The organism is Pseudoalteromonas sp. G4 (assembly GCF_028875915.1).
Lineage (GTDB): Bacteria > Pseudomonadota > Gammaproteobacteria > Enterobacterales > Alteromonadaceae > Pseudoalteromonas.
Genome location: NZ_JAPEHW010000026.1, coordinates 1 through 44,481, shown reverse-complemented (window position 1 = coordinate 44,481; position 44,481 = coordinate 1). Strand labels below are relative to the sequence as shown.

Below are 44,481 nucleotides of genomic sequence, written 5' to 3'. Positions count from 1 at the left end.
TCACAAAGCTCAAGAATCCTCTTCTCAATTGCCTATTATTTAACTCAAGCAACACACTTTACTCAAACTTAAAGGAAACTGAACAATGAATACATCAAACGCAATCGAAATTTTAATGGCAGCTGGTTTAACAACATTTGTAGTAGCAGGCCTTGTAACTGCAGGTATGACAACAGCAATTATGGCTGGTGCAGCAATTGGCGGCACTTACATGTTAACTAAATAATCGTAAAATGCATCGGAGATAAAAAAATGAGCAACGTATTTGATATTTTAATGACGACAGCACTTACTGCTTTTGTGGTAGTTGGTTTAGTAACAGCAGGTATGACAGCTGCAATTGTAACAGGTGTAGCCGTAGGTGGTAGTTACTTACTTTTTAAATAAAATCACATTATTAGGAAATATGCCTATGGCAAAAACAAACAAGCTAATTTATAAATTCAAAAAGCAAACTAAATAGCCTTTCTATCCAATTAAATAGAAAGGCTTTTTTGTTTTCAAACGACAGAACAATAAATTATCATCGTGAAATCATGTAAGGTTCACTTAATTTATTAAGCTGTGACCTAACAACATAATTAAAAAATAGAGCGCTATAAATGGTGATGCCAGCAACATTGTTAGTCGTAAACGACCTAAAAATTTCAAAAAACTTTTACGAAAACATACTTGGTCTTGAAATATCCGAAGAGCTTGAGACTGCAATCAAGTTTAAACTTGGTGACCATATGATATTAATGTTTGAAGGCGGGCATGATGCTGTTGAATATGGTCATGGGGTCAATGCAAATTCAACATTGATATTTAATGTGCAAAATTTAGATTCTGAGATTGAAAAGCTTAAGCATCAAGGCGTGGAATTTGTGCATACAACCCCAAATGAAAATAAGTGGGGACGTTATTCTGCTTTTAAAGATCCCTCAGGTATTGTTCATGAACTTATGGAGTTCAATATCGAATAAAAAGCGAGCATGCCAGAGTCAAATAACTCTGACATACAAAAGCGATTTAAAGCGCAGAAATAAAGCTGCTATAAGCCATTTGAACCTTTTTGTTGTCAAACATTTGGCCATGATTTGCTTCTTCAGCAATCACTAACTGTTTAATTTCACTATTGCTCGCATCAAAAAGCTTTTGCGATAAAACGGCTGGTGTTTGTGCATCTTTGCCGCCACCAATCACAAGTAGTGGGCCGCTATAGTCCTCACTAACAACTTGACGGTTATCAACCTTATAAAAAGCATCATCCACTTCTAAATTTACAAATACTTTTGAATACCAGGGCATCGCTTCATCAATCCAATCATCGACATTAGTGGCTGAACCTTGCATTACCAAGCCATCAATAGGCTTATTCTTCGCAACTTGTGCAGCAACAAAACTGCCTAACGAGTAACCATGAACAATTACTTTGTCGGCTTTTAGTGTGTTTTTAGTATAATCAAAGCTTAAATTAGCATCACTTATCAGGTTAGCAATCGTAGCTTTGCCTTCACTCGCACCTAAACCTCGACGATCGAATATCACTATATCACTGCCATATTCAGCCAATTCTATCAGTGCTTTTTTAGATGCTTTTTCGACACTCATGCCATTGCCCGGAATATATAAAATGGTATTGCTTGTACTGGGGTGATCTAGATGTAACCCATTAAGTGTAAGTGCTTCATTATCAGCCTGCATGCTGATTTGAATCACTTGATGATTAGGTGTGCGTTTATCTAAATCAGCAATTAAAGACTGAGTATAAAATTCAACTTTGTCATCTTGTTGAATAAAACGGGATTCTTTTATCGTAGCGGTGCAACCACCTAACACAAGTGCAACTGCCAATGTCATTATTGTTTTTTTCATGGTTTATCCTTTTGCATGTTTTCATACTAGGAACTAGCCAAATAAAAAAAGTTCAATATTTTCTGCTTGTTAGCTAATTTAGAATTAGCTTTAAGCATTTAAAGGTTATTCAATGTTAATCCCATTTATCTGATTAGTTTGAATACACCGTTATGATTTAATTAGACATCAGGTTAACTAAATAAATCATTCGTTAAATCAAAACGATGGCCATTAGTCTTTTCTAAGAAGACAAAACTTCACTAGTGTTATTGCCAATAGCAAATTTAAAAAGATTAAGGAGATTAGGTTACAAAACATACAAAATCGTGTACAAAATATTTGTGATATTAAGAACAAATAGACTTTTACGATCTAATAAATACTAAAACTTGTAACACTACATTTTTAACTAAAATAAGGAATGTAATCATGAGCGATAAACTAGAACAAACAGAAGGAAATAAAAAATCGACCATAGTTAAAGCAACGCTAATTGGCTTTTTTGTCGGTGTGGGATTTATGCTAACAGCCGTATTTGTAAACTTTGCAATGCGTTAGTAAACAAAAATAATCAAAGCAACGTCACGCCGCATAAAGATAAAACAATACTGGCTTTCACTGTTACAGCTGTACACTCTAAATTGACAGTGCAATTATAAAACTCAACAAGGTGCTTTAGGGCACCTTTTTATTGTGCCTTACCTTTTTAAAAAGTAACGCAACACAGCAATTCTCACTAATTTCAAAATCACTTATCACTTCATAAAACCAAATATCACCTCAAATCGCCAAACATCACAAAGCAGCAGAATCCTCATCTCAATTGCCTATTATTTAACTCAAGCAACACGCTTTACTCAAACTTAAAGGAAATTGAACAATGAATACATCAAACGCAATCGAGATTTTAATGGCAGCTGGTTTAACAACATTTGTAGTAGCAGGCCTTGTAACTGCAGGTATGACAACCGCAATTATGGCTGGTGCAGCAATTGGCGGCACATACATGTTAACTAAATAATTTAAAACCAATCGGAGATAAAAAATGAACAACGTATTTGATATTGTAATGACGACAGCACTTACTGCATTTGTGGTAGTTGGTTTAGTAACCGCAGGTATGACAGCAGCAATTGTAACGGGTGTAGCCGTAGGTGGTAGCTACTTATTATTTAAGTAAGATCGTTTACAAAACAATTTAAGGAAATATGCCTATGACAAAAACCAAAAAGCTAATTTATATATTCAGAAAACAGTTAAAATAGCCTTTCTATCAATTAAATAGAGAGGCTATTTTATTTAGCGAAATGCTAGCTTGCTAAATCAAAGCGATCTGCATTCATTACCTTATTCCATGCGGCAACAAAATCATCAACAAACTTCTGACCATTATCATCTTGCGCATAAACTTCTGCATAAGCACGCAAAATTGAGTTTGAGCCAAACACTAAATCAACGCGCGTAGCTTGCCAAGCATCTTCTTTAGTCGCTCTGTCACGCAGTACGTATTGATTATCGCCTGTTGGCTGCCACTCATAACGCATGTCTGTTAGATTGACAAAAAAGTCCGTAGTAAGTTGCCCTATGCGGTCGGTAAACACACCTGCTTTAGAATCACCAAAGTTACAGCCTAGTACACGTAAACCACCTACTAACACCGTCATTTCTGGCGCTGTAAGTCCTAATAACTGAGCACGTTCAAGTAATAACTCTTCAGGGCTCGCTGCAAATGTTTGCTGCTGCCAATTTCTAAAACCGTCATGTACAGGCTCTAAATAAGCAAACGAGTCGACTTCGGTCATCTCTTGAGAAGCATCGCCACGCCCTTTGTTAAAGGCTATGTTTGCTGTAAAACCGGCTGCACTTGCCGCTTGCTCAATTGCAACATTACCCGCAAGCACAATCACATCAGCAACGCTTACATTATGCTCATCAGAAATTGCTTGATACACCCTTAGCACCTTCGCAAGTTTTTCAGGCTCGTTGCCTTGCCAATTATTTGCTGGTGCCAAGCGAATATGTGCACCATTTGCACCACCACGTTTATCAGAATGACGGAAAGTGCGCGCACTATCCCACGCCGTTGTTACCATTTCAGCAATTGATAATCCACTTGCAGCAATTGCCGCTTTCACCACTTGCTCATCATACGCCGTATTGCCAACTGGAATAGGATCTTGCCATGTTAAATCTTCTTTTGGCACATCAGGGCCGACATAACACGCTTTTGGTCCCATATCACGGTGCGTTAATTTAAACCATGCGCGTGCAAACACCTCAGAAAAATAAGCGGGATCGTTATAGAATCGCTCTGAAATTTTGCGATATTCTGGGTCAACCTTCATCGCCATATCAGCGTCAGTCATAATCGGATTATTACGTTTGCCGTTGCCATCAACCGCGAGTGGCTTATCCTCTTCTTTAATAGCGACAGGTTCCCATTGCCACGCACCTGCTGGGCTCTTTTTAAGTTCCCACTCATGGTTGAGCAGCAAGTCGAAATAGCCGTTGTCCCACTGAGTAGGATTGGTTGTCCACGCCCCTTCAAGGCCACTAGTAACTGCGTGAGATCCCAAACCCTTACCTTCTTGATGATTCCAACCAAGGCCTTGTTCATTGATATCCGCGGCTTCTGGTTCAGGGCCAAGTTTCGTGGCATCACCATTACCATGACATTTGCCTACTGTGTGACCACCTGCAGTAAGTGCCACGGTTTCTTCATCGTTCATTGCCATACGGGCGAAGGTTTCACGCACATCATGGGCGGTTTTTTGCGGATCTGGCTTACCATCAACCCCTTCTGGGTTAACATAAATTAAGCCCATCATTACTGCGGCTAATGGATTTTCTAGGTCGCGCTCACCGGAATAACGACTATTGTCATTTTCTGATGGAGCAAGCCATTCTTTCTCAGCGCCCCAGTAAGTATCCTTTTCTGGATGCCAAATATCTTCGCGGCCAAACGCAAAGCCATAAGTTTTTAATCCCATCGACTCATAAGCAATAGTACCTGCATAAGCAATTAAATCCGCCCAGCTTAACTTGTTACCGTACTTTTTCTTAATTGGCCAAAGTAAACGACGCGCTTTGTCGAGGTTAGTGTTATCTGGCCATGAATTAAGCGGTGAAAAACGCAAATTACCAGTGCCAGCACCACCACGACCATCGGCAACGCGGTAACTTCCCGCCGCGTGCCATGTCATGCGGATCATTAAACCACCATAGTGACCCCAATCGGCAGGCCACCAATCTTGGCTGTCTGTCATAAGTGCGGTTAAGTCCGCTTTTAAGGCTGCAAAATCAAGCTGTTTTAATTGCTCACGGTAATCGTAGTCGCTACCGAGCGGGTTAGTTTTAGAATCGTGCTGATGCAAAATATCGAGATTGAGGGTATTAGGCCACCAATCTGTGTTCGATTTTCCGGTTTGTGTAATACTTCCTGATGCAAATGGGCATTTACTTGATGACATTGCTCATCTCCTCTTCCTTTGCTGGAAAAATTATTTGTGATTAAACATTTACCTAAAACTTATCGTATAAAATTAAAACTGAACATAAAGTGATTACAAGTTAATAACTGTAGGCTAGACAGCTGCATTATTCTAAAAATAACTTTTTAAGATAGTTTCTTAAGCTGAAATACATTTTTCATTTAGCTCAGCTTCAAACAGTTTTTGTAGTAAGACAATATCGTTAGTTCTGACATAATTAGGACGCACCACCAGTGCAATTGTGCGATGTGGCCCTGGTTCATTTAAATGAACGGCTGTGAGTTCACCTTCATTTTTTACAAGCTGATCAAGTGCCATATGCGGCACTAACGTTGTGCCTAATTTACCTGCAACCATTTGAATTAAAGTATGTAAACTGGCTGAATCCAGCTGATTTTCGTTATTGGTATTTTCTAATTTACATGCAGCCAACGCATGCTCTTTTAAACAATGTCCATCTTTTAAAAGCATTAATTTGTCTAAATCAAACTCATTAGTCGTGATTTCACTTAAATTAAGTGCACATTCGTCTTTGTGACTGACCCAGTAAAAGTCTTCTTGCCAAAAGTTAAATGCCATTAAACCGTCTATATCATATGGAAGTGCCAATATAGCAGCATCGAGCTCGCCTTCGCGTAGCTTTTCTACTAATACATGCGATTGATCTTCAACAATTTTAAGTTTGAAGTCGCTATACTCAGTACGCACTTTTGGTAACACTTTTGGCAGTAAAAAAGGGCCAATTGTCGGAATAACACCAATCGTCATTGGGCTTGCAAGCGGTGCTTTATTTGATTTAGCTAACAGTGTTAACTCGTCCACTTCAAGCTTGATGCGCTTGGCTTTTTCAAGAATTAACTTGCCTTCATCGGTAATAAACACATGTTTATTGTTGCGCTCAAAAATAGCCACACCTAATTGCTTTTCAAGCTCATGAACCGCTGTGCTAAGCGTTGATTGCGAAACATGGCAATTATCTGCGGCCTTTTTAAAATGCAGCGTTTTTTCAACAGCTAAGGCATAGTGAAGTTGTTTCAGTGAAATCATTATAATTCTTATAAATCGAATGTTTTTTAAATAATAATCAATTTATATGAAATAGCTATACAGCAACTCCCGCAAGTAACACCACGAACTCCATAAAACAATAAAAAATAACTTAATAACAAGTGTTTAAGCTTAAATTCAAAAATACCGATGGTGATCATATGTTTTTTTGATTAGCGTTTTCAAAGCCAATATGGTAAGGAAAATGTCGACATAACAACAATCTAAAAAAACGAATATCAACTTAGTTATTATCAAATTTAGTTATTTAAATTCCCTTCTATACTTAGCTGCGTTAATACACCCATAAATCATAAGGGGAATTCAAAAATGAAATCCGTTCAGATATTAAAATACACTTCGATTGCCGCTGTTGTAGCACTATCTTTAGGCGCAACAACTGCATTTGCTAAAGACACAATGAGCAAGCCAAAAGGCGCGATTGGCATGGGTAAAGTGATGCCTAACCAAGCAAAATCAAACCTATTTTGGTGGCCAAACCAACTTGATTTAACACCACTTCGCGACCACGATGCGCGCTCAAACCCATTAGGTGAAGACTTTAATTATAAAAAAGCGTTTACACAGCTTGATATGGATGCGCTTAAAAAAGACATCGATTTTGTACTTACTGACTCACAAGAATGGTGGCCTGCTGATTGGGGTAACTATGGTCCGTTTTTTATTCGCATGACCTGGCATGCCGCGGGCACTTACCGCACCCTTGATGGTCGAGGTGGCGCAGGTGGAGGTCAGCAACGTTTTGATCCGCTCAATAGCTGGCCAGACAATGGAAACTTAGATAAAGCCCGTCGCTTACTTTGGCCAATTAAGCAGAAATATGGGGAGCTTATTTCTTGGGGTGACTTAATTGTACTTGCAGGTAACGTCGCATTAGAGAATATGGGTTTCAAAACTTACGGTTTTGCTGCCGGACGTGATGATGACTGGGAACCTGATATGGTTTACTGGGGTCCAGAAGTTGAAATGTTAGCAAGCGATCGTCGTGATAGCGACGGTAAATTAAAGCGCCCACTTGCTGCAGTTCATATGGGATTAATTTACGTAAATCCTGAAGGCCCAGGTGGCGTACCCGATCCCCTTGGCTCAGCTAAAAATATTCGCGAATCATTTGCACGTATGGCAATGAACGATGAAGAAACGCTCGCACTTATTGCCGGTGGCCACACTTTCGGTAAAATGCATGGTGCACACAAAGCAAGTAAATGTGTTGGTAAAGAACCTGGTGCAGAGGCCATTGAAGAGCAAGGCTTTGGCTGGAAAAACAAATGCGGTAAAGGCCATTCAGAAGATACCGTTACCAGTGGTTTAGAAGGTGCATGGACACAAGCGCCAACTAAGTGGACATCACTTTACTTATCAAACTTACTAAATTTTGAATGGAAACAATCTCGCAGCCCTGCCGGTGCGATTATTTGGGTACCTACCGATGAGTCGTTACATAAATCAGTTCCTGATGCGCACGTTAAGGATAAGTTTAACCCACCTGTAATGACTACGGCAGATTTGGCATTAAAATTTGACCCAGAATACCGCAAAATTGCAGAGCGCTTCTTGGCAGATCCTGAGAAATACCGCCTTGCATTTGCCAAAGCGTGGTTTAAATTAACGCACCGCGATATGGGGCCACTTGATAATTACTTAGGTGACGAATATCCAAAACAAGCGCATATTTGGCAAGATCCTATCGACAAGCCAGATTACAAGCTAGTAAGCGATAAAGACGTTAAAAAGCTAAAAGCGCAAATTTTAGATTCAGGTTTGTCAGTATCTGAACTCGTAGCAACAGCATGGGCGTCAGCATCAAGCTACCGTGATTCTGATATGCGCGGCGGTGCAAATGGTGCACGTATCGCACTGGCACCCCAAAAAGATTGGCAAGTAAATAACCCTGCACAAACTGCAAAAGTCATTGCCAAGCTTACTGAAATTAAAGATGAGTTTAATGACCGTACTTTTGGACGCAGCAAAATTTCACTTGCAGATATGATAGTTCTTGGCGGCGCAGCAGCAGTTGAAAAAGCAGCTAAAAATGCTGGGGTTAAAGTAAGCGTACCATTTGTTGCAGGACGTGGTGATGCAACCCAAGCACAAACAGATGTAAATTCATTTTCGTTACTCAAACCAAGTGCTGACGGTTTTAGAAACTACTATGAAAAAGGTTATTACAAGTCACCAACTGATGCTTTAGTAGATAAAGCAGATCAGCTTGCTCTAACTGTACCTGAAATGACGGTATTAGTGGGTGGTATGCGCGTGCTAAATACCAATACAGATGGCTCAAACAACGGTGTATTCACAGATAAAAAAGACACACTAACCAATGACTTTTTTGTCAACTTGCTTGATATGTCCACCCAGTGGCAAAAAGCAGGTGATGTGTACCAAGGTAAAGATCGTAAAACTGGCGCTGTAAAATACACAGCAACACCGGTTGATTTAATCTTCGGTTCATCATCAGAATTACGTGCAGTTGCTGAAGTATATGCGTTTGATAATTCAAAAGAGCGTTTTGTAAACGACTTTGTTAAAGCATGGACTAAAGTGATGCAACTTGACCGTTTTGATATTAAATAACGAGTGAAGCTACACTAAACCAAAGGCGCAGTTTGCGCCTTTTTTTATTTCTGAAATAACTTTCATCAAAAACACCGCTCAAGCAATACTGCAAAACAATCGCTTTTATCACAATAAATATTCTCCAATACTGCAAAATTACTATTTGTGACTAAACTCATAGAAATCAGTATATAAATTGATCACAATGAGACGGTTAACACTTTTATTATTCACTTTTATTTTCTTAACATCCTGCCAAGAGCAAAATATACCTACATTGCGTATCGGTACAAATATTTGGCCAGGCTACGAGCCATTTTATATCACCCGCCAAAAATACCCCAATGTGATGAAGCACATTAAATTAATAGAGTATCGCAATGCATCGCAGGTACTAAATGGCATCATTAATGAGTCAATAGATGTGGCAGCAGTCACATTAGATGAGGCAGTTAAAATAAAAGCGCTCGGTTTTGATATTGAGGTTATTTGGGTAATCGATTATTCCAATGGTGCAGATACCTTAATGGCAAAACCTAATATTACCCATGCACAAGACCTAAAAGGCAAGCGAGTAGGTGCTGAAATGTCGGCCTTAGGCTTATATTTTTTGTCTCGTTATTTAGAGCTAAATTCACTTAGCATTGATGACATTACTTTGATCAATTTAGAAGCAAACCGCCATGTACAAGCCTATAAAAATAACGAAATAGACGCTGTATTCACCTTTGATCCAAGTAGCAGCAAACTGATTGATGCTGGCGCAATACAATTATTTGATAGTAGCCAAATCCCAGGCGAAATCGTTGATGTTTTGATTACAAATAAAAAAACTCTGTCAGCAAATAAAAAATCTCATTTACTGTCTTTTTTAAAAATGAATAATCAAACAGTTAAACATATCGTGGGGGATATCACCCCTTATATAAATTCATTAAATCAACGCCTTAATTTAAGCGAGCAACAATTAAAAGACACCTTTAACAAGATTACGCTATTGTACGACCAAGCTGTAATAGATTGGCTTGAAAATACCGAAAAGCAAGCTCTGTTAATTAAAAGCTATGACAAAGTTTTATTAGAACAAGGTAAGATAGATAAACTATGTCAATGCAATAATCTAATTAACCCAAACATCGCAAAGCAGGTGTTTAATGAAAATTAAACCTTGGGCGTTTATTCTAATTGGCAGTGCAATTTCATTTGCCTTAATTGTACTTTTCTTTTTAACCGTTGTAGAAAAAGTGGCCATAAAAAACATTGTTGAAAAAGAACAAGCCTTGCTTGAACATCAGGCTGAGCTAATAGCATCGAATCTCAGCCATGGTGACATTGAACAGGTAAAAAATTGGGCCACATTAACCGCGGAATTTGATGATTATAAATCCGCCTATGTGGTATCAAATGACCGCACAATTGTTGCTTCAAATACGATAGCTGAAGAAAACAAACCCTTACTTGAAATAGATAGCATAGCATTTAATTTTTTAAATACCGACCCTAATTATTTACTAGCTAATAACTTACTGTTGATATCTGCCCCCGTACTTGAAAAAGGTAACAAAAAATCATCACATTTCTTAATTATTCAAAAGTATATTTACCCAGAACTACATAATTTTTCGTTGCAAGTACAATATACAGCGCTTATTTCGACAATTATTTTCTTGGTTTTTTCAATCACTTATTTTGTCATGATGCGCACCGGGTATATTCAACGAATAAAACTATTTTGCTCCGCAATTACACGTTTTAATGACGGCAATACAGAAGCACGAGTAAAAGAAGAAAAGGACATTTTTTACACCCTCGCCTGTACATTAAATGACTCTTTTGCATTTAACGAACACCTTAACGAATTGCTTCACGAAAAAGATAATTTAGCCAATTTGATAAGTGATTTAACGCCAGATGCCGTTATTGAAACAAATGAACAAGGCACAATTACCAACATTAATCAGAGCTGTTTAGCACTATTTGGCTACGACAGCAAAGATGAGCTTAAAGGTCGAAATATAGCTATTTTTATTCCTATAAAATACCAAAAGTCGCATCACGAAGCGTTTGTAAAATCACAAAAGTTAGAGTCTGTATTAAAGAAAATTCGTAATGTGGAAGCGATGCGAAGGGATGGGTCGGTATTTCCTGTAGAAATTATAATCTCTCGTTACGAAACAGCCAAAGAGAAGCATTTTTTAGCCTTTATCAGAGACAGAAGTAAAGCATATGCTGATAAAAAAGCGATTGAACAATTAGCTTATCATGATCAACTCACCGGCTTATTAAACCCTAATGGCATTAAACAACAACTTAAAAATGCGCATTTTCCAATGCAAATGACGGTAATTGAGCTGCTGTATTTGCGAGACATTAATGATATTCATGGCCACCATATTGGTGATGGCTACTTACAAAGTTTTAGCGCTGCATGTAAAGAAATTGAATTAGAAAATGCGTTAATTGCCCGCCTTGGCACATCAAAGTTTTTAATCTGCCACAACTCAGGTGGTAAAGAAGAAATAAAACAAATGCGTAGCCTAATAAATAAAGAGCTGATTATTGAAAATATGGTATTAAAAACCAAGTTTAATCGCTGTGTCAGCACGCTTGCCTCACTTGAGCATTTTGATTCGATTGTAGAGCAATGTGAGTTATCGCTTCGAAGTGCAGATGGCGAAGTAAATAAAGTGGTAAATATTAACCCTGAATTTCATAAAAATATGAAACGGGAAACTACACTAAAGAGAGAACTGATTAGCGCACTTGAAAATGATGGGCTGTATTTTCAATATCAACCAAAGTTTGATGCAAATTCGTTAAAAGTAAAATCAGCCGAAGCCTTAATTCGCTGGACTCTCAACTCAGAATTTATCTCGCCTGGGGAGTTTATCCCAATTGCAGAAAAAAAAGGGCTAATGCCTATCGTCGATAGATATGTTATTCACCATATATGTAAACAAATTCGTGAATGGATAAACCTTGGCAAACCGATAGTACCAATTTCAATTAACTTATCTGCTCGTCATTTATTTGAACCAACCACTATCGCTTATATTTTTGAAAAAGTGGGTGAATTTGATATTCCTCATAATTATCTTGAAATTGAAGTTACAGAATATGGCTTGATAAAAGATTACAAAAAAACCGCAATTAATATGATGCGATTAGAACAAGCGGGTATCGAAGTTGCGATTGATGATTACGGCACCGGTAACGCTAATTTAGAAACCGTATTATCGCTACCAATCAAACACCTTAAAATTGACCAAAGCTTTATTAAACTCGGTATGAAAACCGAAAAAGGTAAAGTAGTGCTTGAAAACATATTCTCATTAGCAAAATCTTTAAAAGTTAAAACAACTGCTGAAGGTGTCGAAAATCAAGAGCAACTCGATTATGTGAAAGAAGCAAAGTGTGATGATATTCAAGGTTATTTATTATCTAAACCACTATTAATTAAAGATTTTGAAGAATTAATTAAAGATCCTGCTAAATCAACAGCAACCATTTTAGCACCATAGAGTTAGTAGATTTGTTTTGAATTAAAAAAGCCCACAAAGAAGGTTTGTGGGCAAAATTGTTTTAAAAAATTAAAACAATAGGGGAAAGCCTAAACAAATCCAAGGAGAACAATTTATTTAGGTTGCAAGAATTGTACAAAAAACAAACTGAACCAAATATTAACCAGTAACTTTTTCTTAAACTTTGTATTGCAACTTAATTTGCTTTACTTGCAAATTAAAATTTCCAGATTGCTTGCCACTAATCATAAAACCAAGAGAACGCACATCATCAAAACGAAGTTGATAGTCTGACGCAAACTGCCTACCGCGAAACATTAAAACAAAGTCTTGTTCAGATAAATTAAAGGTATGTTCTTTACCTACTTCGGTTTTAAAGTGATAAACAAACGCAGGGCCGTCGTAATAACCATCTACCCGCAAACGCAGTTGGTATTGTTTGCCATCACCTACCACCTTCAAACTAAGGGAATCAATATTGGTATTCTCAAATGAAATAGGCGCTCTAAATGATGCAAAACCGCCATTGTTGGCAAGTGATACTTTGCCTTTAAAGGTTAAATTGTTATCGCCAACAATAACTCGGCTATTGGAAACGCCTCCCATTACCGAGTCATTAATAACCATCCATTCTAATTGGTTTAGATTGATATTGGCATTTGCGTTTGCTGCTATAAGCAACAAACCCGTTGCAAGAGACGATTTCATTTATCACCTAAGCTGTTTAGAGGTATAAAGTTATTACGCTTAAAACAGCTTTTAGGTTTAATAAACCACACATTACATAGCGAGTTGTTACCAGCTAATATTAACCTATTGAATATTAGCAAGAGTAAATTGGTCCGCATCCAGATGGGCTGGGAACTTTTCTTTAAACTCTGTTAACGCCGATTTTGTCAGTTCAACTGTGATTATTTGTGCTTGGTTATCCTCGGCGGCAACGAGCGTTTCACCCGTAAAATCATAGGCAGCAGTGCCGCCATTATGAGCAACCCCATTGCCATCATCGCCCACCCGATTAGAAGCTAGTACATAGCATTGATTTTCAATTGCCCTAGCTTGCAGCAAGGTATCCCAAATACGGCGACGTGCAGCAGGCCAGTTTGCGACATTAACCATCACATCGTAATCGTTGCGACTTCGTTGAAATACCGGGAAACGTAAGTCATAGCACACCTGAGGTAACAGCCTAAAACCATTTATTATAATGATTTTTCGCTCAACACCCGCTTTTACAAAATCACCTTCGTTGCCTAAACAAAACAGATGGCGTTTATCATAAAATTCCACGGTGCCATTTGGCCAACACCAGTAAAAGCGGTTCGCTTTTTTACCTTGCTTATTTACTAGCACAGAGCCTGCCACCACCGCATTTAAGCCTTTTGCTTGTGCCAACATCCAATCTAAAATTGGCCCTTGCTTTGGCTCTGCCACGTCTAAATTAATGGCAAAACCAGTAGCAAAAGTTTCAGGTAATAAAATTAAATCAACCGAATCTAGATTACTCAGCTGTTCGCTTAAGCTATTTAAATTTTTATTAACGTCTAGCCATGCAATATCACTTTGCACTAAGGCGACTTTTAAGCTGTTATTTATAGCTGACATAACTTCTCCGCTGCGGTGATTAGGGTGGCGTCTTCCTTAGCAAAACATAAACGAATCACACGGTCGCCGGGGGCATTTTCATAAAACACACTAAGAGGAATCGCAGCAACGCCAACCTCTTTTACTAAATACTCGCAAAATGCCACATCATCTAACTCTGAGATGGCGGAATAATCAAGCAGTAAAAAATAGGTACCTTCACTTGGTAACAGTGTAAAACGGCTATTTGCTAATGCATTAGTTAACACATCGCGCTTGTGCTGATAAAACGCACTTAATTCATCAACATGGTTTGGCTGCTCTTTAAGCATATCGGCTAATGCCAGTTGCGCGGGGGTAAAGCTAGAGAACGTCACATACTGGTGAATTTTACGAAACTCCACCATCAGTTTTTCAGGGGCAACACAGTAACCCATTTTCCACCCTGTGCAGTGGAAGGTTTTACCAAAACTCGAAACCACAAAACTGCGGGCAAACAGTGCATCATCGCCAAGTGCACTTAAATGTGTGGCACCATCAAAGCAAATATGTTCGTAAACTTCATCGCTGATGAGGTACAGATCATGCTGTTCAAGCAGTAGCTTTAATGCATTAATGTCTGTTTGTTTTAGCGTTTTAGTACTTGGGTTATGTGGCGAATTAATAATAATCGCTTTGGTTTTATCGGTAATTGCGCCAGCGACCTGCTGCCAATCAATTTGGTAATTTGGCGCAGTTAACGCGATATGAACCGCTTTACCACCGGCAAGTTCAATCGCTGGCTGGTAAGAATCATAGGCAGGGTCAAACACAATCACTTCATCATCTGGGCTTACAAGTGCTTGAATTGCGACATAAAGGGCCTCTGTTGCACCTGATGTAACGGTTACCGATGCTTCAGGTGAAATAGTTAAAGCGTATTTTCGCAATACCAAATCAGCAATTTGTTGTTGTAATGCGGGTACACCACTGGATGGCGAATATTGGTTAAATCCTTGTGCACTGTAAAAGTTAAGTTTGTTTTTTAGCGCTTCAGGCGTATCAAACTCTGGAAAACCTTGTGATAAATTAAGCGCTTGGTGTTCATTTGCCAATGCGGTCATTTGCGAAAATATACTGACGCCTAAATTTGGTAATTTACTTTGCACACGATACCTCTAATCTTGATGGTGCTTTAACAAAAGCGATGCTATCATTGCCGAAAACGGATGTATAGCCGTCTAAATGTTTTGAGTTTTTATTTTCGAGTAACCTATTATGCATAATGATGCCGCAAAAAGTGCATTGATTGAAGCGGGTCGTTGGGTCAGCGATAAAGGCTGGGTACCAGCAACGGGTGGTAATTTTTCAATTAAAACAGACACAGGTTTTGTTGTCACCGCAAGTGGCCATGATAAAGGATACCTTGCCCCTGAACACTTTTTAGAGCTCGACCAGCAAGGCGCTATTTGCAAAGGTCAAGGAAAGCCATCTGCCGAAACGGCACTTCATTTAAAATTGTACCAACTTCAGCCAAGTACTGAATGTGTATTACATACTCACTCTGTGGCCGCAACTGTGTTATCGCGTTTTATAAAAGGTGATACTTTGGCAATTCACGGCTATGAGATGCAAAAGTCATTACGCGGCATCACTAGTCACGAAAGTACACTTACTATTGCCATTTTTGATAATGACCAAGATATTGACCGCTTGGCAGAACTTGTTGCAAAACGCCACGAACAAGAGCCTGTGATTCACGGTGTGCTTATTCGCGGTCATGGTTTATATGCTATGGGCAACAGTGTGGCTGAAACACGTCGCCACATTGAAGGGTTGGAGTTTTTATTCGCATGCGAGCTTGAGCGCATTAAGTTGGAGTCATCACTATGATTAAAGCCATCATTACCGACATTGAAGGCACAATTACCCGCATTTCATTTGTAAAAGATATTTTGTTTCCGTATGCGGCAAAACATATTGCTGCGTTTGTTGAAGAAAACCAAAGCGATGCCACGGTAAAAACGCAAATTGATGCAGTAAAAGCAGAAATTGCCAAGCCAGATGCCAATCTCACTGAGGTCATAAATGCGCTGCAACATTGGATTGCAACGGATCAAAAAATTACCCCACTTAAGCAACTGCAAGGACTAATTTGGCAAACGGGTTATCAACAAGGTGATTTCACAGGCCATATTTACCCAGATGCCTATGATTTTTTAAACCAGCAAAAAGACGTGGGCATGAGCCTTTTTGTTTATTCGTCTGGCTCGGTAAAAGCACAGCATTTGTTGTTTGAACATTCTGACTATGGTGATATTCGCCCACTGTTCAGCGATTATTTTGATACCCATGTTGGCGGTAAAAAAGACGCAAGTTCGTACACCAATATTCTAGAAAAGATTGGTTTTGCAGGCTCTCAGGTGTTGTTTTTAAGCGACATCGTTGAAGAGCTTGATGCCGCTAAAAGTGCGGGCATGCACACCTTGCAGTTATGGCGTGATAACCAAGAAAAAAGCGACCAACACCCAGCAATTGACGATTTTAACCAATTTGATGAAGCATTATTTGTATGAGCAAACTAACTATTTACCGTCACGACGATGCAGCAAGCACGCTGCTACAGAGCGAAAACTTTACTGAAATTCAGCAACAACTTAATCAAGTAGGTGTGGTATTTGAGAACTGGCAAGCAGCATTTGAAATTGACGAAAGCCACAGTTCAGATGATATTTTAAACGCCTATGACGCCGATATTAAACGTGTGCAGCACGACGGCGGCTACCAAACGGTGGATGTAATTTCACTCGCTAAAGGTAATCCAGCGGCAGCTGAATTAAGACAGAAGTTTTTATTTGAACATACGCATAGCGAAGACGAAGTGCGCTTTTTTGTCAAAGGCCAAGGTTTATTCTGCCTGCATTTAGACAACAAAGTGTATCAAGTGCTTTGCCAGCAAGGTGATTTAATTTCAGTGCCGGCTAATACTAAGCATTGGTTTGATATGGGCAGCGATCCTGAGTTTACCGCAATTCGTTTTTTCAATAACGAAGCGGGTTGGGTGGCACAAAGCACCGAAAGCAAAATTGCCAATGAGTTTCCAATCTTAGATTAGTAAAGAGCACCGAATGGTGCTCTTCTTATATTTATAGCTGTTTTAACACGCCGTCTTTTACTTGCTGAAAATTGTAAACGCCCGTATCAAGTACCCAACCCGTTACTAGGTGTGCTGGCGTTACATCAAAGGCGGGGTTAAATACCTTGGCATTGTTTGGTGCCCATTGGCACTCACCAAAGCTACCACTGACACCTTTTACTTCAGCATCAGCACGCTCTTCAATCGGGATATGTTGACCACTTTCACAGTCAATATCTAAGGTAGTGATTGGCGCAACCACATAAAACTCAACATTATGAAAATGTGCCAACACGGCTAAATTATAGGTACCGACTTTATTGGCAAAATCGCCATTAGCTGCAATGCGATCTGCACCCACAAAAATCTTATCTACTTTACCCGCAGCCATTAAACTGGCGGCCATATTGTCACAAATAAGGGTGTACGGAATTTGCCAACTTTCGAGCTCAAATGCCGTTAAACGACCGCCTTGCAGTAATGGGCGTGTTTCATCCACCCAAACATGAATATCACCGTATTTTTGATGGGCGTGGTGGATAACACCCAGTGCTGTACCCACCCCTGCTGTTGCTAATGCACCCGTATTGCAGTGAGTTAAAATATTATCGCCCGGTTTTACAAGCGCTGCACCTAGGGTTGCCATGGATTCACACAGCGCAACATCTTCATTAAATAGCTGCTCGGCAGTTACTACTAATGCGTCAACAAAATTGTCTTGAGCTAATGCTTGGCGCATACGCTTCATGCAATGCATTAAATTAACCGCAGTTGGACGCGTTGCCTCTAAGTCATTAATGGCTTCTGCAAGTTTGCTTTGCGATACGCCTTGCTCAGCTAAATGAGCAACTAGCAGGGTTGCAGCTAAACCAATTAGCGGTGCCCCACGCACTTTTAACGTCAAAATCAATTCTTGCATCTCAGGTACACTGTTACACACATGCCAATGCTGCTGGTGTGGTAAAAGGTACTGATCTAAAACGAATAACTGTCCGCCTTGATATTTAAGACTGCGCGCGAGCAAATTTTGCATGCTGTGAAACTCCAAACTATTAACTTGTTCATTTTACACCAAGACACAAAGAAGTATAGACATCTAAACATTCATCAGTATAGAATTCCATAATTATCTGTATTTTTGAATAGCGAACACCATGGCTGACTATATTGCTTTTGATAATAAGCGTGCTCTTAACTATGTTGCAAAATTAAACGAATTTTTTGCCCCTAATGCTCAATTAACCTGTAATGAGTTTGGTGATGGTAATCTCAATTTAGTCTTTCGCATTGCTGATGAAACCGGTAACAGCATTATTTTAAAGCAGGCATTACCCTATGCCCGTTGTGTTGGTGAGTCGTGGCCTTTAACTCTTGATAGAGCGCGTATTGAAGCGGCGGTGCTTGAAAAACATGGTGCGGTGTGCGAACCATACACAGCAAAAGTGCTGCACAAAAATACCGAACTTGCCCTAACCATTTTGGAGGATTTAGGCCATATGGCGATTTTGCGTGGCGAACTAAACCAGGCAACAACCTTTCCAAATTTAGGCAGCCAACTTGCAAACTACCTAGCAACCACCAGCTTTTATTACTCAGATTTTTACTTAACACCTGCAGAAAAAAAAGCCTTGGTCTGTGAGTTCACAAACCCTGAACTGTGCGCCATTACTGAAGACTTATTCTTTGATGATCCGTACCGCACATCTCTGCGCAATAACTACCCAGCGACACTTGAAAGTGAGGTAAAGAAGCTCAAGCAAAACACCGAACTGCACATTAAAGTGGCTAAATTAAAGCAACTATTTTTATCATCGCCACAAAGCTTATTACACGGCGATGTGCATTCGGGCAGTATTTTTGTTGATGCGCAGTCGACTAAGGTGATCGACCCAGAGTTTGGTTTTTTTGGCCCTATTGGTTTTGATTTAGGCTCGTTTATCGGTAATTTTTTACTGAATTACTGTGCCCAGAATGCCCGTATTAGTGAAATTCCAAAGCGCCGCCAAATGCAAACCTATTTACTGACGACGATTCAACAAGTAATCAACGAATTTGCAGTAACGTGGCTTTCCCTTGCTAAAGCGCATACCCGTGATTTATCGCTTCAGGCACCCGGCTATGCAGAATATTTTGTAAACCAAATCATTAAAGATGCGCTTGGGTTTGCCGGCACTGAGCTTGTGCGCCGCACCATTGGCCTAGCCCATGTGTCAGATATTGATGGTATTGAAGATGATGCTGCACGACTGCAAGTACAACGGCAAACATTAATACTAGGTGAGCAACTTATTTTACATGCCGAGACCGCTCACGATAAAGAATCAGCATTTAATCTGATTATTAGCCTAGTTCAGTAAAAATAAGCTCAGTAAAAGTAAGAGCAATAAAATAAGTGGAATAAACAGCTGTAATAAAATTAGCTAAATAAATTTCAGCCTAAAAAGCCAGTAACCTTGTTACTGGCTTTTTTCTAAAGTGTTTTAGTTGATGTGTCCTCCCACTTTAGTGCTCATCTCTAAACATCTTCATTTCGCTTAAATGAAATACCTCAAAGTACACAAATTCATCGCTAGCTATGGTTCTTGTTAAATAACCAATGTGCAATTTGAAGATTCAAAACCAAGCCGATTAAACGCCCATAATCATGCATAAGTTCAGCTCCCATATTTCCCATTAGCATAGCGATTATTTCTAAAAATAGTGGGCTAACAACCGCTAAACTAGCAGCTGCTGCAAAATACACCCAGCGCTGGTGCTGTTTGAAATCCTTTTTAATTGCATACTTAACAGCAATAACAAACGTTAAGAAAATAGCTATCGCAACTATCACCAAACTCACATAGCGCGCGCCAAATTCACTAGGCGAAAATACATGATGCATCCACACACCAGACGCCGCCATCACACACGCAGAAATAAAAGCAAAGTAGCCATTAATTTTGTGATAGCCCGGTTTTGTTTGCCTTAACTTTTGAGAAAACTGAAATGGCATTGTTAAAAAAAATACAATACCTGATATGCCGTGGCAAATAATCACCAGTGGCATATCAAAATAGCGCGCGTTAATCATTTCACTGAGTGGCGACTCAATACCACTACCCATTACAACTAAAGCAACAATAAATACTGCTGGTATTGCAGGAATACCTATCATAAAGAGTAAAAAGCTAACACCAGCCCAATTAAACGGTGTTTTAAATTCATTTGGTTCTATCATCATTGCATTTTGGTATGTCATTTTTTAATCCTTACGCCATACGCTAGTTAAGTTAGAATTGATTATGTAAAATGCATAAAGCAATGTCGTTCTAATCTATTGAACAGAACCAAAAAGAAACACTGAAAACAAATAACTCATTGTTTAAAAAGAAATAAAAGGATTTAACTTGCAAGCGACTGAGATCTATTTATTTGCAATTAATATTGCCACAATGACCTTATTAGGCTTTAACGCAAGTTTACTTATTACTAAGAAAGGGCAAAATTTCGGTTATACATCCCTTGCTTGCTGCTTTATTGCCATTGCGATTGTGATATGCCAACCCAGTTTAAAATTGCTCGCACCAGAGTGGCGCAAAACTCAACTTATCGTATCGTTACCTGCATTATTAACGATTGCCCCAAGCTTTTGGTTTTACATTAAAAGCCTTACAGCAGAATCGAAATGGACACTTACCAAACACGACAAATGGCATTTTGCATTGCCTGCAATCGGACTATTTATTTCATTTTTTACATTAGTTTTACCTAGCGAAATTCAACACGGGCTTTTGGTTGACGGTGATGATGTGGTGCTTGAAAGCGCATCCCCCTTCTTACGATATAGTGTGTATACGGGGTTAATTATCACCTTTTTATTGGTGATAGGCTGGGTATTACAATCGGCATTTTATGTGGTTAAAACCATTGTTCGTTTAAACCGCTACCGAACACATTTAAAAGACATTTTTGCTACAACAGAACAAAAAGAAATGGGTTGGCTTACAGCGCTGGCACTTTTAGTCGGTATTCCTTGGGGGTTATTTGCCGTCAATCTAACACTCAATAATTTACTCTTCCCAAGTGATATGTATACGCCCTTTTCAAGCTTACTGTTACTGATAGCTGTAACCTTTTTAGCGACTTGGTCGCTTCGTCAAAAGCCTGGGTTTGAAGAAATATTTGATGAAATTAGTAAGGATGATGAACCTAGTGTGTTGTCAAAGAAGCAGAATAAATATAAAACCTCGGCATTAACTGAAGACAATTTACAGCACATTGCAAACAAATTGGAAAATGCAATGCTGCAAGAGCAGCTCTATTTAAATGCCGCCTTGTCCTTGCCGTTACTTGCAAAAAGTATCAACACCTCACCCAACTATATTTCTCAAACATTGAACGAGCGTTTAAACGTTAACTTTTTTGATTATATAAATGGCTACCGTGTAAAACACGCTAAGAATGAACTCACAAACAGCAATAAAACGGTACTCGATATTGCAATGGATGCGGGTTTTAACTCTAAGTCGGCGTTTTACACCGCCTTTAAAAAATATACGGGCAAAACGCCCGTACAATATAAACAACAATCGCTAAGTTAAGCTTCGGTTTTAAATTTTCTAACTAGCTCGGTAAGTGCAGCAGAAAGCCTTGATAAGCTATTTGCATTGTCATCAGCGTCAGTTGCTAAGTCAGAGATTTCATCCGCGCCAGATTTAATATCCACAACATTACGGTTTATCTCTTCTGCTACATGTTGCTGCTCTTCTGCTGCGGTGGCTATTTGCGAGTTCATATCACTAATAAGGTCAACCGAATGCGTAATGGAATCAAAACTGGCTTGCGCTTGTTTTGTGAACTCAACGGTTTGCGAGGATATATCGAGGCTTTGTGACATCTCTTTTGAAATCGCTTGGGTCATATTTCTAAGCTTACCAAGTTGCTGTGCAATTTCTTCTGTTGATTCGGATGTACGTTGTGAAAGCGCACGTACTTCGTCTGCTACCACCGAAAAGCCACGGCCTTGCTCGCCTGCGCGCGCTGCCTCAATTGCGGCATTAAGTGCTAACAAATTTGTTTGCTCAGCAATGCCACGGATCACATCTAAAATTGTGGTAATGCTTTCACTTTCACTGTCTAAATCACGCACATTCTGCTCTGTACTTGCGATAGTGTCTGACAATCCCGACACACTTGATACTGTTTTATTAATTAACGATTGCCCTTCAATCGCTGATTGCTTGGTTGAGTTGGCTGAATCTGCTGCCGAAGCACAGCTCGATGCAACTTCGTTAGCGGTCGCCGCCATTTCATTAATAGCGGTAGATGCTTGCTCAAGCGCTAATTGTTGTGTCATTAACGATGAATTCATGGACGTAACTAAACGTGAGCTCACTTCCGATGCGTTGCTAACATTTGCCGAAGAAGCATTTATTTCTTTTACAAGAGCGGTAATTGAATTTAAGAATTGATTAAAACTATGCGCCAACTTTCCTGTCTCGTCTTGCGTGCGAATTTTTAAACGTTTTGTTAAATCTCCTTCCCCTTGCGAAATATCCTCAAGGCCTTGCGTTACTTCAACAATGGGCCGTGATATTAATTTAGAAATATAAACCGATAACACTGAGAAAACCCCAATGAGAATTAAACTCACCACGATGATAACGACCGTGAGCGTATTCGCTTTTGCCATTACCTCTGACTTTTTAAGTAAACCAATAAACTTCCAATTTAATTTTGGAGAGGTATACACATTTGCCAGATAAACATCGCCATCAATTTCAATGTTGGTATCGCCAGATTCCATGCGACTTAATCCAGCGTATAGATTGCTTTTAACACTCGCAAATTCTTTAAAATTATTTTCAGGGTGTTTGGCATCAACTAAAATCTTGCCGGAATCTTCTATTAATATTAAAAAGCCCGACTCACCCATTTTGATATTTTGGATCATGCTCGTTAACCCTTTCAACGACACATCCATGCCAGTCACGCCAAATATATTACCGGACTTATCTTTAATCGACATCACGGTTGATACTATCACCGCATCATCCGGCTCCCAATAATAGGCCTGTGTGCGAATAGGAGACGTAGTTGCACCTGTGCCCGTTATATACCATGGTCTCGGCCTTGGATCATAATTAGCCCCGACACTACCTTTAGGCCACTGAGTATAACCTCCTTGCTGATTCCCCATATAAATATAGGAAATGCCTTCGTGCGAATCACCAAACTGAGTGAACAAGTCAAATACACGTTGCTCAGTTGGATTGTTTTGCTCTGGTGTCATTTGGCTTGCGGTATTCACACTCATATACGACTTAATACCTGTATTTGCCGCAACTAAATCAGGGTGTTGTGCGATATAAACGACATCTTTGCTAATTTCATCAAAGAATAACGAAATCGCTTTATCAATCTGAGTTACTTCACGGGTATTGGAAATGGTAAAATTATCATGCGCTAAATTACGCGTTTGATTAATCATGAGCACTGCAATTACTAAAATTGGCAATGTCATCGTCACCAAAAATGCAATAATGAGTTTTTTTGATATCGACATAGTTTTATCTAAATGCAACCAAGGTAACGTTAAATATGGTTTGCAATGATGCACTAGTCAACTTCGCCAGTTTTAGTCTAAGCTATTTTAAAGCAACAAATTTTAGGGATTCTAAAGTGAGCATAGCTGGACTTAAATTACCCCTTTTATCGGCTACCATTCTAATTACTTGCTCAGTCGCAGCTAAGCCAACGCTTTCTGGCGGGTTTTGGATTAACTACAGTTACGATGAAAATTCTTATGACACGCACTTTGGCGACCAAGCTTTGATAGCGTATCTTGATAAACCAAAATCGAACGAATCATCGTTTTTTTATTCAGGTGAATTTCGTATTGGCCCAGGCAGTTTCACTGATGTCGAAAATAACACCAGCGGGCAAAATTATGTATTACACAAGGCCTGGCTGGGTTACAAAGTGAATGAAAGTAACTCATTAATAGTCGGTAAAAGCCAAGTCCCATTTGGCTGGAAAACCGCTAACTTCTGGCCAGGAGATATGTTTTTAGCAGCTTATGGCGATCAAATGGATGTTGGCGTTAAATACCAAGGTGGTGTTAACCAACTCAATTATCAGCTCGCATACTACCTTGCCGATGATTGGGCGAGTACATCAACCGACAGCACCGATGACAACCGCCACTGGGGCAGCAGTTCAACTTACAGAAAAGTGGATACGGCTGTAGCCGATCTTCCGCCACTGGGGCAGCAGTTCAACTTACAGAAAAGTGGATACGGCTGTAGCCGATCTTTCTTATACATTGAATAATCAGCACACCTTTGCTGCATCTTACCAACAAGGTAAGTTAGAGGAGTTGATAACCGGTGATAGGCAAACCGACGGTGATCACAGCGCTTATGTTATTTATTACCAAGGCCAATTTGACCAACTTACAACTAAGCTCAGTTACATTGATGGCAAACGCGATTTACCGCAAGCGTATCTTGCGGCCAATCCTGATATAGCAAGTACTATCGACAACACCCGCTATGCGGGTGAACTCGGTTATACAATAGGAAATTGGTATTTTGTGCTAGATGTGACCTTAGCAAAATCAAACACAAATGGCGTTGACAGTGAAACCGTTTATGCATTTGCACCCGGCGTGCGATATGACTATGGCCCAGGTTGGTTGTATCTTGAGTACCTCAATCAAGACGCATATTTCGACCGCAATATGCAAATCAATCAAGGGGATTTTGCAGCCTGGTATCTCACCTTTGATTACTATTGGTAAATACAAAACTGTTCTTGCAGCTTAATTTCAAATTAAACTGTTATTGAGGCAGATATTCGGTATATCCGCCTCAATTTTGGTTCTATTAAGTCATGCAATACCAGCTAAATCGCGTTCTTGATTGCTTCAACCACTGACACACAATCCTCTCGTGTTACATCTTTATGCAACACCAAACGAATTTGCTCGCCAGCACAGATGTTAACACCCTGATTGTAGAGCGCTTCGGCAAATTCAGAAACAGGTTTTGTACCTTGGTAATTAACAAAAACCATGTTGGTAGCACAACCAGCAACAACAATTCCCTCAAGGTTTGAAAGCTCACCGGCTAAAAAATCTGCGTTTTCATGATCTTCAACAAGACGCTCGATATTGTTTTCAAGGGCATACAAACCCGCAGCCGCAACAATACCTGCTTGGCGCATGCCGCCACCAAGCATCTTACGCCATTTATGTGCCTCATGAATAAATGCCTTTGAGCCACACAATACACTGCCAAGTGGTGTACCAAGCCCTTTTGACAGGCAAATAGATACTGAATCCATTTCTGAGGTGATTTCTTTTACCGATACTTTATGGTGCACAGCAGCATTAAACACACGAGCGCCATCTAAATGCAGACCTAAACCATGTTCATCGCAAAACTTGCGAGCATCAGATAAATAAGCCATTGGCAGTGGCTTACCAGATACCGTATTTTCAATCGATAAAAGACGCGTGCGCGCATAGTGATGATCGTTTGGCTTAATTTTTCGTTTAACTAGTTCGAGTGACAAGCTGCCATCTTGTTCAAATTCTATTGGCTGTGGCTGAATACTGCCAAGGACTGCTGCTCCGCCGCCTTCATACTTATAGGTATGAGCGTCTTGACCAACAATATATTCATCGCCACGTTGGCAATGTGCGAGTAACGCCAATAAATTACTTTGCGTGCCACTTGGGGCAAATAATGCGGCTTCGTGTCCGGTTAATTCTACTGCCTTTTGCTGTAAGGCATTTACCGTTGGGTCGTCACCAAATACATCATCACCAACTTCTGCGTCGGCCATAACTTGACGCATTTGCGCGCAGGGTTTCGTTACCGTATCACTTCGTAAATCAATCATAGTTTATCGTTTTTGTATTTTTAAATATGAGCATTTTTACTCTAGCTTGGCAAAAAGCTAAATACAATTGGATTGAGGCAAATACACCTAGTTACTTTGTTTTAAGAAATAGCAAGTGCCTTGCTCTGTAAACCCCATTGACAAATACATTGGTAGGCCAGCTAGCAAGGTTTGCAAACTGATAAGGTCACAATCATTCGGCTTAGAGAGCTAAAGAAAAAATAAAAGAAAAAGTTGATTCGATTTTAAACAGAGTGATGAAATACATTGCAATGTTTCATCTCATCCCACTCCTATATTGGTACCCCTCAAAAAAAGCCCCATTAGGGGCACTTAAAGGGTTGGAAAAGGGTTAAGCTTCACATTGCCAATCAAGATTCTTTTTGCCAATGCTCACTTGAATATTATGCTCACCATATTGGCTTAGTGACGGCTTAATTGCTTTTTCAAACTTTCGCGCTGTTTTTTCGAATTGACGGGCATGCAGTTCAAGTGCATCGATATCTTTTTGATGGCTACGAACCACTGATTCCATCTCTTGTGCGATTTGCTCATGTTGCTTTATCAGCTTTTTATTAACAATCACTTCATCATTCTCTTCTATAACCATTTCACCAGACAAGTTATCCAGCGCTGCTTCGTGTTTGGCAAGCGTTTTATCCATTTCTTTCAATGGCTTTTCAAGCTCTTTAAGTGTCACCTCATCCGCTTTCATTGCGTTATAGGCCTCGATTTGTGTCTGAGTCATGGCAATTTCATCAATTTCCTTACAGCCATCAAAAACGTAGATTTTTAATTGTTCATTTTTTTCAACGCTCGTTTCATTTGAGCTTGCATTTGCAATTGCGCAAGCAGTTAATACGCTTGCACTAATAATTAATGTCGCAATTTTTTTCATATCCATAATAAATCCTGTTGAATAAAGATTGTTTTTATAATGAGTCGAAAGGATATTCAAAAAGGTTTGAACAAGGGGCAAAAAATATTTTTTGTTTGTAAAAACAAAATGTAACAAATAAACACATAATAAAATAAACATCACATATTTGGCTTATATTTGTTTGTAAAAATAGCCTTTCATTCACTAAAGGCTGTTTTTGTATAATTTTTGTATCGTTATTTTTTTGTTGATTATTTCGAACACTGTGCTCGCGCAAAAGCTTGCTGGGACCCTAAGTTAATACTAATGCTGAGTTTGAGGAAACATTCAAGCGAGAGTAAATAAATTACGAACAATCTAAAGATCAACCTTTTTATTTACTGGATTGGGACTTTGGCAAAAAGATTGCTGCGAATGCAAACATCTAGGGAGCCTACTCAATAACGATCGCGTGACCTTAAAGAAGAAAAAGTAGAAATTAATCGCTAATGTCTTGAAGTTACAAAGACACATCATCTATTTGTTAATGATGAAAAGACATTTTAGGCAAAAAGTAAGGCTGAGAAAACGCTAATTACTAACAAGTTTATCTGGGGAAAGTTGATGCGGGGAAACCCGCTTTTTTTTACTTGTCAGCTACTGTTGATGCGCCCGATAGTTCCGCCGATAAAGCCATTTTAAAATATTTTTCATAATACTCTAGCGCATTAATTTTTGCTAAGTTATCCCATAAGCTATGGGCTATGTTAGGTTGCTTCGCATAGTATTGATGGCTAAATATTAAGTAACCAGTACTTTCATTTATTGGAATGGTATTTTCAATAAACCCTTTGGGCAACGTTTCCATTTGGCAATTACTTAGCGATACATTTACACGACCTTTAAAAAGCAACTCATGTGCTTTGGCTATTGATGGTGCTTGATAAATATCAAACCCCTTTAATTGCATATCACTTATCACACCGTAGCCATTTGGCACCGACATATTCATAGGTTTTTTAAAAACTAAATTTATTCCATCCCAAACTATTTCATTCTCTTTATAAACTAAACAAGAGGAAGAAATTGAAAAACTACGTACATTATCTAAATTTCCATCTTCTTTTTTGGGATACTGAGCAATTTGCTCTCGTAGCGGATGATAACGTCCAACCACAGCATCAACTTTACCCAGTGATAAATCATTAAGGCAACGCTTCCAAGGGAAACGAACATAACTAATTTCAACTTGCTGTGTAAGGCGCTCTAGTTGTTGCATTATTTCGATTGCGGGACCAGGGTTTTCAACTGGCACATTAGGGCCTGAGCCATAAAAGTGGGGAAGAACTGGCTTGTTTTCATAACAATACGTTAATTTATTCTTGCCATATGCTGAAAACGAAAACATTGTGAGCATTATCAGCATAACCGTGAATAAAACTGTTCGCATAACGCGCCTTTAAAACATATTTACAACACTTATATTGTAGACCGATAGAATCAAAGAATGTATTCATCCTCACAAGAAAATAGCATTTTTATATGTTGCATTTCGTAAAATTGTGATGATTAATGTCTTCTAACGCTCAACTAGCTTTTACATTCAGAGACAATTAAACTGAAGAATTTAAAAATAAAACAAATCTTTAAAATGGAATTTGAAACTTCGCGCTTACTTCTTAGGCCTCTTTCGCTCGCTGATTTTGATTTTTTTGCTCACTTACATCAATTACCCGATGTGATGCGTTTTGTTGCAGACTTACCTTCAAATGAGAAAATTAAGCAACGTTTTAATGAACGCTTGGGAAATTGGCAAAAAGAACATAACAGCTGGCTAACACTTGTGATGATTGAAAAATCGAGTTTAAAGTCCATTGGCGTAACCGGCTTTTTATCTCAGTGGCAACCATTTCAGCAAGCAGAACTGGGCTTTTTAATTGACCCCGAATTTCACGGTTTAGGCTACGGCAAAGAATCCACACTCAAAATGATGGAGTTTGCTTTTAATGAGTGTAATTACCATAAATTAAACAATCCACACTCAAAATGATGGAGTTTGCTTTTAATGAGTGTAATTACCATAAATTAAACGCTACTGTGACTGAAGGAAATGAAGCATCTAGTTGTTTATTAACAGCGCTTGGGTTTAAGTTAGAAGGAATATTGCGCGATAACTATCGTATTAATGATAAGTGGTGCAATGATTTAAAGTACGGTCTGCTTAAGCACGAGTTTAATTCTTTATAACTTGAACTATAGCTTATTTTGCCCACCTGCAAGTGCTTGGATTGAGATAAGAAAACAAGCACAAAATCCATTTTGTGCTAAACCCAAAGATTCAAACGTAACGGTTACAAGTTAAAGCGCGATGTCGCATCAAGTAATTTATCAGATAAATCATGTAAATTAGTTGCCACATTGCGAACTTGTTCGAGCGAGTTCAGTGTTGATTCAAACGATGAATGCATATTTGACACATTATCAACAACAATAGATGCAACTGATGTTTGCTCTTCTGTCGCTGTTGCTATTTGTGCGTTCATACCATTAATTGCCAATATTTGTTCAGCAATTTTACGAATAGATTCACCCGTTTTTTCGGCATTTTCAGAATTTAACTTGGCTTTTTCCATTGCTGAGTTCATTGCAGTTACTGACTCATTTGCTGCTGCAGTTAACACATTAAGTAAGTCGCGTATCTCATTTGTAGATTTTGCAGTGCGTGAAGCTAGTTCTCGAACTTCATCAGCTACCACAGCGAAACCGCGACCTTGCTCACCTGCACGCGCGGCTTCAATGGCTGCATTGAGTGCAAGTAAGTTAGTTTGCTCAGCAATAGAAGTAATTACATTTAATATTTGACCCACATTCTGGGTATCATTCGCTAATTGATCTATGGTGCCAGATGCTGCTTCAATTTCATCTCTAAGTGCGTTTGATTCAGTAACCGATGATTCAATTTGCCTAGTACTCACTTCAACTTCTTTTTCTGCACTTCGCGCAGCTTCCGCTGCACTTGCAGCAGAATTAGAAATATCACCCACACTCAGTTTCATTTCTTCCATTGATTGGCGCACTATCTCTGCATCATGAGATTGCTGGTTTGTTGCATTTTCAGCTCGCTCCATGCCCTGCACCAAACGCGTTGAGTTTTCCATTAAAGGACTTACAACCGAAACCACATTTTCAACAGACTCTTTTAGTAGTGAAATAAAGCCATTAAAATTTTGCGATACTTGACCAATTTCATCATCACTTCGCACCTCTAATTTACTGCTTAAACTACCACCACCATTGGCAAGCTGCTCTAAAGACGAAGCGAGATCTTTCGCCGACTGACTGATAGCTTGCGCAATAAAGATGGCGAGCAGAGTAGATATAATAATGGCAATAGCAATAATGCCAATGGTTACCCCTAGTGCATCACTAGAGCGCTCTAACGTATCACTAATAAGTGCTTGAAAGCGTTCATCCGATTTTCTCTGAAAAGCATCAAAATGCCCAACGAGCTCCTCGTATTTTGCTGTTTTTTCTTGAGCTTGCTGTTGAATTTTAGAAAAATCTGCAGTGCCTGCAATCATGCCAGAAGCAATTTCTTTGGCTATTTTGCTGTATGCCTCTAACAGTTTCATATCTCGGCTACTGACATCCTCAGGAGAGAGCCTTGCAAGCTGATCTAAGTTTTGTTGAATTAATTTGCCTGTTTCATCAGCCTTACCTATTAGCTCTTCATCACCAAAGGTAACTGATTGGGTGTAAAGTTCATCTAATTTTTGAACAAGATATTTATTGGCAGTGGCATACTTAACTACTTCATAACTAACGGAAGAGATTTCGTTAATTGATTTTTCGTTATCTACCATTGTACTTCGGCTGACAGCCAAAATTGCAAGCAGCAAAATAACTGTTAACCCTGTGATTAAATGTATCTTTTTGTTTATGCTTAAATTGTTTATTAGTTTCATCACGCCTGTTATTCCTAGTAGATTAACTTTGCTGATTATTTGTTCGTAAACATCAACATTTAAATTGTCGCCTATTTTTCAATTTTTGCTAGTAATTCTGTTTAATTAACTATACTTACTTCGCTAATAACGCAAATTAAGCAATTTAGGAAACAGTTATGAACAATAAAGTTTTATTAGGTTGTGCATTGTGTTTTGCGGCTTTTCCAAGCTTTTCAGATGTTAATATATCTGGTTTTACTAGCATAAATGCAGGCAAAGTACTTAGTGGCACAGGTGTTCCTCACTACGGTATTAATGAACCAACCTTTCTCGCTGACTATCCCATTGTGAGCGTATATAACGAAGACATCACGTTTAAACCCGAATCTTTATTTGGCTTGCAAGTCACTGCGGATGTAAGTGAGGGGTTAAGCGCAACGGCTCAAATTGTTGCCCGTGGCGCAGATGACTTTAATGCGGAGTTTGAGTGGGCCTATTTATCGTATGAAATCAATGAAAATTGGACAGTGCAAGCAGGTAAAAAACGCTTACCTCTGTTTTACTACTCTGATTTTTACGACGTAGGTTACGCCTACGTATGGATGCGTGCGCCAGCAGATAACTATACATGGCAAATCTTCAATTATAACGGGGTAAATGCTCTTTACACTGGCTCGATAGGTGATTGGTCATTATCCGGTAATATTTATTTTGGTCGCGAGGACGACAAAGAAAATAAGCTACTCTCAGAGTTTTTCTTTGGTGAACCGACCCGTGAAATTTGGAAAGACATTATCGGCGGCGTAATTCAAACCAGTAATGACTGGTTAGAAATTCGCGCAACAGCTATGAGCTATACCAACCAACGTTATATCGGTGGCGAACCATCAACATGGAACGGTAAAGATGAGCGCGATGGCAACTTTTATGGCTTAGCGGTCAATGCTGATTTTGGTAACTTTTTTGTATTAAGCGAACTCAACCGTCTCGATCTTGATGGTAATTTAGATACCGCGATGCTGACATTAGGCTACCGTATCGATTCGTTCACCCCATTTGTCTCTTATTCTACCTTCGATCAAAAAGATGGTGATGATGGCGAAGATCACAACACCACATCATTTGGTATTCGTTGGGACTTCCACTCAAACGCAGCGTTTAAAATTCAATACGATGAGGTCGAAGACAACTCGTATGAATTGGCTGTAGCTGGTGATAGCAAGGCCATTACTATCGGCGTTGATATGGTATTTTAATTGAGGATAATATAATGAAAAATTTAATTATTTTAACACTTGTTCTGTTTACATCTTGCTCATTAAGCGCTGCAGTAGATGTTATTGTTCACCCATCAAATGCAAATGCAATTGACGCGGGAGATATCAAGAAAATTTTTACCGGCAAAGCCAAATCGTTTGCCGATGGCTCTAAAGCTTTACCTATCACTCAGGCAGATGGCAACCCTGTTACCGATGAGTTTAACCAAAATGTACTTAGCAAATCGTCAAGCCAATTAAAGGCTTATTGGTCAAAATTGGTTTTTACCGGCAAAGGCACCCCTCCGGAAGAAGCTGCAAATGATGCCGAAGTAGTGAGCTTAGTATCTAAAAATCCAAATTTAATTGGTTTTGTTTCAAAAGGCAGCGCCGATGGCAGCGTAAAGGTTGTTCAATCCTTCTAATTAAAGTGGAGTTACTATGAAAAAACGTTATTTAATTGCTTCATTACTACTAACAGGATTTGCAACATCAAGCTATGCAGATATCCGAGTTAATGGTTTTGCCTCTATCTACGGTGGGCAAACCCTTGGTAGTGATGATGCCTTATACAATTACTCAGATGAACTAGACTGGCAAAACGACAGTTTGTTTGCGGTACAAGTGAGCGCCGATGTAATGGATGGGCTATCTGCAACCGCACAGCTGTTAGCCCGAGGCAGTGATGATTTTAATGCCGAGTTTGAGTGGGCATATTTAACCTATGAAGTATCTGAAAATTCACAACTCAGTGCCGGTAAAATGCGAATTCCATTTTATCGTTACTCTGATTTTCTTGACGTAGGTTACGCCTACCGCTGGGTAAGACCTCCCCAATCGGTTTATAACTTGTCGTTTTCGACCTATGAAGGGTTAAGCTATTTGCATAACTCAACCATAGGTGAACTTGATAGCAGCTTACAGCTGATGGTAGGCGCGGTTGATACAGATATTACCGCAGTTACCTATTCCGACGCTGCTGAACTTAAAGACACAATTGGTATTAACTGGAGTTTATCAAACGGCTGGCTAACTGGACGGGTTGCTTATTTTATCTCTGAAGCAACGATTGATGTGAGTGGTAGTAATGAGCTAACAGGGCTCTTCAATGGCTTGCAAGCCTATGGCTTAAACGAACAGTATAGTAATTTAGCTATTGAAGAAGACGACGCTTATTTTGCAGCAATCGGTATTGGAATTGATTACAACGATATTCTATTCGACGCTGAATACACGCAATTTGAGATTGATAACAGCATTTTAGCCAAGCAAACACAATATTATGTATCGCTTGGTTATCGCATGGATTCAGTCACATTAAGTGCAACGTATGAAGGCAACGATGATGAAAATTCAAACGATCAATTTAACCAAGTACCACGCAGCATAACAGGCCCTGGCGGTGTACAAATACCTGTTGTTGCCCCTGGCACAAACCCACCATTGTATTTGCAAGATGCCACTAACTTAGCGCTCGCATCACAAGCTGCTAAATCGAATGCATATTCGTTTACCGTACGATATGACTTCCACCCATCAGCAGCATTTAAAGTGGAATTTACCCACTTTGAAGATGATTTAAGCAACAACGACGCCGACTTAGTGACCTTTGGTGTGGACCTAGTGTTCTAATTATTATTTCCTTAAAAGCAAAAGCCCTACTCTTTTTAAGTAGGGCTTTTTTATGGAATCGGTTAAACCAACGTGATTAGCAAACGTCACCTTCAATGTTCAATAACTGTGGCTTTGTATTAGGCTTAGCATAACTTAATCGCCCTAGCCGATCGGTTGTGTGATAGCTATCAAGACCTGAAATCGCCACTGTATCAAGCGCTTCAATATCAATAAAACCATCTTTTGCAAGCGCCATTTGTGGCACAATAATATGGGTTATTTCCCCAATAACTAATACTGTGCCGTTAATTTCAAGCGGTTTAATTTCGCGTAATTTAAGGGCAAATTTGGCTTGCGATTCACCAACAAATGGCGCATCTATGCCTTTCTCAAATTGCTCCGTCAACGCTACTTTTTCAAACTCAGATTCACTTTCTTCATAACGCGCTGATGTTTGATGGGCTTGTTGCCAAATAAGAGAATTTACGTGATTTATGGTGTAGACACCCGTAGCTTTAATATTGCTTAATGTGTCTCTAGGAACAGTATCTGGGCGGATGATCATACCAATTAACGCAGGATCTGCACCTAAATGAAATACTGAACTGACGATCGCCAGATTTGTTATGCCAGATGCATTTTGGCTACCAATTAAATTCGCACTTTTAAAGCCTGATAAACTATTAATTAACCGAGCGCGTTCGCGCTGTTCCATCGCTTTAATATCATCTTGAGTTATGTGTTTTATCATTGCATTTGCCTAAAAATCATTTGTTTTGCTATACGCTTAACCACAAGTTATCGATTACAAATTTTCAAGATTTTGCAGTAAAAAATTCGCGCGACTAAGCACCTTGTCGCGATCATCTTGTGCTTTCTTAAGCCAGTTACTTAACACCATTTTAGTGCGTGGATTATTAGTAAAGCTGTCTTTATGTTTATCCATAAACTGCCAATAAAGAGAATTAAGCGGGCAAGCATCATCACCCACTGTGTTTGCGACTTTATAATGGCAATCACTGCAATAATCGCTCATTTTTTTAATGTAATTACCACTTGCCGCATAGGCTTTTGAACCAACAATACCGCCATCGGCAAACTGGCTCATCCCCCGCGTATTTGGCATTTCTACCCACTCAAGGGCGTCGATGTAAATGCCTAAATACCAGTCATCAACCTCATCAGGGTGAATACCCGCAATTAAACAAAAATTACCTGTTACCATTAAGCGTTGAATATGGTGAGCGTAGGCAAAATCAAGTGATTGTGTAATCGCATGAGACAGGCAGCGCATTTTGGTGTTTCCACTCCAAAACCAACTTGGCAGTGGTAAGTTAGCATCAAGGGCATTGAGCGATGCGTAATTAGGCATATTGGCCCAATAAATACCGCGCACAAATTCACGCCAGCCTAAAATTTGCCTTACAAAGCCTTCTACTTGGGCAATATCTATGTCGTCATTTTGTTCAAAGGTCTCTATGGCAGCATTCACAACGCTATGGGGGCTTATCATTTTTGCATTAATGGCAAACGATAACCGTGAATGATATAAATTCCAGCCTTTATCCTCACCAAACTCAATAAGTTTGCCTGTCATTGCATCTTGAAATTGACCAAACTTCGGTAATAAGTATTTGCAAAAAAAGGCTAATAGTTGATTTGCTTGGCTGCGATTAATTGGCCATAGCAATTGTTTGTCTGCTTTACCCATGGTTTTAATGCCATGTCTTTCAATGCGCGCCAGAATGTCACTGACATCATTAGCAAATACTAGTGGCTCAGGGATATCGGCAAGATCAGAGGCTTTTAACTTATTGCGGTTTTGACTATCGAAATTCCACTGCCCTGTAAGTGGTTCATCACCATTCATTAATACATTAAATTCCACGCGCATTTTGCGATAAAAATGCTCTAGCCGGTGTTTTTTACCTTGCTTGAAATAACTAGCTAATTGATTATCAGCCAAATAAAAATGCTCGGTATCAAATACCTTGTAATCGATAGCAAGGCTTTTACAGTAATCAGTTAGCTGGGCGCGTAAACGGTACTCATCGGGCAATTGATAGCAAAAGGTATGAATACTGTGCTGTTTAATCAAATGATTTAATAAGTCGGGTAAATCAGCGTACTTTTGTGTGTCGTCTAAGGTTAAGTAAATCACATTATGGCCAGCTTTTTCTAATGCGCTAGCAAATGCCTGCATTGCCGCAAAAAACGCCGATATTTTTTGAATATGATGGGTGGTGTAACTCGCTTCTTGATGTAGCTCGGCAATCACATACGTCACATTGCGCGACTTTTCCTTAAACCAAGAATGCTGTGCATTAAGCTGATCGCCCAAAATTAAACGAAGCTCACTGGTCATTATTCTTTCCTTTTTGTCGATTACCCACACAGCGTTTTGAGCAGTATTTTACGTTGTGCCAATCTCGCTGCCACTTTTTACGCCATGTAAAAGGGCGTTCACACACTTGGCAAATTTTTGTAGGTAGTTCTGATTTCTTCACTAACTTGGCCTTACATGGCGACTAAGTAAACGCTTACTTTCAACAACAACTTTTGGCTTTTTACGCCATAACCAAAGTAACGCTTGTGCATCTTTATAGCTTTGTTTTACATCAACAATCGGCTTAGGATAATCTTCTCCCAATGTAAAGCCATACATCAATTGTTCCATTTGTGATAGCTGCCATGGGCTGTGGATCAATGGTGCAGGTACTTCGCGAAGTTCAGGCACCCACTTTCTAACAAAGTCGCCCTTTTCGTCTTTTTCTTCCCCTTGTTTTACGGGGCTATAAATTCGAATGGTATTAATGCCAGTCACACCCGCTTGCATTTGAAACTGGCTGTAATGAATACCTGGCTCAAAATCTAAAAATAAACTGGCAAGATGCGCTACACCTGCACGCCAATCAAGCTCTAAGTGATGACACAAAAAACTCACTAACATAGCGCGCATGCGAAAATTTATGTAACCAGTTTCAATTAGGCAGCGCATACAGGCATCAACCATGGGAATGCCAGTTTGCCCCGTTTTCCAAGCATGTAATCTTTGCTCTGCTAAATCACCTGTGACCCGAGGTAAGTCGTCATACCCTTTGTTAACGTGGCGAAATTCCATTTCGCATTCGCTTTCAAATTTCTGAATAAAGTGACAATGCCAATGAAGTCGCGATGTAAAAGCAACAAGGCTGCGTCGCCAGCCGGGAACTTGCCAGTGACTGAGTACCGTTTGATACACTTGGCGTAAACTAATATTGCCCCACGCCAAATACGGCGATAATCGCGAGCAATGAATTTGACTTAAACTTGGGCTTGAAAGGGTAAATGCATACTCTTTACCGCGAGCGGTAAAAAAATCATTAAGCACATTAAATGCTTCGCTTTCGCCGCCATTTTGAAACTGCCCCTGAATATTTTGAAAGCGTGTTTCAAAGTGTGGCAACTGGCATTCAAACTCATTATTTTTAAACCAGTTAACCTTGTTTAAATCAAGATTCAAACAAGGCGCGCGCATTACCCGCTGCCAGTTTTCATCCCAATGAGTGCGATGAGTTAATCCCCGTTGCACCGCCCCTAAAGGGGTTTCATGCCATATTATTTGATTGCTTTTACACCAAGTAGCAAACGCTTTATCGCGCGCAAAGGTGTTATCAAGGCCAATTTCTTGATGAGAAAACACCTGCGAAATACCGTATTTAAGACTAAGCGCCTGAAATACCGCTAGAGCATCACCCTTTGCGACATACAAAGCGCCTGCTGGCAACTTGTTTGCCATATCGCGCAATGACTGCGAGACAAAGCGCCAATGGCGCTCAGAATAGTGCGCATCGTCAAGCAACATGTCTTCAAAACAGTACACCAATAATATCGGTAGCCCTGTTTTTGCTGCTTCAAGCAGTGGGGCGTGATCAGACAAGCGAAGATCACGTTTTAACCAAACAACTGCAATGCTCATTTAAGTTACATCGCTTAAGATTGGCCAATCTGCGGCATCATTGGCATCAAGCTGTGAGCCAACCGCTGAGCCTTGCCACTTTCTAATAAACACGCCGTTTGCATCAAACAACTCGGTTTGCTTTTCTATATTGAAATGCCGCCCGCCGCGCGGATCAACACCAACGCCTGCAATGTACTGCCAATTACCCCAATTTGATGCCACATCAAAATCAATAAGCTGTTGTTGAAAGTAAGCAGCACCATAGCGCCAATCAAGCTGTAACTCATTTACAAAACAACTTGCCGCAATTAGCCTGCCACGATTTGACATATAGCCGGTCGCATTAAGTTGCTTCATAAGCGCATTAACTAATGGGTAAGGTGTATTACCACTGCACCATTTTTGATATCGCTCAGCAAAAAAGCTAGTGAGTGGTTTTGTATCACTGAGGCCTGAAAACGCGAAAAGGCGCTCGCCTAATTTTACACTTAGCCACTGAAAGTACTCACGCCATAACAGTTCAAACTTAATCCAATACGTTGATTCGTTGGCGCCATCTGAATGTTCATATTGTAATACCGCATGCCAAATTTGCCTTGGCGATAAATTACCTATCGCTAAATAAGGGCTAAATTTTGTCGAGTTGTGCCAGCCATCAAGTTCATTGCGGGTTTCTTTGTATGTTTTTGCCGCGCCGCTGTTTAAGTAACTCACCAAGTGATATTTACCCGCGTGTTCCCCTGCAAAAAACGGCATTTCATTTGGCAATAAATAGGATGTATCGATGCTTTCAAACCATTTCAATAAAACAAAGTTGTTTTCAATTTTGGTTGGCTTAGGTAAGTGTTCGGGCAAAAGTGTGCTTTCTGATGGTGTTGGTTTAGCAACGTCTAAAGAACTTTTTTCAACTTTGTTGCGAAATTTACTAAAACTACCCGACATACAATCAAGCTTGTCAATTTGATGCTGTGTGAATAGTGTGTGTTGCCAAAACTGCACAACATTCACTTTAGGAAATGTGTTTTTTAAGTGAAGTACTTGTCGTCTTTCGTATTCACCCACTTGCTCTGCAACCACCAGCTCAGTAATCGCATGAGCTTCTATAAACTCACTTACAACAGCTTGCGGCTTGCCCTCTAACACAATCAGCTGATGCCCAATGGCATTAAGTTCATCGGCAAGTTCTTGTAAGGCATTTAAGATAAATCGCGTTTGATGATCGCCAAGCAGTTGGCTGTGATAGTTATTGGCAATTTTTGTACTGGGGTCAAGCACATAAACAAAAGCGATTTGTTCACTGTTTTTCAGCGCATATTCAAGCGCAGCGTTATCACTTAAGCGTAAATCATGGGTAAACCAATAAAGAGTTTTAAGCACTATTTCAAACCGAACGTATTGCAAACTATGAGATATCTATACGTGTACCTGATTGAAATAGTTCAGCCGCGTTTAATCCATTAGCGCTTAATTAAACACTTTAACCCCGTCATAAAATCATGCTAAATAGGAGGAAGTTTTCACAAATAAGCTATAAAATTAGCAGCCAGTATCAACAGTAGAGGCTACTTTACTGGTAACTTGGCTGCCATTTTCAGCAAAAGCGTAATAGGCATAGCATTCGTCTTGTAGGCTGTAACCTTTAGGGAAAATAAATAAGCCCCATCCCTGAATACTGCTATTTACATAAGATGCCGGGGTTTGATCTATCGCACATAAGCGCTCTTGGCAGTTATAGCTCGCAACTAAACTTGCACCTAAATCAAAATACCCATTGCCCACATAACTGAAATCTCCGTCCATTAAATCGCCCAACGCGTTATTCCAGATTTCTTGCGGCGCACCAAAATAAGTATTAACGGTAACCCCATTAATAATAACGGATTCATTGCTAACTTTATGTTTATGTTGCATCACTGCTTTAGCGTAAATGCCATCGGTAAGCTGATCTAACCCAGCAGCCACTTGTTTAAGGGTGGCGATGTTTGCATCGCGATTAAGTGAAAGGAATTTAGGCGCAGCAACAACGGCTAACACGCCGAGCACAACAATCACTAAAATCAATTCAATTAAGGTAAAGCCGCGGTGAGAGGTCATAGCAGGTATACATCTTTTAACATTAAACATTCAATGGATAAGGCAGTCCCTTATGTATGCCTTACAGACTAAGGCTTATTGAGAAAATGTTCAAATAATTAAAAATAGCGAACATCCGTGTTCCACTAGTACCAAATGAACATTAAACTGGTTTGGAAGGGCGTAAGGTAAACGCGAATTCAGTACCTTTGCCAAGTTCACTTTTTACTTTTATGTCGGATTTAATCAGCTGAATTAAACGGTTTGTTATTGCAAGCCCTAGCCCTGCATGGGACTTTTTACAGCCTAGGCTGTTACTTGCACGGTATCGCGCTTCAAAAATATAGGGTAAATCTTCGCCGCTAATACCCACGCCGGTATCGGCAACAACAATTTTGTATTGCTGTGACTCTAAAACGACCTTGATACTAATCGTTCCTTCTTGATTAGTATGACGCAGCGCATTTTCGATTAGATTGGTTAAAATGCGCTCTAACTTTGCAATATCTGAATAAACACTAAAATCGCATTCTTTTGGATGCACTTGTAATTGAATGCCTGCTTTTTCAGCGCGTAGGGCGAATTTTGCCATCACATCGTAAATCAGCTCACCTAAGTTGAATACTTCCAGATTAATATTGGTTTGGCCGGATTCAAGATGAGCGAGTTCAAAAATTTGATCGATCAAGGCTTTTAATTGGCCGCAATTTTTAAGCGTTACATTTAAATAATGTGCAGCTTTTTCATTAGCATTGGGCGTTTCTTTATTGAGTAACTCTAAATAGCCTTGCAGTGAGGCAAGTGGCGTGCGTAAATCGTGAGATAAATGTGCAAGTAGTTCTCGGCGCTGCTCATCAAGTGCTGTAAGCTGCATCATTTGCTGATTGATGGTGATAAGCATGCGATTGACCGCCGCACCTAATTGATGAATTTCATTATGGCGCTTTGGCCAATCTAATAAAGGCAGTTCCGAAATATCAAATTCGGTTTTATCCACTTTTTGAATAAAACTACTCAAGGTTCTAAGTGGTTTAGTAATAGTGCGAAATACCACCAGCATGCTAATCAGCAAAAACCCTAAACCTAATACTAACCAGATACTGCTTACTAAAATTTGCTCTGAGCTTTTAATCGACGCAAATATAGAGTCATAAATAGACGAGCCAATAATCACGTACAAGTAACCTTGTAGGGTATCGCCATTATACACAGGGGCCACTGAAAAAATCTTTTTGTGGTCAAAATTGCGCGGATCATCACCGTAAATGGGTAAATTAGATTGATCTTCAATTAAGGTAACAAGTGGCGCTAAATCGATAAACTGGCGTTTAACTTGCCCTGGTTTGGCTGAAAACGTCAGTAACTTTCCACTTGGGTCAACAAAATAAAACTCAAACGCAGGGCCAAGTACCATTAAGGTGTGGAATAGATTCTCTAATGCCTTGTAGTCGTATACTCCTTGTTTTAGCAGTGGATTATCATTGGCTAAATGTTCGGCCAAACCCAAGTGCAGCGCTTGCTCTGCCTGTGCACGACTTACTTGCGATACGCTTTGTGTCCACCATAAAAAAAGGCTGGCAGTAAGAATAAATATGCTCGCTAATGTAAGTGAGAGCTTAGTATAAAGCGAGTTTTTCATAGTGCAGCAACAGCCAAAGACTTAGCATTGAGTTTGTAACCAACGCCCCAAACCGTTTCAATCACATGTTGCTTCGCATGCTTTTCGAGCTTGCCTCGCAGCCGATTGATATGTGAGTTAACAGTATGTTCATAGCCACTATGGTCGTAACCCCAAACTGACTCTAATAATTGGCTTCTTGAAAACACTTGATTTGGGTGTTTTGCAAAAAACACCATTAAGTCGAACTCGGTTGCGGTAAGCGGTAAATCTTCCCCTTGAAAACGCACTTCATGGCTAAAGGGGTCGATGTGTAGTGCACCAAAGTTAAGAATCTGCGGCTGCTCGATGTTTTGCATGCTCTGTACTTGGCTTTGCTGCAATAAGCGGATGTGCCTAATTTGCGTTTTGATACGCGCTTGAAATTCACGATAACTAAACGGTTTGCAAATATAGTCGTCTGCACCCATTTCTAGGCCGATAATACGATCCATTTCACTGCTTTTAGATGTGAGTAGTACCACGCTCACCTCGGGCATTTTGGTTTTAATTTCGCGGCATAAGGTTAGCCCGTCTACTGTGGGTAACATTATATCCAGTAAGATAATTTGATAATCTTGTTTTGCTAATTGGGCCAGTGCCGCTTCACCAGTTGTAACATGATCGACATGCAAGTTAAGTTCATTTAAATGAACTTGCAGTAACCCCGCAATATCTTGATCATCTTCAACAATCAGTACCGAGTGTTGCATCATCACACCTCTGCTTATTATAGAAATAAGATAGGCCGACGATGACAACAACAAGGCAATCCTTAGTTGGCGTGCAAATACAATGTGGGTGTTTTCACACGCCTTGCTAAGGTGTAAAACAAATCGCCGGCCTATTTAACGCGTGTTACGGTGACAGCCAATAGCGGGTTGTCGAATTTGTGAAGACTGGTTAAAACCGAAGTATTCAGTCCATCATCTTGTCCAACAATCCCAGGATGCATCGCAACTTTATTTATTTCTTCGCGTGCACTGTTAAAGCCTTCACCTCCATCAGCTGGCCCCGGTATGGTACCTGGAGCTTCAGAGTTAGCTTCTGTGCCCGCATCATAAGCAAAGGTTTTATAGTACTGCATATCCCCTACACTCATTGAAGAAACATCTATGGCATTAAGACCGGTAAAGCCATCATTTGTATTCACCATCATCGAAATTAATGATAATTTTTGGCCTTCCAGCATCTCGCTTGTGAGCATCAGCTCAACTTTTTGCCCCGGCATTAATACTGCGTCACTTGATGTGCTTGCATTCACTACATCTAAAGCCAAAAGTCCCGAGTTATCACCGGATTCTGCCAGTACTTCGAGTGGCTCAGATGCCATTTCACCAATTTGCCAAAATTGACCAGAGGTATGTAACGCACTGCCTAGCGGCGACATGGGTTGTGCCTGCGTTAAATTCACGGCGGTTACCATAAATTCATAGGTCATTGTGGTTGGCGGCGTGACTACTGGTGGCTCAACCGTCATTTTGTCGTTATCGTCGTCCCCACAGGCAACAAGTGCTAAACATGCTGCTGGGATCAAAATTTTACTAAGTCTCATAATGACCCCCAATTACTTCACAGTGACTGTTACTTTCGCAACTGGGTTTAACCAGCGGTGAACTGTGTTATGTAAGTCACTACTACCACCAGAAGCATTGTCATCGCCAAGGTTGCCGCGGTGAACATGGATCATTTTATTCTCTTCGCTAGTGGTAACACCTGTGCCATTTTCGCCAGGAGCAACCCCAGGAGACGCCGGAATACCAAGTTCACCCGGTGCGCCAGATCCATTTTTTACTAACTCATTATTGGCTTCTGTGCCCGCATCATAGGCATTTAAATAAATGGTGTAAGTACCCACTTCGCTTGGAATACTCCAACTGTTTAGGCCAACAAAGCCATCATTGGTTGGCAGCATCATACCGACTATTGATAATTGGGTATTGCCGTCAGCTGTCATTAAGTTGGTCATGGTACTCATGGCAGGGGCAAGTAAACCACCCGCTGGGTTTGCCATGGTATCTGCACCAATACCATTTACCATAGCTACAAGCCCATCTAAGCTGCCGCCTTCAGCCATTGCTTGCAGTTCAGGTGAAGCCGCTTCACCTAATTTATATAACATGGCATCGTTCGAATGCGCCGTAACAAGTAACGGCGTGAAATAAATGCCTTGGGTTAAGTTAGTAATTTTTACATCTATATCTGCAGCACTTGCATTGCCAGCTGCAAGAAGTGCACTAGTAGCAAAAAGTGAAAGGATTTGTGTCTTCATAATTTGTTCTCGGTTGTTTTTGACCCTTTCACTATGAAAAACAAAGTTCTCAATGCCATCACCGAAATCTCACAAAATTATCACGATTTCATAAAAAATTTTAACTTGCGATAAATGAATAAGAATTGTTCAATTGAGCATTGGCAACCTATAAATTAATCTGTAACGCAAAATACGCCTTGGCTAATTGGTTATCGCACAAAACATGAAATGGATGTTCAACATATTATGAAGTATTTTTATCTCGCAGCTGCACTTTTAGGCAGCATTATTCCTTATGGTGCGTTTCTTCCTTGGCTCATTGAAAATGGCGCAAATATACCTTTATTTGTTGAAGCGGCATCGGCCAATCCCATTAGCCTATTCGCTTGGCTTGATGTGTTAATTGCCGCAATGACCTTAATTGTGTTTATTATTGTCGATGCAAAAACAAATAAAGTTGCGTATTGGTACTTAGCGCTTGTGGGCACATTATGCGTGGGCGTGTCATGTGGTTTACCACTTTATTTATATTTGCGTACTCGTGAACAAAATGCACGCTTAACTCACGCAAAGTCATTTTAAGGAATTTACATGGATTACTTGCTGGCAGTGACGCTTTTTGCAATTTCATCATCGGTTACACCGGGCCCTAACAATATTATGGTGATGACTTCTGGGGTAAATTTTGGTGTTCAAAAAAGCTTGCCACTGCTAATAGGGTCTGTTGATCTTTCAAGTTCGTTTTTGCAGCAGTTTGATTGGCTTTTATACAAGGCAGAGGCTGCGTAGCATAGTTATTCTATGTAAGTCAGGCGATA

General features: G+C 39.8%; 45 protein-coding genes and 1 pseudogene. 23 read left to right on the top strand and 23 right to left on the bottom strand.

What is annotated here, in order from left to right:
- Positions 1-85 precede the first annotated feature (85 nt).
- The 3 genes from ON073_RS09820 (at position 86) to ON073_RS09810 (ending at position 965) form a co-directional block, all read left to right on the top strand.
- Positions 86-226, top strand: coding sequence for a hypothetical protein (locus ON073_RS09820; RefSeq protein ID WP_157813533.1), 141 nt, complete (start codon positions 86-88; stop codon positions 224-226).
- A 26-nt stretch (positions 227-252) separates the two neighbouring features.
- On the top strand, positions 253-387 hold the full coding sequence (locus ON073_RS09815; RefSeq protein ID WP_274761708.1) for a hypothetical protein: 135 nt from the start codon (positions 253-255) through the stop codon (positions 385-387).
- Positions 388-602: 215 nt separating this feature from the next.
- A complete protein-coding gene (locus ON073_RS09810; protein WP_274761707.1) occupies positions 603-965 on the top strand; it encodes a VOC family protein in 363 nt (120 codons plus the stop codon).
- Between the two features lie 46 nt (positions 966-1,011).
- Here the strand turns inward: ON073_RS09810 and ON073_RS09805 are convergent, their stop codons facing one another.
- On the bottom strand, positions 1,012-1,857 hold the full coding sequence (locus tag ON073_RS09805; RefSeq protein ID WP_274761706.1) for an alpha/beta hydrolase: 846 nt from the start codon (positions 1,855-1,857) through the stop codon (positions 1,012-1,014).
- Positions 1,858-2,268: 411 nt separating this feature from the next.
- Here ON073_RS09805 and ON073_RS09800 point away from each other — a divergent pair, with 411 nt between their 5' ends.
- The 3 genes from ON073_RS09800 (at position 2,269) to ON073_RS09790 (ending at position 3,019) form a co-directional block, all read left to right on the top strand.
- Positions 2,269-2,397: a hypothetical protein gene (locus tag ON073_RS09800; RefSeq protein WP_274761705.1), complete on the top strand. Its 129-nt coding sequence runs from the start codon at positions 2,269-2,271 to the stop codon at positions 2,395-2,397.
- Between the two features lie 322 nt (positions 2,398-2,719).
- Positions 2,720-2,860 carry a hypothetical protein gene (locus tag ON073_RS09795; RefSeq protein WP_157813533.1) on the top strand — a complete coding sequence of 47 codons (141 nt, stop codon included), beginning with the start codon at positions 2,720-2,722 and terminating at the stop codon, positions 2,858-2,860.
- 24 nt (positions 2,861-2,884) lie between these two features.
- The gene (locus ON073_RS09790) at positions 2,885-3,019 is read left to right on the top strand and encodes a hypothetical protein (RefSeq protein ID WP_274761704.1); all 135 of its coding nucleotides are present in this window, start codon (positions 2,885-2,887) and stop codon (positions 3,017-3,019) included.
- A 130-nt stretch (positions 3,020-3,149) separates the two neighbouring features.
- Here ON073_RS09790 and katG (ON073_RS09785) read toward each other — a convergent pair whose 3' ends face one another.
- The gene (gene katG, locus ON073_RS09785) at positions 3,150-5,309 is read right to left on the bottom strand and encodes a catalase/peroxidase HPI (protein ID WP_274761703.1); all 2,160 of its coding nucleotides are present in this window, start codon (positions 5,307-5,309) and stop codon (positions 3,150-3,152) included.
- 159 nt (positions 5,310-5,468) lie between these two features.
- The gene (locus tag ON073_RS09780; protein ID WP_274761702.1) at positions 5,469-6,377 is read right to left on the bottom strand and encodes a hydrogen peroxide-inducible genes activator; all 909 of its coding nucleotides are present in this window, start codon (positions 6,375-6,377) and stop codon (positions 5,469-5,471) included.
- Positions 6,378-6,707: 330 nt separating this feature from the next.
- Between ON073_RS09780 and katG (ON073_RS09775) the strand changes: the two genes are divergently transcribed.
- From katG (ON073_RS09775) to ON073_RS09765, 3 genes are all read left to right on the top strand, one after another.
- Positions 6,708-8,975: a catalase/peroxidase HPI gene (gene katG / locus ON073_RS09775; protein WP_274761701.1), complete on the top strand. Its 2,268-nt coding sequence runs from the start codon at positions 6,708-6,710 to the stop codon at positions 8,973-8,975.
- 187 nt (positions 8,976-9,162) lie between these two features.
- Positions 9,163-10,122, top strand: a complete 960-nt coding sequence (locus ON073_RS09770; protein ID WP_274761700.1) for an ABC transporter substrate-binding protein — start codon at positions 9,163-9,165, stop codon at positions 10,120-10,122.
- Positions 10,112-12,478, top strand: a complete 2,367-nt coding sequence (locus ON073_RS09765) for an EAL domain-containing protein (protein ID WP_274761699.1) — start codon at positions 10,112-10,114, stop codon at positions 12,476-12,478. Before ON073_RS09770 ends, ON073_RS09765 begins: the two co-directional genes overlap by 11 nt.
- Before the next feature lie 177 nt (positions 12,479-12,655).
- Here the strand turns inward: ON073_RS09765 and ON073_RS09760 are convergent, their stop codons facing one another.
- The 3 genes from ON073_RS09760 to ON073_RS09750 form a co-directional block, all read right to left on the bottom strand.
- Positions 12,656-13,186: a CIA30 family protein gene (locus ON073_RS09760; RefSeq protein ID WP_274761698.1), complete on the bottom strand. Its 531-nt coding sequence runs from the start codon at positions 13,184-13,186 to the stop codon at positions 12,656-12,658.
- Positions 13,187-13,291: 105 nt separating this feature from the next.
- Positions 13,292-14,083 (bottom strand): amidohydrolase, encoded by a 792-nt coding sequence (locus ON073_RS09755; protein WP_274761697.1) that lies wholly within the window; start codon positions 14,081-14,083, stop codon positions 13,292-13,294.
- Entirely contained in the window at positions 14,071-15,165 is a 1,095-nt protein-coding gene (locus ON073_RS09750) for a methionine aminotransferase (RefSeq protein ID WP_274761712.1), read from the bottom strand. Before ON073_RS09750 ends, ON073_RS09755 begins: the two co-directional genes overlap by 13 nt.
- Before the next feature lie 154 nt (positions 15,166-15,319).
- Here ON073_RS09750 and ON073_RS09745 point away from each other — a divergent pair, with 154 nt between their 5' ends.
- Genes ON073_RS09745 through ON073_RS09735 form a run of 3 tightly spaced genes read left to right on the top strand, consistent with a single transcriptional unit; the run spans position 15,320 to position 17,156 of the window.
- Entirely contained in the window at positions 15,320-15,934 is a 615-nt protein-coding gene (locus ON073_RS09745; protein ID WP_100914748.1) for a methylthioribulose 1-phosphate dehydratase, read from the top strand.
- Complete coding sequence (mtnC, locus tag ON073_RS09740) at positions 15,931-16,617, top strand: acireductone synthase (RefSeq protein WP_274761696.1); 687 nt, start codon at positions 15,931-15,933, stop codon at positions 16,615-16,617. The genes ON073_RS09745 and mtnC overlap by 4 nt, the downstream gene beginning before the upstream one ends.
- A complete protein-coding gene (locus ON073_RS09735) occupies positions 16,614-17,156 on the top strand; it encodes a 1,2-dihydroxy-3-keto-5-methylthiopentene dioxygenase (RefSeq protein ID WP_274761695.1) in 543 nt (180 codons plus the stop codon). Before mtnC ends, ON073_RS09735 begins: the two co-directional genes overlap by 4 nt.
- A gap of 31 nt (positions 17,157-17,187) precedes the next feature.
- Here ON073_RS09735 and mtnA read toward each other — a convergent pair whose 3' ends face one another.
- Complete coding sequence (gene mtnA / locus ON073_RS09730; RefSeq protein ID WP_274761694.1) at positions 17,188-18,210, bottom strand: S-methyl-5-thioribose-1-phosphate isomerase; 1,023 nt, start codon at positions 18,208-18,210, stop codon at positions 17,188-17,190.
- Between the two features lie 121 nt (positions 18,211-18,331).
- Here mtnA and mtnK point away from each other — a divergent pair, with 121 nt between their 5' ends.
- A complete protein-coding gene (mtnK, locus tag ON073_RS09725) occupies positions 18,332-19,534 on the top strand; it encodes an S-methyl-5-thioribose kinase (protein WP_274761693.1) in 1,203 nt (400 codons plus the stop codon).
- A 212-nt stretch (positions 19,535-19,746) separates the two neighbouring features.
- On the opposite strand, the gene ON073_RS09720 is transcribed toward mtnK, so the two are convergent.
- Complete coding sequence (locus ON073_RS09720) at positions 19,747-20,415, bottom strand: DUF2306 domain-containing protein (RefSeq protein ID WP_274761692.1); 669 nt, start codon at positions 20,413-20,415, stop codon at positions 19,747-19,749.
- Positions 20,416-20,563: 148 nt separating this feature from the next.
- On the opposite strand from ON073_RS09720, the gene ON073_RS09715 reads away from it, so the two are divergent.
- The gene (locus ON073_RS09715; RefSeq protein ID WP_274761691.1) at positions 20,564-21,757 is read left to right on the top strand and encodes a helix-turn-helix domain-containing protein; all 1,194 of its coding nucleotides are present in this window, start codon (positions 20,564-20,566) and stop codon (positions 21,755-21,757) included.
- Here the strand turns inward: ON073_RS09715 and ON073_RS09710 are convergent.
- Entirely contained in the window at positions 21,754-23,721 is a 1,968-nt protein-coding gene (locus ON073_RS09710; protein WP_274761690.1) for a methyl-accepting chemotaxis protein, read from the bottom strand. The genes ON073_RS09715 and ON073_RS09710 overlap by 4 nt on opposite strands.
- A gap of 116 nt (positions 23,722-23,837) precedes the next feature.
- Here ON073_RS09710 and ON073_RS09705 point away from each other — a divergent pair, with 116 nt between their 5' ends.
- Together ON073_RS09705 and ON073_RS09700 are read left to right on the top strand one after the other, a co-directional pair.
- Positions 23,838-24,488: a hypothetical protein gene (locus tag ON073_RS09705; RefSeq protein ID WP_274761689.1), complete on the top strand. Its 651-nt coding sequence runs from the start codon at positions 23,838-23,840 to the stop codon at positions 24,486-24,488.
- On the top strand, positions 24,448-24,957 hold the full coding sequence (locus ON073_RS09700; RefSeq protein WP_274761688.1) for a hypothetical protein: 510 nt from the start codon (positions 24,448-24,450) through the stop codon (positions 24,955-24,957). The genes ON073_RS09705 and ON073_RS09700 overlap by 41 nt, the downstream gene beginning before the upstream one ends.
- 104 nt (positions 24,958-25,061) lie before the next feature.
- Here the strand turns inward: ON073_RS09700 and ltaE are convergent, their stop codons facing one another.
- The 3 genes from ltaE to ON073_RS09685 all read right to left on the bottom strand — a co-directional run bounded on the left by ltaE (position 25,062) and on the right by ON073_RS09685 (position 28,372).
- A complete protein-coding gene (gene ltaE, locus ON073_RS09695; RefSeq protein ID WP_274761687.1) occupies positions 25,062-26,063 on the bottom strand; it encodes a low-specificity L-threonine aldolase in 1,002 nt (333 codons plus the stop codon).
- 352 nt (positions 26,064-26,415) lie between these two features.
- The gene (locus tag ON073_RS09690) at positions 26,416-26,967 is read right to left on the bottom strand and encodes a hypothetical protein (RefSeq protein WP_274761686.1); all 552 of its coding nucleotides are present in this window, start codon (positions 26,965-26,967) and stop codon (positions 26,416-26,418) included.
- Between the two features lie 601 nt (positions 26,968-27,568).
- A complete protein-coding gene (locus ON073_RS09685; protein ID WP_274761685.1) occupies positions 27,569-28,372 on the bottom strand; it encodes an amino acid ABC transporter substrate-binding protein in 804 nt (267 codons plus the stop codon).
- A 201-nt stretch (positions 28,373-28,573) separates the two neighbouring features.
- Between ON073_RS09685 and ON073_RS09680 the strand changes: the two genes are divergently transcribed.
- Positions 28,574-28,972, top strand: coding sequence for a GNAT family N-acetyltransferase (locus ON073_RS09680; protein ID WP_274761684.1), 399 nt, complete (start codon positions 28,574-28,576; stop codon positions 28,970-28,972).
- Complete coding sequence (locus ON073_RS09675) at positions 28,969-29,169, top strand: GNAT family N-acetyltransferase (RefSeq protein WP_342455412.1); 201 nt, start codon at positions 28,969-28,971, stop codon at positions 29,167-29,169. Before ON073_RS09680 ends, ON073_RS09675 begins: the two co-directional genes overlap by 4 nt.
- Before the next feature lie 104 nt (positions 29,170-29,273).
- On the opposite strand, the gene ON073_RS09670 is transcribed toward ON073_RS09675, so the two are convergent.
- Positions 29,274-30,887, bottom strand: a complete 1,614-nt coding sequence (locus ON073_RS09670) for a methyl-accepting chemotaxis protein (RefSeq protein ID WP_274761710.1) — start codon at positions 30,885-30,887, stop codon at positions 29,274-29,276.
- A gap of 158 nt (positions 30,888-31,045) precedes the next feature.
- Between ON073_RS09670 and ON073_RS09665 the strand changes: the two genes are divergently transcribed.
- Genes ON073_RS09665 through ON073_RS09655 form a run of 3 tightly spaced genes read left to right on the top strand, consistent with a single transcriptional unit; the run spans position 31,046 to position 33,757 of the window.
- A complete protein-coding gene (locus ON073_RS09665; protein WP_274761683.1) occupies positions 31,046-32,125 on the top strand; it encodes a porin in 1,080 nt (359 codons plus the stop codon).
- Positions 32,126-32,139: 14 nt separating this feature from the next.
- Positions 32,140-32,550 carry a phosphate ABC transporter substrate-binding protein gene (locus ON073_RS09660; RefSeq protein ID WP_274761682.1) on the top strand — a complete coding sequence of 137 codons (411 nt, stop codon included), beginning with the start codon at positions 32,140-32,142 and terminating at the stop codon, positions 32,548-32,550.
- A gap of 16 nt (positions 32,551-32,566) precedes the next feature.
- Entirely contained in the window at positions 32,567-33,757 is a 1,191-nt protein-coding gene (locus tag ON073_RS09655) for a porin (RefSeq protein WP_274761681.1), read from the top strand.
- Between the two features lie 76 nt (positions 33,758-33,833).
- Here the strand turns inward: ON073_RS09655 and ON073_RS09650 are convergent, their stop codons facing one another.
- The 10 genes from ON073_RS09650 to ON073_RS09605 all read right to left on the bottom strand — a co-directional run bounded on the left by ON073_RS09650 (position 33,834) and on the right by ON073_RS09605 (position 43,681).
- Complete coding sequence (locus ON073_RS09650; protein WP_274761680.1) at positions 33,834-34,490, bottom strand: flavin reductase family protein; 657 nt, start codon at positions 34,488-34,490, stop codon at positions 33,834-33,836.
- A 54-nt stretch (positions 34,491-34,544) separates the two neighbouring features.
- The gene (locus tag ON073_RS09645) at positions 34,545-36,104 is read right to left on the bottom strand and encodes a cryptochrome/photolyase family protein (RefSeq protein ID WP_274761679.1); all 1,560 of its coding nucleotides are present in this window, start codon (positions 36,102-36,104) and stop codon (positions 34,545-34,547) included.
- Positions 36,094-36,246 (bottom strand): DUF2256 domain-containing protein, encoded by a 153-nt coding sequence (locus ON073_RS09640; protein ID WP_274761678.1) that lies wholly within the window; start codon positions 36,244-36,246, stop codon positions 36,094-36,096. Before ON073_RS09640 ends, ON073_RS09645 begins: the two co-directional genes overlap by 11 nt.
- The gene (locus ON073_RS09635; RefSeq protein WP_274761677.1) at positions 36,246-37,697 is read right to left on the bottom strand and encodes a cryptochrome/deoxyribodipyrimidine photo-lyase family protein; all 1,452 of its coding nucleotides are present in this window, start codon (positions 37,695-37,697) and stop codon (positions 36,246-36,248) included. The genes ON073_RS09640 and ON073_RS09635 overlap by 1 nt, the downstream gene beginning before the upstream one ends.
- Positions 37,698-39,056 (bottom strand): DASH family cryptochrome, encoded by a 1,359-nt coding sequence (locus ON073_RS09630; protein WP_274761676.1) that lies wholly within the window; start codon positions 39,054-39,056, stop codon positions 37,698-37,700. It lies immediately after the preceding gene.
- A 159-nt stretch (positions 39,057-39,215) separates the two neighbouring features.
- Positions 39,216-39,773, bottom strand: coding sequence for a prepilin-type N-terminal cleavage/methylation domain-containing protein (locus ON073_RS09625; protein ID WP_274761675.1), 558 nt, complete (start codon positions 39,771-39,773; stop codon positions 39,216-39,218).
- A gap of 142 nt (positions 39,774-39,915) precedes the next feature.
- Entirely contained in the window at positions 39,916-41,391 is a 1,476-nt protein-coding gene (locus ON073_RS09620; protein ID WP_274761674.1) for a sensor histidine kinase, read from the bottom strand.
- Positions 41,388-42,125: a response regulator transcription factor gene (locus tag ON073_RS09615; RefSeq protein ID WP_446728522.1), complete on the bottom strand. Its 738-nt coding sequence runs from the start codon at positions 42,123-42,125 to the stop codon at positions 41,388-41,390. Before ON073_RS09615 ends, ON073_RS09620 begins: the two co-directional genes overlap by 4 nt.
- 128 nt (positions 42,126-42,253) lie before the next feature.
- Positions 42,254-42,964 (bottom strand): spondin domain-containing protein, encoded by a 711-nt coding sequence (locus ON073_RS09610; protein WP_274761673.1) that lies wholly within the window; start codon positions 42,962-42,964, stop codon positions 42,254-42,256.
- A gap of 12 nt (positions 42,965-42,976) precedes the next feature.
- The gene (locus tag ON073_RS09605) at positions 42,977-43,681 is read right to left on the bottom strand and encodes a spondin domain-containing protein (protein ID WP_274761672.1); all 705 of its coding nucleotides are present in this window, start codon (positions 43,679-43,681) and stop codon (positions 42,977-42,979) included.
- Positions 43,682-43,909: 228 nt separating this feature from the next.
- On the opposite strand from ON073_RS09605, the gene ON073_RS09600 reads away from it, so the two are divergent.
- Both ON073_RS09600 and ON073_RS09595 read left to right on the top strand, forming a co-directional pair.
- Positions 43,910-44,245, top strand: a complete 336-nt coding sequence (locus ON073_RS09600; protein ID WP_274761671.1) for a DUF2834 domain-containing protein — start codon at positions 43,910-43,912, stop codon at positions 44,243-44,245.
- 9 nt (positions 44,246-44,254) lie between these two features.
- Positions 44,255-44,383 (top strand): annotated as a pseudogene (locus ON073_RS09595) (LysE family translocator); the annotation flags it as partial.
- Positions 44,384-44,481 lie beyond the last annotated feature (98 nt).

Excerpts from the sequence above, each read along its gene's own strand:
- ON073_RS09820 (WP_157813533.1), top strand. The coding sequence starts at position 86 with ATGAATACATCAAACGCAATCGAAATTTTAATGGCAGCTGGTTTAACA.
- ON073_RS09815 (WP_274761708.1), top strand. The coding sequence starts at position 253 with ATGAGCAACGTATTTGATATTTTAATGACGACAGCACTTACTGCTTTT.
- ON073_RS09810 (WP_274761707.1), top strand. The coding sequence starts at position 603 with ATGGTGATGCCAGCAACATTGTTAGTCGTAAACGACCTAAAAATTTCA.
- ON073_RS09805 (WP_274761706.1), bottom strand. The coding sequence starts at position 1,857 with ATGAAAAAAACAATAATGACATTGGCAGTTGCACTTGTGTTAGGTGGT.
- ON073_RS09800 (WP_274761705.1), top strand. The coding sequence starts at position 2,269 with ATGAGCGATAAACTAGAACAAACAGAAGGAAATAAAAAATCGACCATA.
- ON073_RS09795 (WP_157813533.1), top strand. The coding sequence starts at position 2,720 with ATGAATACATCAAACGCAATCGAGATTTTAATGGCAGCTGGTTTAACA.
- ON073_RS09790 (WP_274761704.1), top strand. The coding sequence starts at position 2,885 with ATGAACAACGTATTTGATATTGTAATGACGACAGCACTTACTGCATTT.
- katG (WP_274761703.1), bottom strand. The coding sequence starts at position 5,309 with ATGTCATCAAGTAAATGCCCATTTGCATCAGGAAGTATTACACAAACC.
- ON073_RS09780 (WP_274761702.1), bottom strand. The coding sequence starts at position 6,377 with ATGATTTCACTGAAACAACTTCACTATGCCTTAGCTGTTGAAAAAACG.
- katG (WP_274761701.1), top strand. The coding sequence starts at position 6,708 with ATGAAATCCGTTCAGATATTAAAATACACTTCGATTGCCGCTGTTGTA.
- ON073_RS09770 (WP_274761700.1), top strand. The coding sequence starts at position 9,163 with ATGAGACGGTTAACACTTTTATTATTCACTTTTATTTTCTTAACATCC.
- ON073_RS09765 (WP_274761699.1), top strand. The coding sequence starts at position 10,112 with ATGAAAATTAAACCTTGGGCGTTTATTCTAATTGGCAGTGCAATTTCA.
- ON073_RS09760 (WP_274761698.1), bottom strand. The coding sequence starts at position 13,186 with ATGAAATCGTCTCTTGCAACGGGTTTGTTGCTTATAGCAGCAAACGCA.
- ON073_RS09755 (WP_274761697.1), bottom strand. The coding sequence starts at position 14,083 with ATGTCAGCTATAAATAACAGCTTAAAAGTCGCCTTAGTGCAAAGTGAT.
- ON073_RS09750 (WP_274761712.1), bottom strand. The coding sequence starts at position 15,165 with ATGACCGCATTGGCAAATGAACACCAAGCGCTTAATTTATCACAAGGT.
- ON073_RS09745 (WP_100914748.1), top strand. The coding sequence starts at position 15,320 with ATGCATAATGATGCCGCAAAAAGTGCATTGATTGAAGCGGGTCGTTGG.
- mtnC (WP_274761696.1), top strand. The coding sequence starts at position 15,931 with ATGATTAAAGCCATCATTACCGACATTGAAGGCACAATTACCCGCATT.
- ON073_RS09735 (WP_274761695.1), top strand. The coding sequence starts at position 16,614 with ATGAGCAAACTAACTATTTACCGTCACGACGATGCAGCAAGCACGCTG.
- mtnA (WP_274761694.1), bottom strand. The coding sequence starts at position 18,210 with ATGCAAAATTTGCTCGCGCGCAGTCTTAAATATCAAGGCGGACAGTTA.
- mtnK (WP_274761693.1), top strand. The coding sequence starts at position 18,332 with ATGGCTGACTATATTGCTTTTGATAATAAGCGTGCTCTTAACTATGTT.
- ON073_RS09720 (WP_274761692.1), bottom strand. The coding sequence starts at position 20,415 with ATGACATACCAAAATGCAATGATGATAGAACCAAATGAATTTAAAACA.
- ON073_RS09710 (WP_274761690.1), bottom strand. The coding sequence starts at position 23,721 with ATGTCGATATCAAAAAAACTCATTATTGCATTTTTGGTGACGATGACA.
- ltaE (WP_274761687.1), bottom strand. The coding sequence starts at position 26,063 with ATGATTGATTTACGAAGTGATACGGTAACGAAACCCTGCGCGCAAATG.
- ON073_RS09690 (WP_274761686.1), bottom strand. The coding sequence starts at position 26,967 with ATGGATATGAAAAAAATTGCGACATTAATTATTAGTGCAAGCGTATTA.
- ON073_RS09685 (WP_274761685.1), bottom strand. The coding sequence starts at position 28,372 with ATGCGAACAGTTTTATTCACGGTTATGCTGATAATGCTCACAATGTTT.
- ON073_RS09680 (WP_274761684.1), top strand. The coding sequence starts at position 28,574 with ATGGAATTTGAAACTTCGCGCTTACTTCTTAGGCCTCTTTCGCTCGCT.
- ON073_RS09675 (WP_342455412.1), top strand. The coding sequence starts at position 28,969 with ATGATGGAGTTTGCTTTTAATGAGTGTAATTACCATAAATTAAACGCT.
- ON073_RS09670 (WP_274761710.1), bottom strand. The coding sequence starts at position 30,887 with ATGAAACTAATAAACAATTTAAGCATAAACAAAAAGATACATTTAATC.
- ON073_RS09665 (WP_274761683.1), top strand. The coding sequence starts at position 31,046 with ATGAACAATAAAGTTTTATTAGGTTGTGCATTGTGTTTTGCGGCTTTT.
- ON073_RS09660 (WP_274761682.1), top strand. The coding sequence starts at position 32,140 with ATGAAAAATTTAATTATTTTAACACTTGTTCTGTTTACATCTTGCTCA.
- ON073_RS09655 (WP_274761681.1), top strand. The coding sequence starts at position 32,567 with ATGAAAAAACGTTATTTAATTGCTTCATTACTACTAACAGGATTTGCA.
- ON073_RS09650 (WP_274761680.1), bottom strand. The coding sequence starts at position 34,490 with ATGATAAAACACATAACTCAAGATGATATTAAAGCGATGGAACAGCGC.
- ON073_RS09645 (WP_274761679.1), bottom strand. The coding sequence starts at position 36,104 with ATGACCAGTGAGCTTCGTTTAATTTTGGGCGATCAGCTTAATGCACAG.
- ON073_RS09635 (WP_274761677.1), bottom strand. The coding sequence starts at position 37,697 with ATGAGCATTGCAGTTGTTTGGTTAAAACGTGATCTTCGCTTGTCTGAT.
- ON073_RS09625 (WP_274761675.1), bottom strand. The coding sequence starts at position 39,773 with ATGACCTCTCACCGCGGCTTTACCTTAATTGAATTGATTTTAGTGATT.
- ON073_RS09620 (WP_274761674.1), bottom strand. The coding sequence starts at position 41,391 with ATGAAAAACTCGCTTTATACTAAGCTCTCACTTACATTAGCGAGCATA.
- ON073_RS09615 (WP_446728522.1), bottom strand. The coding sequence starts at position 42,125 with ATGATGCAACACTCGGTACTGATTGTTGAAGATGATCAAGATATTGCG.
- ON073_RS09610 (WP_274761673.1), bottom strand. The coding sequence starts at position 42,964 with ATGAGACTTAGTAAAATTTTGATCCCAGCAGCATGTTTAGCACTTGTT.
- ON073_RS09605 (WP_274761672.1), bottom strand. The coding sequence starts at position 43,681 with ATGAAGACACAAATCCTTTCACTTTTTGCTACTAGTGCACTTCTTGCA.
- ON073_RS09600 (WP_274761671.1), top strand. The coding sequence starts at position 43,910 with ATGAAGTATTTTTATCTCGCAGCTGCACTTTTAGGCAGCATTATTCCT.